Genomic DNA, 57,671 nt, shown 5'->3' with positions numbered 1-57,671 from the left:
AGGATGTCGCGGGTCTGGCCGCCGGGGAGGGCGGGGACGCCGTCGGTCTCGGTGACGGTACGGGAGAAGCGCGGGGCCGGGGCCGGCTGGTGGTGCCCCTCGTGCTCGAAGAACACCTCCCTGGCGGTGTTGTACGGGTGCTCGGCCGCCTCCTTCAGCGACAGCACCGGAGCCACGCAGCCGTCACCGGGCAGGAACAGCTTGGCCCACTCGTCGCGGGTCTTGGTCTTGAACGCGGCGGCGAACCGTTCCCGCGCCTCCGGCCAGCGCTCCCGCTCGTGCTGGCCGGGCAGGTCCTTCTCGTCCTCCAGGCCCAGCACCCGGATGAACTCGGCGTAGAACTGCGGCTCGATCGCGCCGACCGCCATGTACCGGCCGTCGGCGGTCTCGTACACGTCGTACCAGGGGGCGCCGGTGTCGAGCATGTTGACCCCGCGCCTGTCCTGCCAGAGGCCGCCCGCCATCATCGCGTGGATGAACGTGGACAGGTGAGCCGTGCCGTCCACGATGGCGGCGTCCACGACCTGGCCCTGCCCGCTGGTCCTGGACTCCAGCAGCGCGGACAGCACCCCGACGACCAGGTACATGCTGCCGCCCGCGAAGTCGCCCAGCAGGTTCATCGGCACCTGCGGCGGGCCGCCCTCCCGTCCGATGGCGTGCAGCGCGCCGGTGACCGCGATGTAGCCGATGTCGTGGCCGGCGCTGCTCGACAGCGGACCCCGCTGGCCCCAGCCGGTCATCCGCCCGTACACCAGCCGGGGATTGCGGGCCAGGCAGTCGTCGGGCCCCAGGCCCAGCCGCTCGGTCACCCCGGGCCGGAAGCCCTCCAGCAGGACGTCCGCGCGCTCCACCAGCCGGAGCACGACGTCACGCCCGCGCTCGCTCTTGAGATCGACGGCGATGGAGCGCTTGCCGCGGTTGCTGAAATCGGTGCCGCCCTTGGAGGCGCCGGGCTTGACGGCGGAGGTCCGGTCCACGCGGATCACGTCCGCGCCCAGGTCGGCCAGCAGCATCGCGGCGAACGGGCCCGGCCCGATCCCCGCCAGTTCGACCACCCGCACCCCGGACAGCGGCCCCTTACCCGTCGCAGCGCCCATCCCTGCCCCTTTCGCTTCGCCCCTCGGCTTGCAGGGACCAGGGTAAGCGCACGCTGATCTCAGGGTGAGTCCGGGCGGGCCGTAAGCTTCACGCGCCCGGTGGGACGGCGTCTCGGCTCGGCGGGGATCGAGATCAGCAGCCGCGACCGGCGCTGCCATGCCCTGAACGGACCCTTGACCTGTGGTGTGAGCCCGCGCGCCGCCGCGGCCAGGTGGTACCAGTCACCGCGCGCCGACCGCCACCAGGAGCCGCCGACCGGGCGCCGGGCGTCGCACCGGCCGGTGTCCCGCGCCCCGCGCCTGTCGATGAGCACCGCCCGCGCGGCCGATCCGCCACCTGTGTAGGACATGCCGGTGCAGACCCACCGGGCCTGCCCGCCACCGATCCATCCCGACCAGAACTCCCACGCCGTCGCCTCGGACAAGGGACGCCCGGAGCGTCCCGGGGACGGGGCCAGGCACGCGGTCCGCTCCCACACGCGCAGAGCCCTGCCCGTGAGCCGCTTGCCGTGGCGGCGGCCGGCCTTGCCTGGCCCGCCGGCCATGGCGGTGGGCGGACGGTACGTGAGCGGCACCCCGCGGGCGCCGCCGAACTCCCCGACCGTCCTGGTCCCGCCCTTCTCCCTGAGGTGCAGGACGGGGCCACGCCCGCATCGCGTGCGGGGGAACACCGGGTCGGTGACGCCCTGCCTCACCGTCACCCGCTTCCCGGTGAGGGACACGGGCCGATGCCAAGGGGCGACCAGGTAGCGGCCACGGGACAACCGGATCGGGGCGGCGGCATCCGTGCTCGCCTTGTAGACGGTCATCGGCCCGCCCCCGTCGGCGAAGCGGCCGATCCGGTCACCGCGCCGCACCAGCGCGACCTTCCGGCCGTCCACATGCCCGGCGAACAAGAGCTGGGGATTGCCCGCCTCGCTCGGCCTCGCCGCGGCGCCGGACGTCTTCGCGGCGTCCGCCCAGGCGTTCAGTGCCCGTCCGGTGAACCGCTCGTCGCCGGTCAGGTCCCCGCGCGCGGGCCACACGTCCAGGCTGTGCGGGGCCGTCCGCCAGGTGTCGGGCGCGGCGGAGACCAGGCTGAGGCCGTGGGCGGCGGCGGCCTTGGAGGTGCCGCTCAGCAGCCGTCCCTTGTCCTCGACCATCAGCAGCGTTCCGGCCAGCACCGCCGTCAGCACCACCGCGACGCCCACCGGCATCGGGGAGCGGTGGCCGAGCGGCTGGATCCGTCCCGGCCCGAACGGATCGGAGTGCGGCCAGGTCCTGATCACGGGCACCTTCGCCCGCTCGGCCTCCGCGATCACGTCCATCTGGTCCGGAATGCGCAGGTCGAGGAGCTGGTCGCGCGCCTCGTGCCGGCTCATCCTCGCCACGTTCAGGAGCGCGTAGGCGACACGGACGGGCGGCTCCAGCTCCGCCAGCGCGTTGGTGGTGGCCCCGGCGGGCATCCGGGGCGGCGTGGCGCGCAGCCAGCGGCGCAGGCCGAGCCGCCACACCCAGTGCGGCTTCATGGCGCGGCGCAGCACCCTGGTCCGGCGCCGTTCGTGGCCGCCGCCCGCGCCACCGGTGCTCTCCACGATCCGGCGGGCCAGGGCCATCCTGTGCGGTCGCTTGCCCCTGCCCGGCAGGACGAAGTAGGCCAGCCGGACCAGCTCGCGGAACGCCTCGTCGGCGTCCGCCGCGTTCCGCGCTCTCCGTGCGCCCGGCGCCTTCGGCCGCGTGGCCCCGGGCCGCTCGCCGGCCACCCTCGTGCCCCTGCCCGTCGCACCGTCCCGCATGGTCTCGCTCCCCCGATTGCGCCCGGCTGATGCGGACCAGACATTAGGGAGCGCCGCCACACGCCTAACGGGAGTTGGCGGAACGATTGCCATGCATGGCGGTTCCCATGACCCCGCGTTAGGAAGGCGCTTCGGGCGCCTCGGAGGCCCTGGTCGCGCCCGGTTCCTGACGAACCGAACGCGTACCTTATTCCGGACGTCTTACCCTGAGGCGGCACACGGGGATGACGATGGGCCGGCGCGCGAGAACGACGACGAGGTGGACGTGGACACGGTGAGCATCGCCGACTTGTGGGACCGGCTGACGGGGACCCAGCAGGACCCGCCCTGGTGGCTGGTCGTCCTGGTGGCGCTGATCGCCCTGGCCGCGGTGCTGCACGGCCCGACCTGGCGGGTCGCCCGGAACGTCGTCACCATCGCGCACGAGGGCGGGCACGCGCTGATCGCCCTGGTCACCGGGCGCAAGCTGGACGGCATCAAGCTGCACTCCGACACCTCGGGCGTCACCGTCTCGCGCGGCAAGCCGCACGGTCCCGGCATGGTGTTCACCGCCATGGCGGGCTACCTCACGCCCCCGCTGCTGGGGCTGCTGTTCGCCGTCCTGCTGGAGGGCGGCCGGATCACCCTCATGCTGTGGTTCTCGCTGGCGCTGCTGGGCGCGATGCTCGTCATGATCCGCAACGCCTACGGGGTGCTGTCCATCGTCGCCACCGGCGCGATCATCCTCGGGGTGTCGTGGCTGGGCGGCTCCACCGTCCAGGCGGGCTTCGCCTACCTGGCCGCGTTCTTCCTGCTGTTCGCCGCCGCGAGGCCGGTCGCGGAGCTCCAGCGGATGCGCTCCCGGCACATGGCCCCCAGCTCCGACGCCGACCAGCTCGCGCACCTCACCGGGGTGCCCGGCCTGGCGTGGGTGGGCCTGTTCGGCCTGGTCGCCGTGGGCGCCCTGCTCACCGGCGGGCTGCTGCTGGCCCCCGACTCGGTCTCCCTCCCCGACCTGCCCGACGCCCCGGGCCTCAGCCGCGGCTGAGGCCGGATCCGGACAGGGATCTGCCCCTTTCGCCCGAACGGGCCCACGATGGCTCATGGCCCAGAAGAAGCTCGACCGCGCCAAGTACCACCGCAAGCGCCAGGCCCGTCTGCGCCGGACCCGCCACCGCTCCCGCCCCACCCGCGGCAAGGGCAGGGGCCGCTGACCCCTCCCGTCCCGGATGACGTTTGCCCAGCTCACAGGGCTTTTGTCGGGATCTTTCCGGTAGGTTGGGTCGCGTGGGGATGAATGTCGGACCGGGTCGCTAGGTTCGGCGGTGTGAACGATCGATGGGATCGGGAGCAGGTGCTCGGCCTGGCCCCGGACGCGGCGTCGGCCAAGGCCGCCGGAGGTGTCGCCAAGCCCGCCAAGTGGGACGGCACCGGGTGCGACGACGACGCCCTGTGGGGCGAGTGCCGTGGCAGCGGCAAGAACCCGTACCGCGCCTGCGTCGACCTGTCCGAGCCGGCGTTCCGCTGCTCGTGCCCCAGCCGCAAGTTCCCCTGCAAGCACGCCCTGGGCCTGCTGTTGCTGTGGAGCGACGGCACGGTCGACGCGGGGCCGCGTCCCGCCTGGGCCGCCGAATGGATCGAGGAGCGCCGGGCTCGGGCCGACCGGGCGCGGGAACGCCGGGCGGGCGCGGCCGCCAAGGCCCGCGATCCCAAGACCCTCGAGCGGCGCGAGCAGCGGGTCGACGGCGGCGTCGCCGAGCTCGACCAGTGGCTGCGCGACCAGGTGACGCACGGGCTCGCGCAGGCCGAGCAGGCGTCCTACCGGCTGTGGGACGACGTCGCGCGGCGGCTGGTGGACGCGCAGGCGGCGGGGCTGGCCGGGCAGGTCAGGGCGCTGGCCGCCGTCCCGCGGAAGCCCGGCTGGCCGGGGCGGCTGCTGGAGGAGTACGCGCTGCTCAGGCTGCTGGTGCGGGCGTACAGGCGGCGGGACGGCCTGCCCGAGGGGCTGCGCGAGACGGTGCGGTCGCGGGTCGGCTTCACCGTCCAGCAGGAGGATGTCGTCCGGGAGGGCGAGCGCGTCCGCGACCTGTGGTGCGTGACGGGGTCGCGCGACATCGCCCAAGACCAGCTCACCACCCGGCGGATCTGGCTGCGGGGGCGCCGCAGCGGGCGGCCCGCGCTGGTCCTGTCGTTCGCGGTCCCGGGGCGCCCGCTGGACGCCTCGCTGGTCGTGGGCACCGAGGTGGACGCCGAGCTGGCGTTCTACCCGGGCTCGCAGCCACTGCGGGCGATCGTCGCCGAGCGGTACGGCGCGGCGGTCCCGGCGGTGCCCGACGGGTCGCCGGTCGCCGGCTTCCTGGAGGAGTACGCGGCGGCCCTGGAACGTGATCCCTGGCTGGACCGCTGGCCCGCCGTGCTGAGCGGCGTGCGGCCCGCCCGTCCGCCCGGCGAGCGCAACGGCACCTGGAACCTTCAGGTCGTCGACGCCGAAGGCGACGCGCTGCCGCTGCTGCCCACCGACCCGTGGCGGCTGCTGGCGGCGTCGGGCGGGCGCCCGGTGACCGTCGCCGGGGAGTGGACGCCACGCGGCATGCGCCCCCTGGCGCTCTGGAGCGAGGACGAAGGGGTATGCATCCTGTGAGCTGGAGCGAACACGTGAGCGCGGCGCTGCTGGGGACGGCGCGCAAGCCGGTGCCCGCGCTTCCCGAGTCGCAGGGCCTCCCCGAGTCTCCGGGCCAGGGGGAGGACCCGGCGGGGCGGCTGCTCGACCAGGCGGCCCTCCTGACCGTCCGGAAGCGGGCGGGCATGCGGCCCGCCACGGCGGGCGAGCCCATCGCGCCCGCCCCGCAGGAACACGCGGCGCCCGTGCCGCCCGCCGCCGCCCGCCGCCTGGCCCGCATCCTGGAGGGCGAGCGGATCCGGGTGCTGCCCGAATGGCTGGACGCCGCGGCCGACCGCGGCTACCGCGTCCCGGCCCGGATGCTGCCCGACCTGCTGGAGAAGGGCCGCGGCAACCGTGACCTGCGCCCGTTCATCGCCCGCGCGGCCGGGCGGCGCGGCGTCTGGCTCGCCCTGCAGAACACCGACTGGGCCTACCTCGTCGGCTCGGGCGACGACCCGGGCGGCGACACCGCGGAGGTGTGGGAGACCGGCACCCGGCCGCAGCGGGTCGCCTACCTCGTCCGGTTGCGCGGCGCCGACCCGGCGGCGGCGCGGGAGGCCCTGGCCGCCACCTGGTCCCGCGAGTCGGCGCCCGACCGCGCCGCCTACCTCGCGACCTTCGAGCACGGCCTGTCGCCGGGCGACGAGGACTTCCTGGAGCACGCCCTGGAGGATCGCGGCAAGGACGTCAGGCAGCTCGCGTCCGACCTGCTGGCGCGGCTGCCCGGCTCGGCGTACGGCCGCAGGATGGCGGCGCGGGCGCTGCGCTGCGTGCGGCCCGAGATCCGCTCCGCTCCCCCGGGAGGCCGCGCCGAGACCTGGATCACGGTGGAGCCGCCGGACGCCTATGACGACGAGCTGGCCAGGGACGGCGTCCCGTTCCACCCGTCCGGGTCGTTCGCGCCGAGCGCACCGGGCGGGCAGCCCGTCGGCGCCCGGTCGGCCTGGCTCCGCGAGATCCTCGCCCGCACGCCCCTGTCCACCTGGACGGAGCTGTTCGAGGCCGAGCCCGCGGCCGTCGTCACCCTGCGGGCCGCCACGTCCGGCGGGCCCGACGCCCGCGCCGCCCGCGACCTGCACACAGGGTGGGCACGCGCGGCCGTACGGCAGCACGACACCGCGTGGGCCAGGGCGCTGCTGCGCAGCGGCGTCCTGGCCGATGAGCCCGACGACCTCGCCGGGCTGCTCGGCGTCCTGCCCGGCGAGGAGCGCGGCGTCGCGGCCGCCGACCTGATCCGGTGGGGCGAGAGCGGTCCTGACGCGCTGCGCGTGCTGCGGCGCGTCCCCGGGCCGTGGACGGGCCCGCTCGCCGACGCGGTCATCGCCACGATCGGCGCCGCCCACGAGCGCGCCACCGACCTGCACGGCCGGGCGGTGATCCAGCTGTGCGAGCTGGCCGAGCAGCGGCTGACCCCCGACGCGGCGCCGCGGCTCGTACGGCTCACCACCCGCGAGGGAGACGACGCCGCGTCCCCCGCCCTCGCCCGGCTGATCGACAGCCTGAGCTTCCGCCACGACATGCTGAAGGAGCTTGCCCAGTGACGTCCGACCCGTCCTCCGCCACCGGCCGCGTCCTGCGCCCGCACGCCGAGCAGCAGTACGCCGACGAGCTGGCCCGCCTGGCCGAGCACGACGACCGGCCGCGCCCGCCCGGCTGGCGGCTGTCGCCGTGGGCCGTCACCACCTACCTGATGGGCGGGGAACTGCCCGACGGCTCCGCGATCACCCCGAAGTACGTGGGCGCGCGCCGCCTGATGGAGGTCGCGGTGGCCACCCTCGCCACCGACCGTGCGCTGCTGCTGCTCGGCGTGCCCGGCACCGCCAAGACGTGGGTGTCGGAGCACCTGGCGGCGGCCGTCAGCGGCGACTCCACCCTGCTGGTGCAGGGCACCGCGGGCACCCCCGAGGAGGCCATCAGGTACGGGTGGAACTACGCCCGCCTCCTCGCCGAGGGCCCGTCGGAGAAGGCGCTGGTGGAAAGCCCGATGATGCGGGCGATGCGGCGCGGCTCGGTCGCCCGCATCGAGGAGCTGACCCGGATGCCCTCCGACGTCCAGGACACGCTGATCACCATCCTGTCGGAGAAGACGCTGCCCGTCCCCGAGCTGAACACCGAGGTCCAGGCGGCCAAGGGCTTCACCGTGATCGCCACCGCCAACGACCGCGACCGGGGCGTCAACGAGCTGTCCAGCGCCCTGCGGCGGCGGTTCAACACGGTCGTGCTGCCGCTGCCGGAGACCGCGGAGGACGAGGTGGAGATCGTCTCCCGCCGGGTCGAGCAGATCGGCGCCGCGCTGGAGCTCCCCGAGACCCCCGCCGGGCTGGACGAGATCCGCCGCGTCGTCACGGTCTTCCGCGAGCTGCGCGCCGGCGTCACCGGCGACGGCCGCACCAAGCTCAAGTCCCCCAGCGGAACGCTCAGCACCGCCGAGGCCATCTCCGTCATCACCAACGGCCTGGCGCTGGCCGCCCACTTCGGCGACGGCGTCCTGCGCGCCCCCGACGTGGCCGGCGGCATCGTCGGCGCCGTCGTCCAGGACCCCGTCTCCGACCGCGTGGTGTGGCAGGAGTACCTGGAGACGGTCGTCCGCGAACGCCCCGAATGGCATGACTTCTACCGTGCTTGCCGGGAAGTGTCATGACCGGGCGCAACGAGGTCCGGCCCCACGCGGGGGTCTGGGGGGTCGTCCCCCCAGAGACAACAGAGCGTCCCGGCCCTCCCTGGGAGGGAGGTGAGCGTGGTCGATCGTGGTGAGAAGGTCCGGGTCGAGGTTTATGGGATCCGGCATCACGGGCCGGGGTCGGCGCGGGCCGTGCGGCGGGCTCTGGAGGAGTTCCGGCCGGACGCCGTGCTGATCGAGGGGCCGCCGGAGGCGGATGCGATCGTTCACCTCGCGGGTGACGCGGGGATGGTTCCGCCCGTTGCGCTGCTCGCCTACGCGCCTGGGCGGCAGGACGCGGCGGCCGCGCCGGCCGAGGGTTCCGGGCCTGGGGAGCGTCAGGCCGCGTTCTGGCCGTTCGCCGAGTTCAGCCCGGAGTGGCAGGCCATCCAGCACGCGCTGTCGGCCGGTGTCCCGGTGCGTTTCTGCGACCTGCCCGCCGCGCACCAGCTTGCCCGCGCCGAAGAGGACGAGGAGGGGCGGGAGGAGGACCGGGAGGGGCCCGAGGACGAGGAGGTGCGGGCGATCCGGCTGGATCCCCTCGGGTGGCTGGCGAAGGCGGCGGGTTATGACGACGCCGAGCGCTGGTGGGACGACGTCGTCGAGCATCGGCATGACGGGCCGTCGCCGTTCCCGGCGATCGCGGAGGCGATGACCGAGCTGCGGGACCGGCTGGCCGCCCTGCCCGAGGAGAGCCTGGCCGGTCACCTGCGGCGGGAGGAGCAGCGCGAGGCGCACATGCGGCGGACGCTGCGCCGCACCCTGAAGGAGGGGTACGAGCGGGTCGCCGTGGTGTGCGGGGCCTGGCACGTCCCGGCGCTGCTGCGGAAGGTACCGGCGACGCGGGACGACCGGACACTGCGCGGCCTGCCGAAGGCGAAGGTCGCGATGACCTGGGTGCCGTGGACACATGGGCGCCTGGCGAACCGCTCCGGGTACGGGGCGGGCGTGCGGTCGCCCGGCTGGTACCACCATCTGTTCACGGCGGGCGACCGTCCCGTCGAGCGGTGGCTGACCCAGGCGGCGCGGGTCCTGCGGGAGGAGGACCTGCACGTGTCCTCGGCGCATGTGATCGAGGCGGTGCGGCTGGCGGACGCGCTCGCGGCGCTGCGCGGCCGTCCCCTCGCGGGTCTGGACGAGATCACCGAGGCGACCCGCGCGGTGCTGTGCGAGGGCGCCGAACTGCCGGTGGAGCTGATCCAGCGGAAGCTGGTGGTCGGCGAGCGGCTCGGGGCCGTCCCGGACGAGACCCCGATGGTGCCGTTGCAGCGCGACCTCAAGGCCGAGCAGGGCAGGCTCCGTCTCAAGGCGTCCGCGCTCAACAAGGAACTGGACCTCGACCTGCGCAAGCCCACCGATCTGGAACGCAGCCGCCTGCTGCACCGGCTCCGGCTGCTGGACGTCGACTGGGGCGTCCCCCAGGAGGACTTCGGGCGGTCCAAGGGCACGTTCCGCGAGACGTGGACGCTGATGTGGCGGCCGGAGTTCGATGTGGAGCTGATCGAGGCGAGCGCCTGGGGCACGACCGTCCAGGGCGCGGCCACCGCCCGCGCGAAGGCGATGGCCGCGCACGCCCAGGCGCTGTCCGACCTGACCTCGGTCGCCGAACGCTGCCTGCTCGCCGACCTGGGCGGCGCCCTGCCCGACGTCATGCGGGCCTTGGGCGACAGGGCCGCGCTCGACACCGACGTCGAGCATCTGATGACGGCGCTGCCCCCGCTCGTTCGCGCGCTGCGGTACGGGGACGTGCGCGGCACCGCCACCGGCCCGCTGCGCACCGTGGTGGACGGGCTGGTGGTGCGCGTGTGCGTGGGCCTGCCGCCCGCCCTGTCCGGCTTGGACGACGACGCGGCCCGCGAGCTGCTGGGGCACGTCGACGCGGTGAACGGCGCGCTGTCCCTGCTCGACGACCCCGGCCACATCGAGCGCTGGCAGCGCACCCTGGAGGGCGCGGTGGACCGGCAGGACCTGCACGGGCTTCTCGAAGGACGGCTGACCCGGCTCCTGCTGGACGCGGGGCGGCTTCCCGACATCGCGGCGCGGATGGCCCGTTCGGTGTCGGTGGGGGCCGCGCCCGACCGCGCCGCGGCGTGGGTCGAGGGGTTCCTGTCGGGCGGCGGCCTGATCCTCGTCCACGACGACGACCTGCTCCGCCTGGTGGACGAGTGGATCGCGGGCCTGCCGGGCGACTCGTTCACCGACGTGCTGCCGCTGCTGCGGCGGACCTTCGGCGGGTACGCCGCCGCCGAGCGCCGCGCGATCGGCGAGCGCGTCCGGCGGCTCGGCACGCCCCGCGCCGCCGCCGGCGCGCCCGAGGACGGCGAGCTCGACCACGCGCGTGCCGAGCGCGCCGCCGCGACCGCCCTCCACATCCTCGGCTGGAAGGCACCCGCATGAGCGACGACACGAGGAGCGGCATGACCGGCACCCCCGACGAACGCCTCAAGCGCTGGCGGCTGGTGCTCGGCGGCGAGGGCGGCGCCGACGGCACCGGCGTCCGGTTGTCGGGCGAGGAGGCGCGCATGGACGGCGCCTTGGAGAAGCTGTACGGGGCGGGCGCCGGTGGCCGTTCCGGGTCCGGCGGGCGCGCCGGCGGGCTGGGCGACTCCGCGCCGAGGGTGGCGCGCTGGCTCGGCGACATCCGCGACTACTTCCCGTCCACCGTCGTCCAGGTGATGCAGAAGGACGCGATCGAACGGCTCAACCTGACCCGGCTCCTGCTCGAACCGGAGATGCTCGACGCCGTCGAACCCGACGTCCACCTGGTCGGGACGCTGCTCTCCCTCAACCGGGTGATGCCCGACCGCGCCCGCGAGTCGGCGCGCGGGGTGGTGCGCAAGGTGGTGGCGGATCTGGAGAAGCGGCTCGCGCAGCGGACCCGTTCCGCGGTCGGCGGTGCCCTCGACCGCTCCGCCCGCGTCCAGCGTCCCCGCCGCCTGCCCGACGTCGACTGGAACCGGACGATCCGCGCCAACCTGCGCCACTACCTGCCCGAGCACCGCACCCTCGTCCCCGAACGCATGATCGGGTACGGGCGCAGGCAGCAGGCCGTGAAGCGCGACGTGGTGCTGGCCATCGACCAGAGCGGGTCGATGGCCGCCTCGGTGGTGTACGCGAGCGTGTTCGGCGCGGTGCTGGCCTCGATGCGGTCGTTGCGCACGTCCCTGGTGGTGTTCGATACGTCGGTGGTCGACCTCACCGACCAGGTGCACGATCCGGTCGAGCTGCTGTTCGGCACGCAGCTCGGCGGCGGCACGGACATCAACCGCGCCATCGCCTACTGCCAGGGCCTGGTCACCCGGCCCAACGACACCATCCTCGTGCTGATCAGCGACCTGTACGAGGGCGGTGTCCGCGCCGAGCTGCTCCAGCGCGTCGCGGCCCTGACCGCCGCCGGGGTTCAGGTGATCGTGCTGCTGGCGCTGTCGGACGAGGGCGCCCCGGCCTATGACCACGACAACGCCGCCGCGCTGGGCGTCCCGGCCTTCGCCTGCACCCCGGACGCCTTCCCCGACCTGATGGCCGCCGCCGTGGCCCGCCGTGACCTGAAGGAATGGTCCGAACGCAACCTCTGACGAGGCTCGGGGGTCAGCGGGATCGCAGGCCGACGGCCAGCAGGGCGACCATCAGCGCGGTGACGGCGGCGTAGCCGGCGATGGAGGCGACGCTCCAGTCCACGTCCGGGATCTGGGTCCACAGCGCCCACAGCGGGACGCGCACCACCCGGGCGGTCAGGACCGTCCACGCGGCGGCCCTGCCGCCCCGCAGGGCCAGCACCACGCCGACCAGCGTCACGACCGCCAGAAAGACGAAGGAGGCGGCCACCACCAGCAGCCAGCGCCCGCCGGGACCCGAGGTGAGGTCCGGCCTGGCCACGAGGATCGCCATGGAGAGCACGTCCAGCGCCGCCAGGAGCGCGGCGAGGACGAGTCCCGTGACCGCCGCGACGCCGCGCTTCAGCTCGCGGGGCGCGCGTCCGGCGCCGGTACCGGCTTGGCCGGGGGTGACGTTCCAGCCGGCGGGCTGCGGCCCGCCCGGCGCCGCGCCGGTAGGGGGGACGCTCGGCGCCGCACCGGTGGGGGGCGCTCCCGGTTGCCAGGTCGGGGAAACGCCGACCGGCGGCCGGGCCTGGCCCGCGTCTTGAGGCCGGGGGGCGGCCTCGGTCTCCGCCACGACCGTGCCGGGGTCGGGGCGGCCGGTGGGCGGCGTCCCCGGCTCCCAGGCGGTGGGGGCGCCCGCGGTGGCGTCCTGTCCTCCCCCGCCGGCCCCCGTGGACGGCCGGCGGGGCGGGACGACCCGGGTCGGCGGCGGGCGGTTGGGCGTGGTGCGGTCGCCGAGGAGCCGCATGAGGGCCTCTTCGGCGGACGGGCGGGACGCGGCGTCCTTCCTGAGGGCCTCGGCGGCGACGGCCGCGATCTGCTCGGGGAGCACGGACAGATCCGGCTCGTGATGCATGATCTGGTACATGGTGGCCGGGACGGAGCCGGCGGCGAACGGGTCCCGGCCGGTCGCGGCGAAGAGCATGGTGGCGGCCCAGGCGAACAGGTCGGCGGCCGGTCCGATCCCGGTGCCGGTGAACTGCTCGGGCGCCATGTACGCGGGCGTGCCGACGATCTGGCTGGTGACCGTGGCGGACGGGTCCAGGGCGCGGGCGATCCCGAAGTCGATGACGCGGGGGCCGTCCGCTCCCATCAGGACGTTCTGCGGCTTGAAGTCGCGGTGCACGATGCCGGCGCGGTGGATGGCGGTGAGCGCGGTGATCGAGCTGATCGCCAGCCGGTCCAGGTCGGCGCCCGCGCGCGGCCCCTGTTCCTGGACGAGCCGGCGCAGCGACGGCCCCGGCACGTACTCGCTGACGATGTAGGGCTGGTCACCGGCCAGATCGGCGTCGATCACCTGGGCGGTGCAGAAGCCCGCGACCCGCTGGAGCAGCGACAGCTCGCGGACGAACCGGGCCCGCGCGTTCGGGCTTTCCAGCATCTGCGCGTGCAGGAGTTTGATCGCGACCTGGCCGGAAACGGCCGGTGCGGTCCGGCCGGGAACGGTCACCGGCCGGGCGAGATAGACCACTCCCTGGCCGCCGGAACCGAGGCGGCCGAGCAATTCGTAGTCGCCGAGGCGTACCGGATCTGCCGAACTCAGCGGAACCGTCACTGCCCGCCCACCCCCGGTCACGAAATTCGTCGATTCTGCCCGGCACAAATCACCCCGCTCCGGCATCAAAGAGTATAGGTACGGCCGGGCACGGGCGGGAGATGGGGATGCCGGAGATCAAATTCCGAATTCAGGTGCGGGGGGTTCTTCCCGTGGTGCTGTTGGCGGGCGCCGTCGTGGGCGGCTGCGGCGACGCGGGAGCGACCATCACCCGGCTCACCGTGGGATCGGCGGGTCCCGACCCGTATGTGCTGATGTCGGGCACCGACCAGCAGAAGATCAAGCCGAGCCCGCGCGGCGGCGGCACGGAGGACGGCGACGCGCCGGGACTGTACGGGGGCACCCGCAGGGCGGCGTCGTGCGACCCCGCTAAGCTGGTGGCGTTCCTGCAGGCCAACCCGGACAAGGCGGCCGCGTGGGCGAGCGTGCACAAGATCCGTCCGGCGGACGTCCCGCGGTTCGTCTCCCGGCTGACGCCGGTGCTGCTGCGGGTCGACACGCTGGTGACCAATCACGGCTTCAAGAACGGCAAGGCGACCCGTATGCCGGCCGTGCTCCAGGCCGGAATGGGCGTTCTGGTGAACGAATACGGCACGCCCGTGGTGAAGTGCAATTGCGGCAATCCGCTGACCCCTCCGGATTCGACGATCTCCTCGGGGAACGCCGACTACACCGGGGCCTCGTGGCCGGGATTCACCAAGCGGAAGGTGACGAAGATCCGGCCGCGGCGGCCGGTGACCCGGTTCGTGCTCGTGGACCCGGAGGCGACGATGGGGTTCCAGCGCCCGGCGGCGACGACCGGCGGGCTGGACGGCCCGCCGATGGAGGTGCCGCCGGAGGAGCTGGCGGCGCCCAGCCCGGACGGCTCGGGCACCATGGACCCCAGCGTGTCGCCGCAGGACTCGCTGCCTCCGGACTCGCCCTCGGACGAGCCCGGCACCCCGGATCCGTCCGACGGGCCGTCGCCGGGTGGCGACGTACCGGGCCAGGAGGTGCCCGGTGAGGACACCGGAGCCGGGTCCGGGCCGGACTCGTCCGGCGAGCCGCCGATCGAGGAGACGAGCGCGGGCGCGCCACCGCCGTCGGTCGAGCCCGCGGTCATGGCGCGGCGGAGGGGAACCGTCTGACCGGCGGGTTCGCCCCCGGCGGGGCGAAGGGGCGTGCACTAAGCTTGCTCATATGAGCAGTCCTTCAGATGTCGCGGTCGCCCCGGACGCCTGCGCGGTCCGCGTGGTGGACCCCGCGAAGGTGGCCGTGGTGGCCGCCGCCATGCCGGGCGCCACGGAGATCGACGAGCTGTCCCAGGTGTTCGGCCTGCTGTCGGACCCCGGACGGCTGCGCGTGATCACCGCGCTGCTGGAGGGCGGCGAGATGTGCGTCTGCGACATCGCGGCGGCGTGCGGGCACAGCGAGTCGGCGGTGTCCCACGCGCTGCGCCTGCTGCGCGCCCACCGGGTGGTCCGGGTGCGGCGCGCGGGCCGCCGCGCGTACTACCGGCTGGACGACTCGCACGTCCGGATGCTGCTGGACATGGCGCTGGCCCACACCGGCCACCGGGAGGCCGGCGGATGACGGGGCCCGACGCCCACCCGGAGGAGCGCCTGGGCGGGCACGCGTACGGGCACGGCCATGGTCACGGGCAGGCGGTCTCGCCCGGCGCGGACCGCCGGTACCTGGCGGCGGCGCTGGCGCTGATCCTGGCGTACATGGCCGGCGAGGTGGTCATCGGCCTGATGGCGCGGTCGCTGGCGCTGATCACGGACGCGGCGCACATGATGACCGACGCGTTCGCGATCACGCTGGCGCTGATCGCGATGCGGATCGCGGCGCGCCCGCCGCGCGCCGGCTTCACCTTCGGCCTGCGCCGTACCGAGATCCTGTCGGCGCAGCTCAACGGGCTGACGCTGATCCTGCTCGCGCTGTTCTTCGTGTACGAGGGGATCGAGCGGCTGCTGCACCCGCCGGACGTGGCGGGGCCGCTGGTGTTCTGGACGTCGCTGGCCGGGATCGTCGTGAACGTGGCCGCGACGCTGCTGATCGGGCGGGCCGACCGGCGCAGCCTGAACATCGAGGGAGCGTTCCAGCACATCCTCAACGACCTGTACGCGTTCATCTCCACCGCGATCGCCGGGCTGGTGATCTGGACGATCGGCTTCACCCGTGCCGACGCGATCGCGTCGCTGCTGGTGGCGGCGCTGATGCTCAAGGCCGGGTACGAGCTGCTGCGGGACGCGGGCCGGGTGCTCATGGAGGCCGCCCCCGCCGGGCTCGACCCCCGGGAGCTGGGCGACCGGCTGGCGCGGCACCCCTGCGTGGAGGAGGTCCACGACCTGCACGTGTGGGAGGTCAGCTCCGGCTACCCGGCGCTGTCGGCGCATGTCCTGGTGGAGCCGAGGGGCGACTGCCACACGGTGCGGCGCGATTTGCAGCAGTTGCTGCGTTCGTCCTACGGGATCACGCACACCACCCTTGAGGTGGACCACATCGACGACGACTTCCACTGCGAGGACCCGCATGGGCCCCGCCATGTCTCCGCCCAGGAGGAGCCGCACGACCACAACGGCGACGACCGCTGTGACCATTGAGGCTCGCCCGCCTGAAGCCCGCCCGTCACCCCGGCGGTGAGAGGTCGAGGAGCTGAGCCGGGGCGTCCCAGCAGACGGCGCGCAGCCAGTCGTCGCCCAGGTCGAGGCGGGCCAGGGCGTCAAGCTGGTGGGCGTACTCGTAGGAGATGTTGGGGAAGTCGGTGCCCAGCAGGATCCGCCCGTTCAGGCCGAGGTCGCGCAGCCGGGGCCGCAGCGCCTCCGGGAACGAGCCGAGGGCGGAGAAGAAGTCGGTGAACGCCATCGTCGTGTCGAGGTGGACGCGCTCGTACCGGTCGGCCAGCTCGAAGAACCCCTCGAACTCGGGTGCGCCCAGATGCGCGATGATCGCCGTGAGCCGTGGATGCCGTGCCAGGACGCCTCCGAACGGCTCCGGCCCGGTGTAGCCGTTGGCGACCGGTCCCGACCCCGCGTGGACGATCACCGGGATCGCGGCGTCCGACAGCAGGCCCCACACCGGGTCGAGCTCGGGGGCTCGCGGGTCGAACCCGCCCACCTGCAGGTGCACCTTGAAGACTTTCGTCCCGCCCTCGACGGCGCGGCGCACGTACTCGGCGACGCCGGGCTCCGGGTAGAGCGTCGCCGTGGGCAGGCACTCGGGGACGCGCTCCGCGAACGCCGCCGTCCACTCGTTCAGGGACGCGGCCATGCCGGGCTTGTGCGGGTAGGCCAGCGAGGTGAACGCCCGCACGCCGAGGGTGCGCAGGTACGCGATCCGCTCCTCCTCGGGAAACCTGTAGCGGATCGGCCACTCGCGGCCCAGCAGCGGCCCGGCCCGGTCGAAGTACTCCCACACCCGGGCCATGAGCCGCGGCGGCATGAAGTGGACGTGCACGTCGATGAGGCCGGGCAGGCCCAGCGCCTTCCAGAAGGCGGGCACCTCGGCGTCGCCGCGCGGCCCGCCCGCACCAGAACGGGATTCAGTCACGCATCGGACCCTACCGACCGGATCAGGTGATCTCGGACAGCAGGACGGGCAGCGCGCAGTCCAGCTCGCGTCCCCAGTAGGGCCAGCGGTGGGTGCCCTGGTAGAAGTGCGTGGACGCCGGGATGCCCAGCCTCCTCAGCTTGGCCGCGAACGCGGTGCCGGACCGGTGGGCGACCCTTTCCAGCACGTCCCGGCCCCGCGCGGCGGCGGGATCCCCGGGACGCCACCGGTCGTACGGGCCGGGCGCGCCGTCGCCCGAGCTGAGGTACAGGCGCACGCCGGCGAGGCGATCGGCCAGGTCGAACGGGTTGTGCCGGCGCCAGACCGGGCGCTGCTCGTCCGGGTCGCCCCACAGGTCGGTCCAGTCGGCGGAGCGCGACCCGCCGGTCGCCACGCCCAGCTCGATCAGGTCGGGCACGTCCAGCCCGGTGTCGTCGCGGTCCAGGGTGTTGAGGGCCCCGCTGAACGACGCGGCGGCCCGGAAAAGGCCGCGATGCCGCGCCGCGTAGGCGAGCGCGCCGGTGCCGCCCATTCCGGCGCCGGCGATGGCGCGCCGCGTCCCGGCGCCGTATCCGCGTTCCAGGATCTGCCGCAGTTCGGTCAGGTGGAACGTCTCCCATCGGGGCGGACCACCGGCCCCGTGGTTCCACCAGTCGGAGCAGTTCCCGCAGCGCCCGCCGTCCGGCATGACGACCAGGACGCCCTCACCCCCGGCGATCCGTTCCAGCGCGGTGTTGGCCGTCCAGGACGTGTGGTCGCCGCGCCCGCCGCTGCCGTGCAGCAGCCACAGCACCGGCCAGGTGCGCCCGTTCAGCACCCCGTCCCGCGACCAGCCCGCCGGGAGCAGCAACCGCACGCGGGCCGCCCCGGCCAGCGCGGGCGAGCGGACGGTGAGGTCCAGCAGCCGCGGGCCCACCCCGCGCTCGCCGACCACGACGGCGCCGTCGTCCGAGCACGGCGCCGCCGGTGTGGCGGGGTCGTCCGGGGCGATGGAGGCCAAAAGCCCCACCATTCCCGTAACAATTCCCGCTCCGAACAGCCCGCGCCGCCACATGTTCTCGCCTCGGCATTCCCGTAAACGCCATTACAAGGAATGTCCCCAACTCCGCCGCCGGTTCAACTCAGGGTAACGGAATATAAAATACCTGTCCGGGAAGAGCAGGGGTGCCTGGGTAGTGTGTGCCCCGGCGGGTGGAGGGGAGGCGACCGGTCGAGTGCGCACTAAACGCGAGCTGCAGTCGGCGATCCGGGGGACGGGACGCGCGGTTCTGGTGATCAACGCCCGGTCCCGGCGCGGGCGCCGCCTGTACAGCACGGCCCGCCGCCGGCTGGAGGAGGCGGGGCTGGAGTTCGCGCAGGTCTTCCCCGTCACCGAGCCGGACCGGCTGAACGACCTGTTCAAGGACGTGCTGGCGCTCGACCCCGACCTGGTCGTGGTGGGCGGCGGTGACGGGACGGTCGCCGAGGCGGTCGGCCACCTGGCCCACCGCGACATCGCGCTGGGCATCCTGCCGCTGGGCACCACCAACAACTTCGCGCGCAGCCTGGAGCTGCCGGTCGACCTGAAGGGCGCGGTCGGCGTCCTGCGGGACGGCAAGGTGGCCGACGTGGACGTCGGCCATGTCGAGGCGGAGCCGCCCAGCCCCGGCGGCGCCGCCCACCATGACGGCGGCCACATCTTCGCCAACATGGTCAGCATCGGGCTCTCGGTCCACGTCGCCGAGCAGGTGCCGCACGACCTGAAACGGTTCATCGGCCGCGGCGCGTACGCGGTGACGGCGGCCCGGCTGCTGCCCAGGCACGAGGCGTTCCGGGCCACGATCACCATCGACGGCGAGACCCACGAGATGGCCACCCACCAGCTCAACGTGGCCAACGGCGCGCACCACAGCGGCCAGCGCATCGCCCGCGACGCCAGCCCCGACGACCGGCTGCTGGCGGTCTACCGGCTGGGCGACGAGCACCGGCTGCGGCTGGCCTCGGCGACCGCCCGGCACGTGCTGACCGGCCAGTGGCGCTCGCTGAACGAGGACGCCTTCCTCACCACCGACCACGTCCACATCGCCACCGACCCGCCGCTGAACGTGGACGTGGACGGGGAGGTCAAGGGCCGCACACCGGTGTCGGTGCGGCTGCTCGGCAACGCCCTGCGCGTGATCGTCCCCGGCTCGTTCCACGACACCTGAGCGACGAGGTCGCGGCGCCGTGGCGGCCGGGGGTGCTGGTGGCCACGGAACGCCACGGCGCCGCGCCACAGAGGTCACGCCCGAGCCGCTCCGCCGGTTGACACGCGGCCGGGTTCCGCGGCGGCCGGAACCGGGCAGTGCTACCCGCATGGACGCCGACATCCTCCGGGGCCTGGACCCCTTCGCCATCCTCGACGCGGAGGCCGCGCGGCTCGACGCGTACTTCGACGGGCTCACCGGGCCCGACTGGGATCATCCGTCGCGCGCCGGAGGCTGGTCGGTACGGGACGTGCTGGCGCATCTCGCCGGGCAGGAGCTGTACAACCACGCCTGCCTGAACGACGATCTGGACGGCCTGGCCGCTCTGCTCGCGGAGCAGGGGATCGGCGGGGTGGACGCGTTCAACGAGTGGTGCGTCCGGGAGCGGCGCGGCCTTCCCGTCGAGACGGTGCTGGAGGAATGGCGCCGCAAGAGCGGCGAGACCCGCCGCCGGATGCGCGCGCTCGGCGCCGGCGCCACCCTCCCCACGCTGGCCGGGCCGTACCCGGTCGGCCTCCAGACCTTCCACTACTGCTCGGAGTACGCCACGCACGCCGACGACGTGAACGTCCCGGTCCGGCCCGGGGAGGAACCGGGACGCACGGCGTGGCGGTCCAGAGTGGGCCTCTTCGCCCTGGACGAGCAGGGCGCGCCCGTCCGGGCCGAGGAGATCGCGGGCGGCTTCCGGGTGGAGCTGGACGGCCGGTCCGCCGAGCTGTCCTCGGCGGACTTCGTGGACGCCACGACCGGCAGGCTCGCGCCCAACCACACGCTGGACCCGGACCTGCGCGCCGCCCTGGTCGTCCTGGCCTGAGGGGCGCCAAGCCCTCAGGAGGAGGCGCGCAGCCCGGCCAGATCCTCGGGCGTGAGCCGGAGGCGGGCGGCGGCGACGTTCTCCTCCAGGTGCGCCACCGACGAGGTTCCCGGGATGGCGGCGTCGGGGAGGACAGGGCCAGCAGCCCGGCCAGCAGCACCTGCGGCACGGTGGCGCCGTGCCGGTGGGCGATCTCCTTCAGTTCCGGGCCGTCCGGGATCCCGAACCCGCCGAGTGGGAAGAACGGGGCGTAGGCGATCCCGTCCCGCTCGCACACCTCCAGCATCGCCGTGTCCGCGGGCTTGGTGACGTCGAACCAGTTCCGCACGGCCGCGACGGGCGCGATCCGGCGCGCCTCGGCGAGCCGGGCGGTGGTGACATGGCTGACGCCCAGGTGGGCGTGCTGGCCGACGAGGAGTCCGAGCGGCACCTGATGGAGCTGGTCGAGCGAGGCGCGTCGGTGCGCATCTGCACCACCCGCCTCCCGCAGGAGACGATCGTCATCGACCGCCGGGTGGCGGTGCTGGCCGGGCCGCGCCCGCTGACGGGGCCGCGCACGTACACGGTGGTGCGGTCCCCCGAGGTGGTCAAGGGCGTCCGCCTCGGAGCCGAGGGGTGTTCAGGGGCGAAGTGTCCACTTACCCTCGGGAGGGACCACGAGAGAACGATGTTCGGGACGGCTCATGGACTCCGCGCACGACGCAGTGATCATCGGCTCCGGCTTCGGCGGCATCGGTATGGCGATCCAGCTCGGCCGGGCCGGGTTCCAGGACGTGGCCGTGCTGGAGAAGGCCGACGGGCTGGGCGGTACCTGGCGCGACAACACCTACCCCGGGTCGGCCTGCGACATCCCGTCGCACCTGTACTCGTTCTCGTTCGAGCCCAAGACCGACTGGACCCGGCGGTTCCCTCCGCAGGAGGAGATCCTCGACTACCTGTGGGCCTGCGCGCGCAAGCACGGTGTGCTGCCCAAGGTGCGGTTCGGCACGGAGGTGACCGAGGCCCGCTTCGACGAGGACGCGGCGCTGTGGCGGATCTCCACCAGCGGCGGCGACACGCTGACCGCCCGCGTCCTGGTGTCGGCCTGCGGGCAGCTGAACCGGCCCGCCCTGCCGTCGATCCCGGGCCGCGACACGTTCGAGGGGACGGCGTTCCACTCCGCCCGCTGGGACCATGACACCGACCTGACCGGCAAGCGCGTCGCGGTGATCGGCACCGGCGCCAGCGCCATCCAGATCGTCCCGGAGCTCGCCGGGCGCGCCGAGCGGCTCACGGTGTTCCAGCGGTCGGCCCCGTACGTGATCGAGAAGCCCGACCGGCCGTACAAGGGCTGGGAGAAGGCGCTGCTCAAGGCGGTGCCCGGGTTGTACGAGCTGAACCGCGCCCGCATCTACGCCGGCTTCGAGTCGCGGGCGCTGGGCTTCATCAAGTACCCCAGGCTCATGAAGCTCATGGAGCGCCGGTTCCGCGCCAACCTCGACGAGCAGATCGCCGACCCGCGGCTGCGCGCGGCGCTGCGGCCCGACTACCCGATGGGGTGCAAGCGGATCCTGCTGTCCAGCGATTACTACCCGGCTCTGACCAGGGACGACGTGGAGCTGGTCACCGAGCCGATCGAGCGTGTCACCCCGGAGGGCATCCGCACCCGCGACGGCCGGGAGCGCCCGCAGGACGTGGTCGTGTACGCGACCGGGTTCGCCACCGGCGACTTCCTGGCCCCTATGAAGATCGTCGGGCGGGACGGGCGCGAGCTGAACGAGGAGTGGCGGGGCGGCGCGCTGGCGCACCTGGGCATCGTGGTCAGCGGCTTCCCCAACCTGTTCCTGCTGTACGGGCCGTACACCAACCTCGGCCACAACTCGATCATCTACATGCTGGAGTCGCAGTTCCGGTACGTGGTCGGGTGCGTGCGGGCGCTGCGCGACGCCGGGCTCGACTGGATCGACGTGCGTCCCGACGTGCAGGACGCGTTCGGCCGGGAGATGCGCGAGCGGATGCGCGCCACGGTGTGGACGTCCGGGTGCGAGAGCTGGTACATGACCAAGGACGGCACGGTGGTGAACAACTGGCCGGGGTTCACCTTCACCTACCGCCGCGCCACCCGCCGTCCCGACCCGCGCCACTTCGTGGTGCGTCGTACTACCACCGGGTAGGCGAGGGCCCTAGGCTCGGTCCCATGCCGACCGCTCTCATCACCGGAGCCACCGCGGGGATCGGTGCCGCGTTCGCCCGCAGGCTCGCCTCCGACGGGTTCGACCTGGTCCTGCTCGCCCGCGACAAGGTGCGCCTGGAGAACACCGCGCGCGAGCTGCACGAGACGTACGCGGTGCGCACCGAGGTCCTGGTCGCCGACCTGGCCACCGACGAGGGGCTGGCCGCCGCCGAGGACCGCTGCCGCGCGGGCCTGGACCTGCTGGTCAACAACGCCGGCTTCGGCAACAAGGGGCTGTGGCTCGACGTCCCGCTGGCCGACGAGCTGGCCCTGCTGAGGGTGCACTGCGAGGCGGTGCTGAGGCTGACCCACGCCGTCCTGCCGGGGATGCTGGAGCGCGGCAGGGGCGGCGTCATCAACGTCTCGTCGATGTCGGCGTACGCCGTGCGCGGCACCTACGGCGCCGGCAAGGCATGGGTGATCAAGTTCAGCCAGGGCGTGCAGCACGACCTGGCCCGGCGGCCCGGCGCGGACAGGGTGCGGGTGATGGCGCTGGCCCCGGGGTTCGTGCGCACCGAGTTCCACGAGCGGGCCGGGATGGACACCTCCGGCATCCCCGACTTCCTGTGGCTGGACGCGGACGAGGTGGCCGCGACGGCGCTGCGCGACCTGCGGCGCGGTGTCCCGGTGAGCATCCCGGGCGCGCAGTACAAGGCGCTCGCGGGCCTGTCCCGGCTGGTCCCGGCCCGGGTCACCGAACGGATCGGCTCCCGTACCGGGCGGAGCTACGACTGACCCGTCCGCCGCCCGGCCCGCCGGGTGCCACGGGGTTGTCACGGGGTTGTCACGGGGCGGGTGACAGGGCATGGTGTCTGACCGTCGGCGTGGGGGCGCGCCGGCCCACGACCCCGTGCCGTCCCGCTGAAAGGCTTCCCCCGCGATGGGCCACGCTCTCGGCTACGCCGCCCTGGCTCTGCTGTCAACAAGCGCTTACTACGCGGCCTTCCTGATGTTCCGGCTGGCCGCGTCGCGGATGCCGCCGCTGCGCGGCAGCCGGCCCTTCCACGCGGCATGGCACATGGTGACCGACCCGGTCTGGTTCGGCGGCGGTCTCATCCTGTTCCTCGGGCTGGCCTACCAGGTGGTCGCGTTCACCGAGATGCCGCTGGCGGTGGCGCAGCCGATCTTCGCGATCAGCCTGGTCTTCCTGGTCGTGTACGCCGTGTGGTTCCTCGGCGAGCGGCTGAGCGCCCGCGAGTGGCTGAGCGTGGCGCTGTTCGTGCTGGCCACCGTGCTGATCGGGCTGTCGGCCGGGGCGGGCTCGGACGAACCGCTCACGGCCGAGACCTCGCTGCTGCGCCCCGAGCGCCCCTGGCACCTGCTCGCGGTGGTCGCGCCCGCCCTGCTCGTCGCCGCGATGGTCTGGCTGGTCGGCGACCGGCGCGGCGGCGGCAGGCACGCCCGCAAGCTGGCCGGGGTCGCGTACGGGATCGGCATCGGCGCCTGCGCAGGGCTCGGCGAGGCCGCCATCCGCGGCATGGCGATCGTGTACGAGAACACCGGCAGCGTGAGCACCGTGATGCTCTCCCCCTACCCGTACCTCACCCTGGGCATCTCCGGGCTCGCGCTGATCCAGTTGCAGATCGCGCTCCAGCGGTGCCGGGTCGCGATCGTCGCGTCCGTGCTCACCGTGATCGGCCGCGCCTCCCAGGTGCTCGGCGGCTACGTGATGTTCGGCGAGCACTGGCCGCGGGACTTCGGGCCGTTCTCGCTGCGGGCCACGGGGCTCGCCCTGGCGCTGATCGCGCTGGCCGTGTTCCCCAGGTACGAGCCCGAGCCGGACGAGAAGGCGGACCAGGCCGAGGACGCCGCGGCCACCCGGCCCGCCACGGCCCACCGAGGGGTACGCTCCACCACCTGAGCCTTGGGAGGCGCGGCATGCGGGTGCTGGTGACGGGCGCGGCGGGCTATGTCGGATACGCGGTGGGACGGCGCCTCGTCGCCGCCGGGCACGAGGTCGGGGGCCTGGTGCGGCGGCCCGGCCGGGACCTGCCGCCCGGCGTCCGCCCGGTCGTCGGCGACCTGCTCGACCCCGCCGGGCTCGGCGCCGTGCTGGACGAGCCGTACGACGCGGTGTGCCACCTCGCCGCGCTGACCCGGGTGCGCGAGTCGTTCGCCGAGCCGCTGCGCTTCTTCACCGCCAACGTCCAGGGCACCGTCAACCTGCTGGAGGCGCTGCCCCGCACCGTCACCCGCGTCGTGTACGGGTCGACCGCCGCGGTGTACGGCGCCCCCGATCGGCAGCCGATCCCCGAGGAGCAGGCCCCCGCGCCGACCAGCCCGTACGGGGCGTCCAAGCTGGCCGCCGAGCAGGCCGTGCTGTTCCACGCCCGCACCGGCGCGGCCGGGGCGGTCGTGCTGCGCACCTTCAACGTCGCCGGCTCGGTGGGCGGCAGGCCCGACCCCGACGAGACCAGGCTGATCCCCAAGGCGCTGGCGGTGGCCGCGGGGAGGGCCGCCGAACTTCAGATCAACGGCGACGGGGGCGCGGTCCGCGAGTACCTGCACGTGGACGATCTCGCCGCCGCCCACGTCCGGGCGCTCGAAGGCTGCCCGCCGCCCGGCGAGGGGCGGGTCTACAACGCCGGCGGCGGCGCGGGCGCCTCCGTCCGCGAGGTGATCAAGGCGGTGGAGGACGTCACCGGGCGTCCCGTCCCGACCGTCCGCAGGCCGCCGCAGCCCGAGCCGCCGCTGCTGGTCTGCGACGCCCGCGCGATCCGGCGGGACCTGGGCTGGCGGCCCGCCCGGTCCGCGCTGCCCGAGATCATCGCGGATGCGTGGGCCGCCGTCCGCTCCACGGGCGGATAACATGCACAGCGTGTCCGATCCGAAGTTCGAAGTGCAGATGCTCCACGATCGCGTCATGATCAAGGTTGAGAAGGAGGCCACGGAGCGCCGCAGCAGCGGCGGCATCGTCATCCCCGCCACGGTCGAGCAGTCGAACCGGCTGGTCTGGGGCGAGGTCTGCGGCGTCGGGCACCACGCGCGCACCGTCAAGGTCGGCGACCGGGTGCTGTTCCATCCGGAGGACCAGTACGAGGTCGAGATCCAGGGTGAGAACTACCTGGTCATGCGCGAGCGCGACCTGCACGCCATCGCCAGCGAACGTCCCGAGCACGGCACCGGCCTCTACCTGTAGGCGCTCTCCCTGGAGGCGCCCGGCCCCCGGACCCCGATTCCTCAGTGCGGAAAACCGCGCCGCTGAGTGATCGTCCGGCTGCCAACAGCGATCATGGTGGGTTAAGCTGGCCGTCCCTTCGCGGCCCGGCTGACCACCGCGCCTCCCCGCGGCGCGGCTGGACGGGCCGAACTCCCCGGGGGACACCCATGACCGACCGATACCGGTACGACCTCAGCCTCGGCAGGCCGACCGGCACCCGCATCCTGAACTACGCCTCGGGCGGTAAGGACAACTACAGCTGCGACCGGGCGACCGCCATGCTGCTCCTGACCGCGCTCCCCGCCCTGTACCGGTTGCCCGGTGAGATCCTCAGATTCAAGAGACGCGCCGTGCGGTTCATGCTGGCCCAGGGCCTCCGGCAGTTCCTCGACGTCGGCTGCGGCCTGCCGGGCAAGGTCAACGTCCACGAGATCGTGCACCGCGCCGACCCCGCCGCGCCCGTCGTGTACGTCGACGCCGACCCGATGGCCGTGGTGCACTACCGGGCGCTCGTCCACGGCGAGCCGAACACGGTCGCGGTGGACGCGGACGCCCGCGACCCCCGCTCCGTCCTGGAGCACCCCGAGGTGACCGGGACGATCGACCTCGACCGGCCGGTGGGCGTGCTCATGATCACGACGCTGGCGCAGATGAGGGACGAGGCGGACCCGGAGGGCGTGGTCCGCGCCTTCCGCGACGCCATGGCCCCCGGCGGCCTGCTGGCGCTGTGCGAGCTCACCGACGAGGCCATGACCGACGAGGAACGGCGGCTCTGCGCCGACCTGCTGCGCCGGGTGGAGCTGGTGGCCGAGTTCCGGCCCCGGGAGCGGATCGCGGGCTTCCTGGACGGGCTGGACCCGGTCGAGCCCGGCCTGGTCGCCGCGCCGGAGTGGCGTCCCGACCGTCCGTACGAGCCGCCGTGCGGACTGGCGCTGGCCACCGTCGCCCGCAGGCTTTGACGCGGCGCGGACCCCCGGGTGGGGCGGCGCGATCAGCGGGCGACGGCGGTCACCGACCCGTCGCGGGCCTTGGTGACGCGCAGCCGGACCGGGATCCGGGAGCGCAGCTCGGCGACGTGGCTGACGATGCCGACGGCCCGGCCGCCGTCGCGCAGCCCGTCCAGCACGTCCATCACCTCGTCGAGGGTCTGCTCGTCCAGGGTGCCGAAGCCCTCGTCCACGAACAGCGTGTTGATCTCGGTGCCGCCGGCCTCGGCGGTGACCACCCCGGCCAGGCCGAGCGCCAGCGCCAGCGAGGTGACGAACGACTCGCCGCCCGACAGCGTGACCGGGTCGCGGCGGCGTCCCGTCCAGCGGTCCAGGACGCGCAGGCCGAGCCCGCCCGCGCCCTTGCCGCGGTCGCCCGCCGCCCGGTCGGTGGTGTGCTCCAGCGCGTACCGGCCGGACGACATCCGGTCCAGGCGCTCGTTGGCCGCGGCCACGACCTGTTCGAGCCGTGCGGCCAGGACGTAGGCCGACAGGGACATCCCGAGCCGGTTGCCGGCGGACTTGCCCGAGGTCAGGCCCGCCAGCCGCGCGGCCACACGGTGCCGCTCCGCGGCCGGGCGCCACTCCCGTACCGCGCCGGACAGCTCGCGGCGCAGCTCGGCCAGGCGGCCGCCACGGCGGCGGGCGCGCTCGGCGGCGGACGCCACGGCGGTGTGCCGCGCCTCCGCGGCCGCCAGCGCCGACTCCAGCGCGGGCAGGTCCGGGGCGGGCGCCCCGGCCGCGGCCTTGAGCGCCGGATCGGCGAGGAGCGACCTGACCGCCGCCTCCTCGTCGTCGAAGCGGCGGATCCGGTCGCGCAGCGCGGCCTGCTCTTCGTCGTCGAGCGCGGACTCCGCCGCCTCGTCCGGGCCGCGGAAGCCCTGGTTCCTGGCGGCGGCCCTGGCCTCGGCGCGGGCGGCGGACAGTTCGGCGGAGGCGGTGTCGGCGTCCCGCAGCGCCCGGACGGCCTCGGCGAGCGCGTCCGCCTCGCGGCCGAGCCGCCGCATCCGGGCCTCGATGGACGGGTCGTCGCCGCGCGCCTCGTCCAGCTCGGACTCCAGGCGCGCCTGCTCGGCGGCCAGTTCGCGATCGCTCGCCGCGTTGGCGGCCAGGGCGCGGGCGAGCTCGTCGCGCTCGTCACGGGCCCGCTCCAGCTCCCGTTCCGCGCGGTGCCGCGCGGCCTCCAGCCGTTCGACGTCCGCCTCGGCGGCGAGGGCAGCGGCCAGCGCGCGCTCCGCCTCCTCGACCTCGGCGGCCAGCTCGCCCACCGGCGCCTCGCCGACGGCTTCGAGCTTGGCGTCCAGGTCGGCGCGCACCGACTCGACCCTCCCGCCGGTCTCCTCGCGCAGCCCTTGCGCCTGCTCCCACTCCACCCTGGCGCGTTCCTCGTCGTCCTCGCCGGGGACGGCGCCGAGGGCGGGCGCGGGCGAGGGGTGATCGGGCGATCCGCAGACCAGGCAGGGCTCCCCGTCCACCAGGTCCTGGGCGAGCGTGGCGGCCATGCCCTCCAGCCGCGCCTGCCGCAGCTCCTGGAACCGGTCGCGCGCCGCCTGCGCCGCGTCCACGGCCTGCCGGTGCGCGTCCTCCGCCTCGGCGAGGATGCCGTGCAGCTCGTCGCGGCGCTGGGCGAGGCCGAGCCGCGTCCGGGCCTGCTCGACCGCCGCCTGCGCTCCAGGACGGGACGCGGCGGCGAGGGTGGCGGCCTCGTAGGCGGCCCGCTGCTCGTCCACCACGGCGGGAAGATCCTCCAGGGCCGCGGCGGCCCGCGCCTCCCGCTGCTCCAGAGCCTCGCGTTCCGTGGTGAGCCGGCCGCGTTCGGCGGTCACCTCCGCCAGCCTGCGGGCGGAGGCGCGCCTGCCGTCCAGCGCGGCGATGTCGTCGCGGCGCGCCCGCTCGGCCTTGGCCAGCACGTCCTCGGCGGCGTCCGGCCCGGCCAGCGCGGCGACCCGCGACCTGGCCAGGTCGGCGGCGTTGTGCGCCGCCTTGGCGCGGTGCGCCCGGTCACGCAGGTTGCGGACGAGGGGCAGCACACGGTCGGCACGCGCCGCCGCGTCCAGCTCGGACGTGAGCCGGGCGCGTTCCTCGGCGCGCTCCAGCAGGGCGTCCCGGCGGCGCAACGCCTCGGCGTGCCGGCGCTGGGCGTCCGCGAGCGCTCGCGCCTCGTCCAAGGCCTCACGCCTGGCCGTGAGCTCCTCGGCGGTCCGTGCCCGTACCTCCTCGGCCGAGGCCAGGATCGCCTCGTGCTGGGCCGCCAGCTCGGCCGCCCACGCGGGCAGCGCCTCGACGTCCCATGCGTCCCCGATGTCCGCGGTGTTCCCGATGTTCTCGCCGGGCCGCGGGTCGCCGGTGGTCTCGGCGATCCGGTCGGCGAGGGACACCGCCCTGGCCCGCAGCGCGTCCGCTTCCCGTCCGGTAGTGGCGCGCCGCTCGGCCAGCCACTTCTCCACCTGCGTGAACACCTCGGCGGCGAAGAGCCGCTCCAGCACCTTGCGGCGCTCGTCGGCGCCCGCGCGCAGGAAGCTCGCGAACTCGCCCTGCGGCAGCATCGCCACCTGGCAGAACTGCGTGGCCGTCATCCCCAGCAGCCGCCCGACCTGATCGCTCACCTCGTCGATCCGGTTGGACCAGGGCGTCCACGCCCCGTCCCGGAACTCCTCCAGAAGCGCCGTGGCGTGCTGGCGGGTCGTTCCCGTGCCGCGCCGCTTGGGACGCTCCCACTCGGGCGAGCGTGCGATACGGAGCCGCCGTCCCCTGATCGTGGTCTCCAGGACGACCCGGGGCTCGACGCCGGTGGCCGCGTGGTCGCTGCGCAACCCCTTCACCGCGCCGCGCGCCCCCGGGACCCTGCCGTACAGCGCGAAGCAGACGGCGTCGAGCACGCTGGTCTTGCCCGCGCCCGTCTCGCCGTGGACGAGGAACAGGCCCGCCTCGGAGAGCACGTCGAAGTCGATCTCCTCGGTGCCCGCGAACGGCCCGAACGCGCTGATCTCCAGCCGGTGCAGCCTCATAGGCGGGCGTCCTTGCCCCGGCACGCCTCGAACGCCTCGTACAGCAGCGCGCGCTCGTCCTCGGACGGCGGCGCCTCCCCCATCTCGGTCACGAAGTCCCCCGCGATGTCCAGCTCCGAGCGTTCCCTGACCCGTTCGGACCAGGTGCGCGCGCTCTCGTCCTCCGCCCCCTCGGGCTCGAAGCCGAGCACGAGGGTGTGCGGGAAACGCCGGCGAAGGCGTTCCATCGCCCCCGCCGGACGGCGCGGATCGGTCAGGGTGACCTGCAACCAGCGGTCCTCGTAGGTCTCGTACCGGGGATCGGTCAGCAGCTCATCGATCCGCCCCCGCACCCGCGCCACGCGCCGCGGCACGGGCGACTCCACGAACTCCGCGCCGATCCCGTCCGCGCGCAGGTCGACCAGCCACGACCCCTTGACGTGGTGCTCCTCGGAGAACGAGTAGGCCAGCGGCGAGCCGGAGTAGCGCACCCGCGTGGTCATCCTCTGCCGCCCGTGCAGATGTCCCAACGCCACGTAGTCGGCACCGTCGAACACCGACACCGGCACGTTCGCGGCCCCGCCCACGGAGATGTCGCGCTCGCTGTCGCTGGCCTTGCCCCCGGTGACGAACGCGTGCGCCATCACCACCGACCGCAGGCCGCGCCGCGCGTCCATGTCCGCCCGGATTCGCCGCATGGCCTCGCCGAGCGCCGCCGCGTGGCTCCGCTCGTCCAGCTTCCACGGCTCCCGCACCAGCTCCGGCTCCAGGTAGGGGATCCCGTAGATCGCGGTGTCCCCGACGATGATCGGCTCCCCCACCCGCCCGGGATCGGTCCGGACGTGCACGCCGGACCCGTCCATGAGCTGCGACCCGAACCCGAGCCGCCGCACCGAGTCGTGGTTCCCCGCGATCAGCACCACCCGGGCCAGCTCGCCCAGCCGTACCAGCGCCTCGTCGCACAGCGCCACCGCGTCCAGCGAGGGCAGCGCGCGGTCGTACACATCCCCGGAGACCAGCACGCATTCGACCCGCTCCGCGCGCACGGTCTCGACCAGATGGTCGATGAAGCCCGCCTGGGCCGCCATCAGGTCCTCGCGGTGAAAGGATCTACCGAGGTGCCAGTCGGAGGTGTGGAGGAGTCGCATATCGGGGCAACCATAGGCACCACCCCTGTCACATCCGGCGCAGAAACGCCGCTTGACCCGCCATTTGGAAGACTGTGAGAGTGAGCCAACGTCCTTATGTGCTGCTGAGCTGCGCGATGTCGGTGGACGGGTACATCGACGACGCGAGCCCCGAGCGGTTGCGGTTGTCCAGCGCGGCGGATTTCGATCGGGTGGACGGGGTGCGGGCGACCTGCGACGCGATCCTGGTCGGCGCCGGGACGATCCGGGCGGACGACCCCAAGCTGCTGGTCAAGTCGGCGGCGCGGCGGAAGCGGCGGGTGGAGCGCGGGATGCCTCCCGACCTGGTCAAGGTGACGATCAGCGCGAGCGGCGATCTGGACCCGGACGCGCGGTTCTTCACCACGGGGGATTCGCCCAAGCTCGTGTACGCGCCGCCGGCCGTGGTCCCGGGGCTGGCGGAACGCCTCGGCGAGCGGGCCGAGGTGGTGGACGCCGGTGATCCGCCGGACCTGGCCGCGATGCTGGCCGACCTGGACAAGCGGGGTGTGCGGCGGCTGATGGTCGAGGGCGGCGGGGGGATCCACACCCGGTTCCTCACGGCGGGGCTGGCGGACGAGGTGCAGCTGGTGGTCGCGCCGTTCTTCATCGGTGACCCGTCCGCGCCGCGGTTCGTGGGACCCGGGGTGTTCCCGCAGTCGCCCGAGCGGCCGATGCGGCTGGCCGAGGCGACGCGGATCGGCGACCTGGTGCTGCTGCGCTACCTGCTCGGCGGCGCGCGTGGATGATCTGGACTGGCTGCGGCTGGCCTGCGAGCTGGCCCGGCTCTGCCCGCGGTCGTCCACCGCGTTCTCGGTGGGCGCCGTCATCGTGGGCGCCGACGGCGCCGAGATCGCCCGGGGGTACTCGCGCGAGGCCGATCCGCTGGACCACGCCGAGGAGTCGGCGCTCGCCAAGGCGGACGGGGCGGACCTGGCCGGGGCGACGATCTACAGTTCGCTGGAGCCCTGCGGGGAGCGCAGCTCCCATCCCGTGCCCTGCGCCGACCTCATCGTGGGCGCGGGGATCGGGCGGGTGGTGTTCGCCTGGCGCGAGCCGTCGGTGTTCGTGAACGGGTCCGGCGCCGAACGGCTCGCCGCGCACGGTGTCGAGGTGGTGGAGCTCGGGGAGCTGGCCGACCTGGCGCGCAAGCCCAACGCGCACCTGTTCAGCCGAGGCCGGGACCGGGATCGGCAGGCGCCGGAGGGCCCTTGATCTCGTGGAAGCCGGGGACGCCGGCGACCATGAGCGTGCCGTCCCAGAGGCGCCCGGCCTCCTCGCCGCGCGGGACGCGGGAGACCACGGGGCCGAAGAAGGCGACGCGCCGGCCGTCCTCGCGGGTCACCTCGATGATCGGGGTGCCGACGTGGGTGCCGACCTTGGCGATGCCCTCCTCGTGGGAGGCGCGGACGGCGCCGTCGTACTCGTCGGTGAGCGCGGCGGCGGCCAGGGATGCGGGCAGCCCGGCGTCGGCGAGGGCGTCCTCGACCACGCCCGGCCGCCGGTCGCGGGCCTCCTGGACGCGGGTGCCGTACGCGGTGTAGTAGCGGCCGAGCGCCTCCTGGCCGTGCCGTACGGCGATGGCGGCGCAGATCCGGACGGGCAGCCACAGGTAGCCCTCGGGGTCGCCCTCCGGGTCGTCGTCGCGGTGCTCGTTCAGGACGGCGAGGCTCATCACGTGCCAGCGGATCTCGATCGGGCGGACCCGCGCGGCCTCCAGCAGCCACCGCGAGGTGATCCAGGTGTAGGGGCAGGACGGGTCGAACCAGATGTCGGCGGTCTGCACCAGGCAAGGATGACATCGCGGGCGGCCGTGCGATGCCGTGCCGAACGCCACCAAGCAAGCATTCGCTGGTGAGGGACGCGAGCTGGGCCCGGAGGGGCTGCCGCCCTGCCTGGAGCACAAGTCGATCCCGCGGCCCGCGCAGGCGTGACCCCGGCCCGCCCCGCTCAAAGCAGGGGTCAGACCAGGAACGTGACCGTCCAGCCGAGCCGCGCGCGGCAGGTCCGGACCACGTCGGGATCGGCCGTGCCGGTGACGAGCAGCCGCACCTCGCGTCCGGTCGCGGGCGGCTCCGGTTGGAAGGCCAGCGCCCGCAGCTTCGCGGGCGTGACCACGGCCAGGTTGGCATGGTGGGTCTCGATCGCGGCGAGCAGGGAGAGAGGGGCGCGGTCGGGGACCCCGGCGAACGTCGCGCCCTGCGTGAGGCACAGGTCCATCAGGCCGAACCAGGTGGGCGGCGTGCAGTCCTCGGGGCAGCACGCCACCACGTCGCCGTCCGCGATCCCGGCGGCGGCGCCGAGCCGGTAGAGGTCGGCGAGCCGGTCGGCGTGGGTGAGCGCCTCGGGCGGGTCGCACAGCCGCAGCGCGGCGTCCCGCAGCGGGTCCAGGCCGGCGACCAGGGACGCGGGGTCCGGACCCTCCTGGTCGTCCACGAGGCGGGCGAACGGGGTGGCGCCCGGCAGGTCGCCGAACGCGAAGACCTGGCGGATGTAGGTGCGCTCGGTGGCGGACAGCGCCAGCACCGCCTCCTCGCCCGAGCCGGTCAGCAGGAACCGCGCGCCGCACTCGTTCATGAGCCGCGCCAGCTCGATCGCGGAGGCGTGCGCGGGCAGCGGCGCGGGCACGGCGCCGGCGGCGGTGGCCGCGTGGACGGCCAGCGCCGCGTCGCACGGGTCCGCGAGATGGACGGCGACCACGTCCCTCATGCGCACCCCGTGGCGGGCCATGCCGGCCGCGGCGGCGGGGACGACCACGGCGAAACGCGAGAAGCCGACCTGGCGGCCGGAACCGATCAGTGCGGGACGGTCGGGATGGCGGACCGCGTTGCGGCGCGCCGCGTCCAGCACCGTCGCGGTGACCGTGGCGCTGGGGACGACCGCAGGACCCGAGCTTGCGTCGACCATGCGCCGACGGTAGGCGCGGCGCGCCCGCGACCACATCCGAAGAAGTGTGTAGAAGCGTGTGTAGCCGCGCCTCATCGCATGTCTCGACCGGGAAGCCGGGAACGTCCCTCGCCCAGGCGGCCCAGTATGTACGCACGACCGTGCTCGTCGCGGAAGGCCGCGTCGCCGGTGCGCAGCCATCTCGCGTGGGCGCGCCCCGCGGTGCCGGTGGCGGGGATGCGTACGCACATCTCGCCCGGCTGGTACGAGGGCTGGTCGCGGCCGGTGGCGGCGTCCACGATCCGCCACTCCACGCCCGGCAGGCCCGGGCCGACCGAGTCCAGCGTGCCCTCTTCGGCGGGACGCCGGTTGAGATGGGTGATCCCGGCCGTCTCCGTCAGGCCGTACGCCTGCCGTACCGCGCAGTGAAGACGGACCGCGCAGGCGCGGGCGACCTCGGCGTTCAGCGGGCCGCCCACCGACACCACGGAGCGGAGCGCGTGCAGGCGGTAGCCGGAGACCGCGCGGTCGTAGGCGAAGGTCTCCACCGTCCGGGGCGGGACGAGCACGACCGTGACGCCGTGCTGCTCCATGGCGCGCATCAGCTCGCGGCGGCCCGCCGCGGGGCCGGCCACGACGGTGGCGCCCAGCCGCAGCGCCGGGTTCAGCACGCCGTTGAACCCGAGCGCGCCGCTGAACGGCAGCGCGGACAGCACGATGTCGCGCGGGCCGATCATCCCGGCTGCGGCGACCCTGACCAGCCCCGCGACCAGTTCCGCGTGGCCCAGCGCGACGACGCGGGCGGGCGCAGCCGTGCCGCGCGTGCAGGCCAGCATCGCCGGGTCGGCCTCCAGGTCGGCGACGGCGCCCGCGAGCGGCACCGCGGCCGGCTCGTGCGCCAGCAGCGCGCCGAAGGGCTCGGCGCCGGGTTCCTCGCCGAAGCAGAACAGCCGGTCGACGCCGGTGGGCTCGGCCGCCTCCCGCGCGATGTCCAGCAGCACCGGCCAGGTGATCAGAGCCCGCGCGCCGCCCGCCCGCAGCAGCCGCGTCAGCTCCGCCGCCGACAGCGTCGCGCGCAGCGGCAGCGGCACGGCGCCCGCGGCCATGACGGCGTGCGTCGCCACGGCGAACTCCGGGCTGTCGGGCAGGTGGACGCCCACCACGGTGCCGGGCGCCACGCCCTGTGCCGCCAGCCCGGCCGCGGCGGCGCCCACGTCCTTGACCAGCTCGGCGTAGGTGAGCACGCGCCCGGAGGTCGCGTCCACCACGGCGGGCCTTCCGGGGTCGGCGCCCGCACCGATGACCGCCTCGGTCACCGTGACCGCAGGGAAGACCGCGAGCGGATCCGCACCGCCACTTCTGGTGTCCATGACCCGACGCTAGGTAAAGACCGGGCGCCCGCACATGCTTCGAAGTTGGGATACGTGTTCGTATCCGGTGACGGTCAGGTAGCGGTCGTGGTGAGTACACCATGCGTACACAGCCGCGTGAGCAGGCCGAAGGCCCGGAGGACGGGCGTGCTAGGAGGGCGTGTCGCCGAGGTGGTCGACCGCCCAGGCGGCGACCTGGGCGCGGGAGGCGAAGCCCAGCTTGGTCAGGATGTTGGTGACGTGCCGCGCCACCGTCGCCGGGCTGATCACCAGCTCCTCGGCGATGCCGCGGTTGCTCAGCCCGCGCGCGACGAGCAGCGCGATCTCCCGTTCGCGCGCGGTGAGCGCGCTCGGCGGGGTGACGGGCGCGGCCACGGACGAGCCCGCCCGCGCTCCCGGTTCGGGACGCGGGGCGGGGACGGCGCCGGCGAGCGACCCCGCCTCCACGGGCCCGTCGCCCTCCGGCGCCCGGAGCGCGCGGTCGACGGCCTCGTCCGGCAACGCCGCCCTGCCCTCGCCCCAGAGCTGCGCGACCAGCGGCTCGCCCAGCTTGCGGCGGATGGGCTCCAGCGTCCGCTCGAATCGGGCGCCGGTGCCGGGCCGGCGGCCCGCCGCGTCCCGCAGCGCCGCGGCGGCACCGCCGATGAAGACCGCGCGCCGGTGGTCGCCCTCGCGCGCGACCAGCTCGGCGAAGGTGTCCAGCGCCCGCGCCACGTCCAGGCGGATCCCGGTGGACCTGCTCAGCCGCAGGCTCTCGGTCAGCGCCTCGCGCGCCGCCGCCGGCTCGTCCTGGTCGAGCGCGACCCGGCCCAGCCCGGCCAGCGCCCGCGCGATCTCCGGGCGCGCCCCGATCTCCCGCAGGATCGGCAGCGCCTCGGTGTAGCAGGCGCGGGCCGCGGGGCCGTCGCCGCGCGACTCGGCGAGCCTTCCCAGCCCGATCAGCGCGTGCGAGGCACCCCAGAGCTGGCCGATGTCCCGCATGATCGACAGCCCGGTCTCCAGGGACTCCCTGGCCTCCCGCAGCCTGCCCTGGCGGATCCGCAGGTAGCCGCGCGCGATCGAGGCGTACGCGCGGTTCCACTCCTGGCCCGGTCCGCCCGCGATCGCGTCGGCCTCGTCGAGGCCGGCGCCGGCCTCGTCGTGGCGTCCCGCCCTGGTGTGCGCCTCCGCCAGCGTGATCAGCGCGATCGCCGTCATGAACTCGTCCCCCGCCGCGCGGCACGGCGCCAGCGCCGCCTCGGCGAACTCCCCCGCCTGGACGAAGTCGCGACCGCCCACGGCGATCTGCGCGCGCCCCGCCAGCCCGGGACCCCGGACGTACGGCGGCAGGTCGTCAGCCCGCGCCAGGAACCGGTCGGTCCACTCGGCCCACTCCGCGGCCTGCCCCCGCACGATCCAGTACGTGCGCAGCGCGGTGCAGATGCGCAGGCCCCGCTCGATGTCCCCGCTCTCCAGGGAGAAGGTCAGGGCGCCCAGCACGTTGCCGATCTCGGCGTCGTACCGGCGGAACAGGTCCACCCGCTCCGCCCAGGACGCCGGACGCTCGGCGATGGCGATCTCACCGTGCGGCTCGGCACGTTCCAGCAGCGCGTTCCGGTGCAGCACGCGCATCCGCGTGCTCTCCCCCGCCGCCTCCAGCCGCTCGGTCGCGTACTGCCGGATCGTGTCCAGCATCCGGAACCTGACCTCCCCGGCCACCTCCCCGCCGGTCACGACGAGCGACTTGTCCACCAGCGCCGTGAGCAGGTCGAGGACGTCGTCGGCCGCGAAGGCGTCGCCCGCGCAGACCTGCTCGGCCTGCTCCAGCGTCCAGCCGGAGAACACCGACAGCCGGCGCAGCAGCACCCGTTCCTGCTCGGAGAGCAGCTCGTGGCTCCAGTCGATGGCCGCGCGCAGCGTGCGCTGCCTGGGCGGGGCGGTGCGGTCGCCCGCGTTCAGCAGCCGGAACCGGTCGGCCAAGCGGTGCGCGATCTGCTCCACCGACAGCACCCGCACCCTGGCCGCCGCCAGCTCCAGGGCCAGCGGCACCCCGTCCAGCGCGCGCCCGATCTCCTCGACCGCGCCGCCGCCGTTGAAGCCGGGACGGGCGGCGCGCGCCCGTTCCACGAACAGCCGCGCCGCCTCCTCGGGTTCCAGCGGCGGCACCCGGAACACGGTCTCCCCCGCCATCCGCAGCGGCTCGCGGCTGGTGGCCAGGACCCGAAGGCGCGGGCAGCGCGCCAGCAGCATGCCGGTCAGCGCGGCGCAGTCGGCGACCAGATGCTCGCAGTTGTCCAGGATGAGCAGCAGCGCCCGGCCGCGCAGCGCGTCGGCCAGCGTGTCGGGCACCGGCCGCCCCTCCTCCTCGGCCACCCCCAGCACCGCGGCCACCCGCCGCGCCACCACGTCGGACGGCCCGTCGGCCGGCAGGTCGGCCAGTTCCACGAACCACACGCCCTCGGCGCCGTCCCCGTCGGGGCCCTCGGGCGGGAGCAGCGACCGCGCGACCCGCACGGCCAGGCGCGTCTTCCCGATGCCGCCCGCGCCGACCAGCGTCACCGCCCGCATGGTCTCCAGGAGGGAGCCCAGGTCTCCGACATCCCTCTCGCGTCCTATGAACGGGTCGGGCTCGACGGGCAGGTTGGTCTTCACTGCGTCACGGTTGCTCTTTAGCGTTGTCATGCGCCCACAAGTGTCGTTTTCCGGCCGGTGACCTCCCGTGTGGTCCCTGTGAGTGTGTCACCGGTGCGTGTGGATCGTCACGGGTTTGACTGGTGCGGGCCACCGGCCCCGCCCGGGGGTCTGACACGCCCGATTCCACGTCGGGCGGCTCGGGGCCGTACCGTAGTTCGCCGTGTCCCGAACCCACGACCGCTCTTCGGGCGACGGCCCGGGGACCTGGGGGTCCGCCCCCAGGAAAGACGCAGGCGCCGGTGCCGCCAGCCTCGACGACGTGCTGGTCGGCGAGGCCGTGCTGGGCGTCTACCGGCAGATGTTCGCGGCGCTGGCCCGCGACAGCGGCGCCGTCGTGGACGACCCCGAGCTGGTGGACGTCGCCGAGACGCTGCTGGCCGCGTTCGCCGACGCGGGCGAGGAGGGGCTGAGCCGCGAGCAGATGCGGTACGTGTGCCGCCGCTACCCGGCCGAGGTGTTCGAGAACCGGCTGCGCGTGCTCAAGGGCCTCGGGGCCGTCCGCGAGGTGTTCCCCAAGCCCAACCAGCTGCGGTACCGCGCGTCGTTCACCAGCGTGGTCGGGCTGATGTTCATCCGGCGGATGATGCTGGACGGCGGGCAGAGCGAGATGCACCGGCTGCTGGCGCTGGAGCAGCTGAACGTGGCCGACCCGCGGATGACCGCCGGGCAGGCGCGGGCCGGCGCCGAGGGGCTGGCGCGGGCCTTCCGGCTGTGGAGCGTGGAGCTGCTCACCCTCACCAACGGGACGATCGAGGAGCTTCGGGAGCAGGCGCCCAAGCTGTGGGGCACCGAGGAGATCCTGACCCGCGCGGAACGCTTGCACGGGGCGATCCTGCGGCGCTGGCCGGAGCTCGACCGGGCCTGCACCGACCTGCGCGCCGCGATCTACGCCTACGGGGACGCCTCGCGCCGGGCGGCGGCCCGGCTGTCGGACTCGGCGGGCACCACCCGCAACCTGACCCTGCTGCCGCCGGAGACCTGGCGGACGTTCGCCCGTACGGCCACCCGCGAGGAACTGGCCGCGGTGCTCGACGGGTTCGTGTTCGACGCGGCCGCCCCGTGGCACGAGCCCTCGGCGGTGGTCGCGGCGGTCGAGGACGGCCCGCGCAGCACGCCCCCGCGTCCCGCGCCGCCCCGGCCGTCCCTGCCCGACCAGGGGCTGTCGGACGACATCGGCCAGGACACCACGACGGCCGGACGGCTGCGGGAGGTCGCCGAACAGGTGCTGCGGGGCCGGGACCGTGTCGCCGTGGAGGAGGTCCTGGACCAGGACTGGGTGGCGGCGCGGAGACTGCTCGCCGACCTGTCGTCCGCGCACCTGCATCCCGAGCTGCCCTACCGGCTGGTGTGGTCGGAAGGGCTGGACGCCCGTCCCGGCGAGGCCCCGAGCTGGGTGACACCCGGAACCTTTGAAAGGACGGACGGCGCCATCGAGAGGACGGACGCGGGATGAGCGTCGATCCGGAGATGCTGGCCCGTGCGCGAGCCCGCGTGCTGGGCGTGCCGTCCGTCCCGGTGGCGGAGCCGGTGCCCGCCGGGATGGCCGGCGCCTCGGACGGGGAACGGGTGTGGCTGCTGCCGTCCTGGCCCGACGGGACGACCCCGGCGCTGCTGGAGGAGTACGAGGTCGCGCCGATGCCGCTGGACCGCGCCGGGCAGGCGCGGCGGGTGCTGGCGGCGGCGCTGCGCTGCTGCTGGACCCGGCTGGACGACGTCCCATGGCCCGGGGAGACGGCGACCGTGGCGTCCGTCCTGGAGGTGTACGAGGGGATGTCGCGCGGGGACCCGGAGCTGGCCCGCCGCTGGGCGACCGGGGAACTGCGCCGCCTGGCCGACACCGGCTGGCTGCTGCTGGACGAGCCCGCCGGGACGGTCCGTCCCGGCCCGCGCGTCGCCCTGTGGCGTGAGGAGACCCTGGCCTCCCTGCGCGACCTCCTCCGCCGCCTCCCACGGCCGGAGGCCGCGGGTGAGTGAGGCGTTCGAGCCGCTGCTCCGGTCGTACGACGAGAAGCGGCGCGCGGAGCTGGTCGCGGCGTACATGGCGGTGGAGCACGCGGCGGAGCCGGTCGCGGAGGTGCGGTTCGCGGCGCTGCGCGAACCGGCGCTGCGGCGCACGCTGGAGGAGATGCTGCGGCGGGGCGGCCGGACGCTGGTGCGCGCGGGCCGGTCCGGCGAACCGGCGTGGATTTCCGGTTACCGGGACGACGTGACCGCCGAGCTCGCGTCCGACCCGGAGTGCGTGCCGCCGGTCGCGGACAGGGCCGCGCTGGTGCTGGTGCTGATTCACAGCGTGGCGATCCCGCGCGCGGCGGGGCGGCTGGCCGACGACTCGTGGCTGTCGCCGTACCCGGTGCCGCTGGAGGAGCTGCGGCGCCGCTCGCAGCTCCCGGTCGGCGAGCTGGAGGCGTCGCTGCGCAGGCTGCGGACGGCCGGGCTGGTGACGCAGGTGAGGGCGGACGGGGACGACGCGGGCGGGTTCACGCCGGGGCCGCAGTTCCACCGGCTCACGCCCGCGGCGCGCCGCAGGTTGCAGGAGGAGCTGATCCTGGCCGCGGGGCCGGGCTCGCCGCTGGCCGCGGCGATCCGCGCCCGCCGCAAAGGCCGGGCGAACGATCGGGGGGAGAGCTCGTGACGGCCGTGCTGGAGCCGGAACCGCTGGTGCCCGACGCCGCGACCGCGCGGACGGGCCCCGGGGAGAACGTCGTCGGCGACCGGACGCTGATCGCGGTGCAGGCGGTGAACATCTCGCGGCTGTCGACCCATCCGGTGCCGACCGTCCCCGGAACGCTGATCGTCGTGGCCGGGCAGGGACCCAAGGACTCCAACGGCGCGGGCAAGTCGTCGTTCATCGCGGCGATCACGGCACTGCTGGGGGACGAGCAGTGGCGGTTCGCGTCCGGGGCGCGGGCGGTCGCGGAGCTGCTGTTCAACGCCGAGCTGGCGGCGCAGGGCGACAGCCGGTGGGCCAGCGCCGAGCACGGCTACATCGTCGGGGTCTTCGACCACGCGGACGGGACCGGCGGCGACCCGCTGACGGTGTGGCTGCGCGTGAACGCGGACGCGCCGCACCTGGAGGTCCGGTGGCGCGCGGGCGTCCACCTGGCGGCGGCGCCGTCGGAGGCGGAACGGGTGGCGCTGGCCGACCGGCTGTGGGCGGGACTGCCGCGCAGCGCGGGCCGCCGCGACGTGGTCGCCAAGGACCTCGGCCGCGTCCTGTACGGGGGCCAGGTGCGGTGCGTGTCGTTCCTGTCCACGTCGGTGCGGTCCAAGGTGGCCACCAACCTGCTGTCGCAGCCGCTGAACGAGATCAGCCCGGAGCGGATCTTCTCGGCGATCGCCGCGCTGACCGGGCTCGACCGGGAGCTGGAGGCCGAGCGGACGTCCCGCGCCGAGGAGCACAGGGAGCGGGCGCGGGCCGCGGAGGCCGCCGAGAGGCTGTCGGGATGGGAGCGCGAGGCCGAGTCGCTGCTGGCGGCGTTCGACCGGCGCGACCGCGCCCGGGACGAGGTCGCGGCGGCCACGCGGTGCTGGCGTACCCGGCAGGCCCGGCTGCTGGTGGACGCCGCCGCGGCCGACGCCGCGCACGCCGCCGAGCTGGACCGGCTCCGGCGGGAGAACGAGGAGATCGTCGCGGCCGTCCGGGCCGCCGAGCGGGAGATCGACCAGCTGACCGGCGGCGCGCTGGAGGAGCGGCTCGCGGAGGCGGACGCGGCGCTGGCCGGCCTCAAGGGCCAGGCCGACACGCTCGGCGCGGACAAGGCCGTGGCGCGCAACCGGCTGGAGGAGCTGCGCCGCCGGGTCTCGGCCCTGGAGGACAGGCTGCGCGAGGCGGACGGCCGGGACGCCGCCACCGCGGCCCGCGAGCTCGCCGAGGCCGAGGCCCGCAGGGACGAGGCGCAGCAGCGGTTCGGCATGGCCAAGGGCGCGGTCGACCGGGCCCGGCGGGCGCTGGCGGAGGCGGAGGCGGGCGAGAGCAGCGCGCCGGAGCAGATCCGCGCCCTGGCGGGCGCGGGCATCGCCGCGGTCGGCCTGCTGGACGCCGTGGAACTGGCCGGCGAGGTGCGGGACCGCTGGGAGGCGGCGCTGTGGCCGTACCGGGCCGCCGTGGTCGTCGGCCCGGACGACCTCGGCTCCGCGGCCGAGGCGCTGCGCGCGCTGCCCGGCTCGATGATCGTCCCGGCCGACGCGGGGCTGGACGTCCGGCGGGCCGCGGAGACGCCCGGCCTTCCGGACGGCGTCCGCTGCGTCCTCCCCCTGAGCCGTTTCTTCTCCGCCCTCGAAGGCGGCACCGGCACGGGCGTCGTCGTCATCGGGGGCTTCCCCGAGCCGGTCACCGGACGGGTCGCCCGCGTCCAGGCCGCGCGCGCCGCGCTGGAGGCCGCGCAGCACTCCCTGGCCGAGGCGGAGGAGCGTGCGGAGGGCGCCGCCGCGGACGTGGCCCTGGCCGCCCGCCGCCTCGACGCGGCCCGCGCGGCGGACGAGCTGGCATCCGTCCGGGAACGGATGGCCGAGCTGCGCGAAAGGCTGGAGGAGCTTGCGGGCAGCGAGGCCCGCCTGGGACCGCGGCTGGGCGCGGCGGAGCAGACGCTACGGCGGCTCCAGGCCAAGGCCGACACCCGGGCCCTGGAGATCGACCGGCTGCGCGCCCGGCGCGAGGCGCACGAGCGCGACCGTGACCGCGTCCGGGCGGCGTCCGCCGACCTGGCCGACAAGCGCGCCGCGCTCGGGCTCGACGACCTGGAGAAGCGGTGGGGCGGGTCGCGCGAGAGCGCCGCCGAATGGCTGGCCTCCCTCGACGCCGACGAGAGCACCTGGACACCGGACGAGTGGTGGCACAGCGCGGAGAAGCACCTCTCCGAGGCCCTACGCCGTGTCTTCCCCGACGGCCCCTCGGACGAGGACATGCCCGAGGAGATCCGCTTCCTGCTGCGCGAGCGGGCCGACGGCGAGGGACGCCGTACCGAACGGGAGCAGTCCACCTTCCCGCGCCTGGTGACGGCGCTGGAGGGGTACCTGCGGCAGCAGGAGGACTACGAGCGCCACCAGCGGCGCCAGATCGAGGTGCAGCTCGCGGCCCGCCGCGCCGACCTGGAGAAGGCCCAGAAGGGCGCCGAGGAGGCGGCGGGCGCGGCCGAGGCGCATCGCACCGCGCTGACCGCGGCGATCCGGGCCCGGCTCCAGCGCGTCGCCGAGGAGTTCGAGAAGCTCGACGTCACCTACGGCGGGTACGGGGCGACGCTGGAGTTCCCCACCCCCGAACCGCCCGGCGACCCCGAGCAGGAGTGGCGCTGGAAGGTCACCCCGAAATGGCGCCGTTCCGAGGGCCAGCGATACGTCCCGTACAACCGGCGGGCCAACACCGCGTTGATGGACGAGAAGGCGGTGAAGCTGGTGTGCGCCGCCGCGCTGGCCAGCTCCGGCGGCGGACGGCTGGTCCTCGTCCTGGACGAGCTGGGCCGCAACCTGGGCAAGGAGCACCGCAAGGAGGCCGTCGCCCTCTTCCGCAAGATCGGTGAGACGCACGGCATCACGGTGATCGGCGCGCTGCAGGACGACATGGAGCCGTACGCGATCGACGCGTGCGGCCAGTACGTGAAGCTGCGCCGGTCGTCCGACGCCATGCCCTACAACGAGCCCCCGGTCGTGGTCGGCCACGACGAGCACGAGCCCCGGGTCCGCCTCCTGGCCGCCCAGCTCACCGCCGGTGAGTGAACCTGGTCGCCGTGTCGCGCGTCACATGACCGTTTCGTCGCGGGGAGGAACGGCATGAGCGAGTGGACGGTCTCCGGTTTCACCGAGGTACGGGAGCTCGGGCGGGGCGCCCAGGGCAGGGTGGTGCTGGCCCGGCACGAGACGGCGGGCACCCCGGTGGCCATCAAGTACCTGCCCGCCGGGGCCGCCGAGGCCGACCAGGCCAGGTTCCGGCACGAGGCCCAGATGATGGGCCAGGTCCAGCATCCCAACGTCGCGCGTCTCTACCAGCTCGTCGAGGGCCCGCACGGCGCCGCCATCATCATGGAGGCGGTCAACGGCGTGCCCTTGAAGACGATCCTGGCCGAGCACGGCGCGCTCGGTCCCGAGGCGTCGCTGCTCGTCCTCAAGGGGTCGCTGCTGGGGCTGGCGGCGGCCCACCACGTGGGGGTCGTCCACCGCGACTACAAGCCCGCGAACGTCATCGTCCAGGGCGACGGCCTGAGCAAGCTCATCGACTTCGGGGTGGCGGTCTGGGCGGGTGAGGGCAGCCGCGCGGGCACCCCGTACTACATGGCCCCCGAGCAGTGGCGCGGTGAACCCGCCACTCCGGCCACCGACGTCTACGCCGCCACGTGCGTCTTCTACGAATGCGTCACCGGGCGCCGGCCGTTCAACGCGCCCGACCGCATGGCGCTCGCGGGCCGGCATCTGACGGGCCCCGTTCCCATCGGGGAGGTTCCCGAGCCGCTGCGCCCGCTGATCGCCCAGGGCCTCGCCAAGGACCCGTCGCAGCGACCGCCGGGGGCCGTTCCCTTCGTCACCGAGCTGGAGGCGATCGCCGTCCAGAACTACGGCCCGGACTGGGAGCGCCGTGCGGTCCGGGCCCTGGCCGCCGCGGCGGCGGCGCTCGCGGGGCTGTTCCCCCTGGCGGCCGGGCCGGCCCCCGCGACCGGCGGCGCGGCGACGGGCGGCGCGGCGACGCCCGCCACCGCCGCCGCTCAGCACGCCGGTGGATCGGCGTCCGCCACCCACCAGCCGTCCCAGGCCACGACCCACGCGTCTCAGGGTTTCGGCACCGAGGGACCCGTCGACAAGGGACCCGTCAAGGCCGTCGCGACCGTCGTGGCGGCGGCGATGGTGACGGCGGTGGTCATCGTGGCCGTGGTCCTCACCACCCGCGACTCCGAGGACGAGGACCCGGCCGGTCCGGTCGGCGCACCCGCGTCGCGCTCCTCGCCCCGTCCCACCCTCAGCGGGGTGCCGTTGCGCGTGGGCAACCTGCTCCTCACCGCCCCGCCCACTTGGAAGGTCCGCGCCATCAAGGACGTCGCCGACCCGGTGAACGACCCGCGGCTCGTCGACAGCGGCCACCGCGTCGACATCCCCGGCCGCTGCACCGGGCCCAAGGAGAGGGGCGCCTTCGCCGACCGCGACTACACCAACAACTGTCTTGGTTTCGCCGTGCTTGGCCCGCGATGGATCGACCAGCGGGACGACAGGACGCGCTACGACCCCAACGAGCCGTTCCACCCGGCCACCGACATCGGCGCCTTTTGCCCGAAGGACCCCGAGAAGTACCCCATCGCCAAGGGCGTGTCCGTCCAGAAGCAGGCGCGGGTCACGGTCGCCGGACGGCAGGCGCAGTACAAGGAGTGGCGCATGGAGTGCTACGGCTTGGACGGGATGAAGAAGACGGGCGTCTTCTTCACCCAGCGCCTCTGGTACCTCCAGGCGGAGAAGCTCCTGATCGTGGACGAGTTCGACACCCCGAACCTCGCCGCGATCCTCGACCAGGCCAAGTGGGTGAGCTAGCGGGTGAGCTAGCGGGTCCGCGCCGTCCGGCCTCAGTCCGAGGTGATGCCGAGGCGTTTGGCGTCCTGGGCCAGTTCGGAGGCGGCGGAGGAGGTCACCGACTCCAGTTCCTCGGCCAGGAGTTCCAGTTCCTCCCCTCCGGCCATGAGGGCGGTGAGCTCTTGCTGGGTGATGTCCTGCTTGGTGCGGTAGGCGATGCTGCGGCCCCGTTTGAGGACGAGGAAACGGTCCCCCACCGGGTAGGCGTGGTGCGGGTTGTGGGTGATGAAGATGACGCCGAGGCCGCGTTCGCGGGCCTGCACGATGTAGCGCAGGACGACGCCCGCCTGCTTCACGCCCAGGGCCGCCGTGGGCTCGTCCAGGACGAGCACCTTGGCGCCGAAGTGGACGGCGCGGGCGATGGCCACGCACTGGCGCTCGCCGCCGGAGAGGGTGCCGATGGGCTGGTCCACGTCGCGCAGGTCGATGCCCATCTGCAGGAGCTGGGCCTTGGTGGTGCGGCGCATGTAGTCGACGTCCAGGCGGCCGAAGCCCTTGCGCTTCTCGGAGCCGAGGAAGAAGTTGCGCCAGACGGGCATCAGCGGGACGACGGCCAGGTCCTGGTAGACGGTGGCGATACCGAGGTCGAGGGCCTGCCGCGGGGAGTCGAACACGACGGGTCTGCCCTCGACCTCGTAGGTGCCCGAGTCATGACGGTGCAGCCCCGCCACGATCTTGATGAGGGTGGACTTGCCGGCGCCGTTGTCGCCCAGGACGCAGGCGACCTCACCGGCGGCCACGTCCAGCGAGACATCGCGCAGGGCGATGATGTTGCCGTAGTTCTTGCCGACCGAGTCGAGCCGGATCAACGTCATCGGTTCGCCTCCACCCTCCGGCGCACGATGAGGTTGACGACGGTGGCGATGAGCAGCATGGCGCCGAGGAAGAACCTGAACCAGTCGGGGTTCCACTCGGCGTACACGATGCCCTTGTTGGTCATCCCGAAGATGAACGCGCCGATGGCGGCGCCGATCGCCGACCCGTAGCCGCCGGTCAGCAGGCAGCCGCCGATCACCGCGCAGATGATGTAGAAGAACTCGTTGCCGACGCCCTCGCCGGACTGGACGGTGGCGAACGCGAACAGCAGGTGCATGCCCGACACCCACGCGCAGAACGCCACGCCCATGAACAGGCCGATCTTGGTCTTGGCGACCGGGACGCCGACCGCCCGCGCGCTGGCCGCCGCGCCGCCCGAGGCGAAGATCCAGTTGCCGGTGCGGGTGCGCAGCAGCAGCCAGGTGGCGGCGGTGACCAGCCCCAGCCACCAGAACACCGTGATGTTGACGTTGACACCCGCGATGCCGATGTCGGAGGCGAACACGGCGCGGGCCGAGGAGAAGCCGTCCATGTCACGGATCGAGTCGGACGCGACGTTGCCCGTGACGGCCTTGGTGACGCCCAGGTTGGCGCCCGCGAGCATCAGGAACGTGGCAAGGGTGATGATGAAGCTGGGCAGGCCCGTCCTGATGTAGAGGACGCCGTTGAGCAGGCCCAGCGCGAGGGTGACGACCAGCGAGATCGCCACCCCCGCCCAGACGTTCAGCGTGAGCTGGTAGCTGGTCAGCGCGGCGACCAGCGCGGAGGTGGTCACCATCACCCCGGCGGACAGGTCGAACTCGCCGCCGATCATCAGCAGCGAGACCCCCACCGCCATGATCCCGAACGTGGAACTGGCATAAAGCACGGTCGAGAACGAGCTCGCCCGCAGGAACGCGTCCGCGACGACGGAGAAGAACGCGAACACCGCGACGGCGCCCAGCAGCGCTCCCAGCTCCGGCCTGGCGAGCAGGCGGCGCAGCGGGGAGCGCCGCGTCAGGCGCTCGTCGAGCGTGACGGGCGGCCGGGCGACGGCCTGGCTCATCGGGTGCCCCGGTCGGCGAACGGCTCGATGGCGCCCGCGTTGTCCTTGGTGACGATCGCGGGCCCGGTCAGGACGGGACGGCCGCCGCCGATCACGTTGCCGTTGGTCTTCAGCAGCCACAGCTCGTCGACCGCCGCGTACCCCTGGAGGTAGGGCTGCTGGTCCACGGCGAACTGGATGCTGCCGGCCTTGAGCAGGGCGATCAGGTCCTTGTTCATGTCGAAGGTGGCGACCTTGGCCTGGCCGCCGGTCTCCTTCACCGCGTCGACCGCGGTGGCCGCGAACGGCGCGCCCAGCGTGAGGATCCCGTCGACGTCCTCGTCGGCCTGGAGCTTCGCGGTGATCGCGGATTTGACCTGCGGCATGTTGGTGCCGGGGACGAACAGGTTCTCCATCTGCCCGCCGAAGGTCTTCTTGGCGCCGGCGCAGCGGTCCTCCAGGCCCACGTTGCCCTGCTCGTGGATCACGCACAGCGCCCGCTTGGAGCCGATGGCGGCCAGCTCGCGGCCGGCGGCCTCACCGGCGATCGTCTCGTCCTGCCCGAAGTGGGCGATCGCGCCGTAGTCGGCGGACACGTCCGCGCCCGAGTTGATGGACACCACCGGGATCTTGGCCGCGGTGGCGCGGGCGACGACGTCCTTCAGCGCGTCCGGCTTGGCGAAGGTGACGATGATCCCGTCCACCTTCTTGTCGATGGCGGCCTGCACGAGCTGGGCCTGCTTGCCGCCGTCCGGGTCGGCCGAGTAGAGGAACTCCACGTTGCTCTTGGCGGCGGCGGCCCGCGCGCCCTTCTGGACGATGTCCCAGAACGTGTCGCCGGGCCCGGAGTGGGTGACCATCGCGACGGTCATCCGCTCGGTGCCGGCGCCGCCCGCGACCGGGTTCTCCTCGGCCTTCCTGCCGCCCGAGCCGCTGCACGCGCTCAGCGGCAGGCTCAGCGCCAGGGCCGCGGCCCCCGCCAGGACGGTGAGGCCCCGGCGCCGGGCGTTCTTCCGTGTGCGGGTCATCGGAGGGGTGCGGGTCATCGGGGGGCTCCGTTCTCTCCGCAGGGGGTGGCTGGATGAACGAGTATGTACCAGAGAGCGTGGCTTGTTGATCAAAGGTGGTGGCGCCTGGAGGTCCGCGCCTTCTCGTAGGCCGCGCGCGCCTCCCGCGTCGGCTCCAGGGCGGAGACCTCCGCCACCGGGACGTCCCACCACACCTCGTCGCCGGGCGCGGGCACCAGCGGGTCGGTCTCGATGTGGACGAGCGTCGTGGCGGACGCGTCGCGCGCCCGTGCCAGCGCGCCGCGCAGGTCGTCGATCGTCTCGGCCCGGATCGTCTCGGCGCCGAGGCTGGCGGCGTTGGCGGCGAGGTCGACGGGGAGGAGCGGCCCGTCCAGGCCGGTGGCGGTGCGGGAGCGGTAGCGGGTGCCGAAGCGCCGCGCGCCCACCGACTCCGACAGCCCGCCGATCGACGCGAAGCCGTGGTTCTGGACGAGGACGACGACGAGCTTGACGCCCTCGGCGACCGCGGTGACCAGCTCCTGCGCCATCATCAGGTACGAGCCGTCCCCGACCAGCACGAACACCTCGCGGGACGGGTCATCGGAGTCCAGGACGGCCAGTTTCACGCCGAGGCCGCCCGCGATCTCGTAGCCCATGCAGGAGTAGCCGTACTCCACGTGGTAGCCCTTGGGGTCGGACGACCGCCACAGCCGGTGCAGCTCCCCGGGCATCGACCCGGCGGCGCACACCACGATGTCGCGGAGCCCGGCGGCCTGGTTGACGGCCCCGATGACCTCCGCCTGGGTCGGCAGCGGGCCGCGCCCGTCACCGGCGTAGGCGCGGTCGACGGTCCGGTTCCAGCGGGCGGCCAGCTCGCGGGCCTCCGCGCGGTACGCGTCCGCGACCGAGTGCGCGCCGAGGGCGGCGTGCAGCGCCCGCAGCCCCTCCTTGGCGTCGGCGACCAGCGGCACGCCCGCGTGCTTGGCCGCGTCGAACCGCGCCACGTTGAGGTTGACGAACCGTACGCCGGGGTCGGCGAACAGGCTGCGCGAAGCGGTGGTGAAGTCGCTGTAGCGCGTGCCGACGCCGAGCACGACGTCCGCCCGCCGGGCGAGGGCGTTGGCGGCGGGGGTGCCGGTGACGCCGATCGCGCCGACCGAGGACGGGTGGTCCCACGGCAGCGAGCCCTTGCCCGCCTGGGTCTCGGCGACGGGGATGCCCGTCGACTCGGCCAGCGCGCGCAGTTCCAGGGTGGCGTCGGCGTAGATGGTCCCGCCGCCCGCGACGATCAGCGGGCGTTCCGCGGCGGCCAGCAGCGCCGCGGCCTCGTCGAGCGCGGCGGGCTCGGGCACCGGGCGGGTGATCCGCCACACCCGCTCGCGGAACAGCTCCTCGGGCCAGTCGTACGCCTCGGCCTGCACGTCCTGCGGCAGCGCCAGCGTCACCGCGCCCGTTTCCGCCGGGTCGGTGAGGACGCGCATCGCGCCGAGCAGCGCCGATTCGAGCTGTTCGGGACGGTTGACGCGGTCCCAGAACTTGGAGACCGGCTTCAGGCAGTCGTTGACCGACACGTCGTAGGAACGCGCGTCCTCCAGTTCCTGGAGCACCGGGTTGGCGGGGCGGGTGGCGAACGTGTCGCCGGGCAGCAGCAGCACCGGCAGCCGGTTGATGGTGGCCAGCGCCGCGCCCGTCACCATGTTGGTCGCGCCGGGGCCGATCGAGGACGTGCAGGCGAACGTGGCGAGCCGGTCGCTCATCCGCGCGTGACCGGCCGCCGTGTGCACCATCGCCTGCTCGTTGCGGGACATGTAGAAGGGCAGGTCGTCGCCGTACTCCAGTAGCGCCTGCCCGAGCCCCGCCACGTTGCCGTGCCCGAAGATGCCGAAGCATCCGCGGAAGAAGCGGCGGCGGTTCCCGTCGCGTTCGGAGTACTGGGCGGCCAGGAAACGCACGATCGCCTGCCCGACGGTCAGCCTCATCGCGTCTCCTCCTCCGTCGTCGTGAGCGGCAACCGCTCATCCATGTCCTGCCCAGGCCAGGTGTCACGGACCCAGGCATGGGCCGGGTCGTCGCAGATCTTCCAGGCGCGTTCGGGAGACGGCCCCGCCATCACGTTCAGGTAGTAGAGGTGGTGGCCCGGCGCGGCGATCGAGGGGCCGTGCCAGCCGTGCGGCACGAGCACCACGTCCCCGTCCCGTACCTGCGCCAGCACCTTGATGGGACGCTCGGGCGTGCCGTACACGTGCTGGTAGCCCATCCCGGGACGGCCCCCGGGGCCGGGCGCGACCTCGAAGTAATAGATCTCCTCCAGGACGGCCTCGGTCGCGGTCCGCTCGTCGTGCTTGTGCGGCGGGTACGACGACCAGCACCCGCCGGGCGTCAGCACCTCGCAGGCGATCAGCTTCTCGGCGTGAGGGAACCCTGCGGGCGTGCCGAAGTTGTTGACCTGGCGGCTCGCCGGTCCCGCGCCGCGCAGCTCGACCGGCACGTCCTCGGCCGGGACGTAGCGCGGGACCAGCCGCCGTCCGCACCGCGCGCCCGCGAGCGCGAACCGGCCCGGCCCCGAGACGGTCACGCGGGCGTCGCGCGGCACGTAGGCGAAATCGGTGACCCGGGTGAAGACGCTCCGCCGCCCGGCCAGCTCGAACCGTTCACCGTCGCAGGTCACCGCGCACGCCCCGGCGAGCGGCAGCACGATCGTCTCGAACTCGCCGGTCTCGAAGGTGACCGGCTCGTCACCCAGGTCCAGGACGCGCAGCGAGGCGTAGGTCCAGCCCGCGGTCTCGGGGGTGACGACCAGGCTGAACGGCGCCTCGGCGGTGCTGCCGGCGGGCAGGTGGTGCCGCACGCCGCCGCCGATCATGATCCCTCCCCTGGCATCGCCTTCTCCACCTCGGCCGTGTCCGGCATGGCGTCGGCGCAGGCCAGCCGGGACGCGACCAGGGCGCCCGCGGTGTTGGCGAACGCGATCGTCCGGGTCAGCGGCCAGCCCGCCAGCAGCCCGTGGCAGACCGCGCCGCCGAACGCGTCCCCGGCGCCGAGCCCGTTGACGACCTCCACCTCGACCGGCGGGCCGTCCACGACCTCGGTTCCGGACACGGCGAGCACCCCGTCCGGGCCGCGCTTGACGATCGCCAGGTCCAGGCCGAGGCCGAGGAGGGCGCGGGCGGCGGCGCGCGGCGCGCGTTCGCCGACCGCCATCGCGCACTCGTCCAGGTTGCCGACGGCGACGGTGGCGTGCTCCAGGGCGCGGCGGGTCCACCGCGTCGCCTCGTCACGCGACTCCCACAGCGCCGGCCGGTAATCGAGGTCGAGCACGGTGATCCCGTCGCGGCGGGCGGCGAGGGCGGCCAGCGTCGCCTCCCGGCTGGGCTCCTGCGACAGCCCGGTGACGGTGGCCCACAGGATGCGGGCCGAGCCGATCGCGTCCAGGTCCAGCTCGGCGGCGCGGATCTCCAGGTCGGGCGCCTTCGGGTAGCGGTAGAAGTAGAGCGGGAAGTCGTCCGGCGGGAAGATCTCGCAGAACACGACCGGTGTGGGAAGCGCGGGCACGGCGGTGACGTAGCGGTCGTCCACGCCGAACTGCTTGAGCGCCTTATGGATGAACCGGCCGAACGGATCGTCCCCCGTGCGGGTGATGACCGCCGTACGGCGACCGTGCCTCGCCGCCGCCACCGCCACGTTGGTGGGGCTGCCGCCCAGGTACTTGCCGAACGTCTCCACGTCCTCCAGCGGCACTCCCACGTCATGCGGGTACACGTCCACGCTCACCCGCCCCATGGTGACGAGGTCGTAAGGCGCCATCATGCGGCCTTGGAGGAGAGGTAGGACAGGCAGGCGCGCACGTCTTCGCAGGGCCCGGAGGCTGGGGCGGGCTCGGTGGTGAGGATGGTGTCCTGTTCCATGACGTACCAGCCTTCGTAGCCGGAGTCCTCCAGGGACCGGATGACCTCGGCGATGTCGATGTCGCCTTGGCCAAGGGGCCGGTACAGGCCGTCGCGGACGGCCTGGGTGTAGGTGGTCCGCCCTTCGCGTACGGAATCGGCCAGCGACACGTCCACGTCCTTGAGGTGGACGTGCGCGATGCGCGGCGCGGCGAAGCGCGACAGCCACACCGGGTCGGTGCCGCCGACGAGGAGGTGGCCGGTGTCGAGGCAGAGCGGGACGCTGCACTCCCCCAGCACGCGCTCGACCTCGGCACGGCGCTCCACCACCGTGCCGACGTGCGGGTGCAGCGTGACGGTACGGCCGCGCTCGGTGGCGCGCACGGTGATGGCGTCGAGGTTGGACAGCAGCGTCCGCCACGCCTTGGTGTCGAGGTCGGGCCGCCCGTCATAGCCGTCGATCCCGGTGGCGGCGGCCAGGACCAGCACGGTACCGGGGCCGAGGTCGTCCATGGCGCGCTCGGTCCCGGGCAGCGGGTCGCGGTCGGGGTCGTGCAGGACGACCGGGACGAACGCGCCCGCCAGCTCCAGGTCGTACTCGTCCAGGAGCGCGCCGCGCTCGCCCGGGTCGGACGGAAGGAACCCCTCGGGGCCGAGCTCGGTGGCGCTGAGGCCGAGGTCGCGCATCTCGGCCAGGACGCGGCGCGGGGAGAGCTGATGGCCCCAGCCGGGGACCTCGCACACTCCCCAGGAGATCGGGGCGCCCGCCAGCCTCATGACCGCACCTCCTCCGGCTGGACCATCCGGCCTTCCCTTCTGGACAGCTCGCATGCCTCGGCCAGGTAGAACGCCTCCAGGGCCTCGTCGGGCGGGCACGGGTTGGCGCGGCGCCCGGCGATCACGTCGATGAAGGCGCGCAGCTCGGCGTCGTAGGCGGCGGAGAACCGCTCCATGAAGCTCAGGTACGCGGGCCGGGCGTCCGCCGGCTCGTCGGCGGGGACGGGGGTGACCGGTGTGCGGTCGTCCATCCCGGCGACCAGGCTGTCCTTGGAGCCGAACAGCTCCAGCCGCACGTCGTATCCGGCGGCGTTGTACCGGGTCGCGCCGATCATGCCGAGGGTGCCGTCGTCCAGCCCGAGCAGGGCGGCCCCGGTGTCGACGTCGCCGTACCGGCGGAAGACCTCGTCGCCGCGGTTGGACCCGGCGGCGATCACCCAGGCCACGTCGCGCCCGGTGACATGGCGGATGGAGTCCAGGTCGTGGATGACGCAGTCGCGGAACAGGCCGCCGGAGGTGGGGACGTAGCCGGCGGGCGGCGGCGCCGGGTCGAAGCTGCACGACCGGACGGTGTGCAGCCAGCCGAGCCGGCCGGCGGAGACGGCCTCGCGGGCCGCGACGTACCCGGCGTCGAAGCGGCGCTGGAAGCCGACCTGCACCGGGACACCGGTGCGCCGGGCCGCCGCCGCGATATGGAACGTTCCATCAACGTCCGCGGCGAGCGGTTTCTCGCAGAACACGCCGATCCGGGCGGCCACCGCCCTCTCCACCAGGGCGGCGTGCGCGTCGGTCGCGGCGGCCACCACCAGCCCGTCGAGCCCGGCGCCGAACAGCCCGGACACCGACTCCTCGGCGCGGACCCGATCCCGCGGGCGGGCGTCCAGCCGGACGGCCAGGTCCCGCGCTCTCGACGGGTCGGCGTCCGCGATCACCAGCGACTCGACCTCGGGCATCGTGCACAGTGCGGCGGCGTGGCGCGCACCGATGCGCCCCGCCCCGGCCAGCCCGATCCTCATGATCCCTCCCGGTCGGCTCGATCTCGGCATCGATCCAGGGCGTCGTCCCCGGACGTGCGTCCGGTGTCGGCCCCGGGCGACGGCGGTCAGGTGACACCCGAGTGTGATGGAGCGTTCCAGGCGCGTCAACGGCCTACTCTGGTCTCCACGGTGTTAGGACCTGTCCGCAATGCCACCCGGATGGCCGAACGCGGTTCCGTCCGCGACGCCCCGCGAACCCCGGCGGTTCCTTCCGATCGACACCAAGCGCTAGTTTCCCTGTATGCGGGTCTTCCTCACCGGCGCGTCCGGATTCGTCGGGTCCCACACCGTCCGCGCGCTGCTGGACGCGGGGCACGCCCCCCGCGCCCTGGTCCGCGACCCCGGGAGGGCCTGCACGGTGCTCTCCGGGCTCGGCGTCACACCCGAGGACGTGGAACTGGTGCAAGGCGACATGTGCGACGCCGCCGCCGTGAACGAGGCGCTGGCCGGCTGCGACGCAGCCATCCACGCCGCCGCCGCGATCGGCGTGACCACGCCCGCCTCGCGCGGCCGCGACCCCGAGACCGGCCTGGTGCACGTCAACGTGTCCGGCACGCGCAACGTGGTCGGCGGCGCGGTGGCGCGCGGCGTCGACCGGGTGGTGCACGTGTCGACGGTCGCGGTGTTCGTCCCACCGCCCGGCCCGCTCATCACCACCGACGGCCCCCTCGGCACGCCCAGGACCGGCTACGGCAGGTCCAAGGTCGCCGCCGAACGGTACGTCCGGGACCTCCAGGCGGCCGGCGCCCCGGTCACCGTCGTGTATCCCGGCGGCGTGTTCGGCCCCTCCCAGCCCGTGCTGGACTCGTTCATGCAGGGCGTGAGCCGGGCGCTCGACCTGGCCTGGCCGCTCCCGCCCGGCGGCGCCTCGATCATCGACGTGCGGGACCTGGCCGAGGCCCTCGCCCGCGCGGCCTCCAGGCCCACCCCCGACCGGCTCCTGCTCGGCGGGCACTACCTCACCTGGCGGCAGTACGCCGACCTGTGCGACCGGCTGACCGGCCTCAGGTCGCGCAGCTTCCCCGTCCCGGCCGGGGTGATGCTCGGCGCCGGCGCCGCGCTCGACGCGGTCAAGCGCGTCAGGCAGTTCGACTACCCACTCACCAGGGACGCCGCCGAGTTCATGGTCAGGCTGGTGCCGACCGACGACGGCCCCTCGCTGGACGCGCTGTCGCTGACCCTGCGCCCGGTCGAGGAGACCCTTGAGGACGGGCTGCGCTGGATGGCCGAGACCGGCCACCTCCGGCGGGCCGGAAGGCTGGCCCCGCGTCCCGAAAGCGCCGCCGCCGTCCGGCGGCGGTCACCGACGCCGCTGCAACGGACGGCCGGGCCGCTCTTCCAGCGGATCTCCGCGGCCCGCTGGTTCTCCAGGATCGGGCCGAGGATCGTCCCGCCGCTGGACCGCGCCCTGCACAGGGCCAGCGGCGGCCGCTTCCTCCTCGGGCAGGCGCTGATCCCGAGCCTGATGCTCACCACGACCGGCGCCAAGAGCGGCCTCCCCCGGCGGGTGCCGCTCGCCTGCATGCCCGAGCCGGACGGCGGCTGGATCGTCGTCGGCTCCAACTTCGGCAGGGAGCACCACCCCGCCTGGACGGGCAACCTGCTCAAGCATCCCGAGGCGGAGGTGACCTTCCGCGGTCGTACCGTCCCGGTCACCGCCCGGCTGCTGGAGGACGACGACCGCGCCGCGATCTGGCCCCGGCTGGTGCGCGTCTGGCCAGTGTACGACCGCTACCGCGAACGCATCACCCGCGAGCTGCGGATCTTCCGTCTCACCCCGCGCTAGGGCCGTCCCCGCAGCGCGTACGAGATCCGGCGTCCCGCCACCAGGTAGGCGAGCACCACGCCCGCCACGTTCAGGATCACATCGTCGATGTCGAAGGCCCGGCCCATCACGAGGAACTGCTGCACGCCCTCGATCGCCAGCGACACCAGCCCGGCCACGAGCGCGAGCCGGATGGGGCCGCGCAAGGCGACCGCCACCACCGGCAGCAGCACGCCGAGCGGTGCCAGCAGGATGAGGTTCCCTCCTAGCTGCCGCACCGTGTCCGGGGTCGGGTCGTCGAGATAGAACCGCAGGGACCGGCCGGGATCGGTGTTGCCGCCCGCCTGCCCGTTGTCCTGGACGGGACTCAGCGTGAGACGGAAGGCGTAGTAGAAGAAGATCCCAAGGACGACCAGCGCGGCGAGCACCGCGGACACCCTGAACATCAGGACGTACCAGGGCGGGCGCTCGCCGTCGGGCGCCGGCTGCCACAACCTCAGCGGCCGGGTGGATCTCACCACGCCCCGCACCTCCAGGCTCGATCGGCGGTCGCGGGCGCCGTCCCCTCCGCGCCGCGAGCCAACCGGCCACGCCCCTTTGGGACGGCCCACCGGCCCGGGTATCGGTCAAGCTCGAACCCCGGACGCGGCGCAACGCGAAGCGCCCGCGCCGGCCCGATCGGCCGACGCGGGCGCTCGCGTCCTCCACGGAAGGATCAGGCGGCCACGGCCGCGCTGGTCGAGGCCGGCTCCAGGGCCAGGTCCAGGACCTCCCGGACGTCGCTGACCGCGAAGACCGTCATGTTCTCCAGCACCTCGGCCGGGACGTCCTCCAGGTCCGGCTCGTTGCGCTTGGGCACGATCGCGGTCGTGATCCCCAGCCTGCTGGCGGCCAGCAGCTTCTGCTTCAGGCCCCCGATCGGCAGCACCCGGCCGGTCAGCGAGACCTCACCGGTCATCGCCACGTCCGGGCGCACCGGACGGCCCGACAGCAGCGAGGCCAGCGCCGTGGTCATCGTGATCCCCGCGCTCGGCCCGTCCTTCGGGATCGCGCCGGCGGGCACGTGGATGTGCACGCCACGGTCCTTCAGGTCGCCGACCGGAAGCTCCAGCTCCGCGCCGCGCGAGCGCAGGTAGCTGAGCGCGATCCGGGCCGACTCCTTCATGACGTCGCCGAGCTGGCCGGTCAGCGTCACGCCGGTGTCGCCGGTCTCCTTGTCGGCCAGCGACGCCTCGATGTAGAGCACGTCGCCGCCCGCGCCGGTGACCGCCAGGCCCGTCGCCACGCCCGGCACCCCGGTGCGCCGCTCGGACCTGCTCAGCTCGACCTCCGGGGTGAACCGCGGCCGTCCCAGGTAGTCCTTCAGATCGGCCGCGCCGATCGAGACGGGCAGCGTCGCCTTCTCCAGCGCCACGTTCGCGGCGATCTTGCGCAGCACCCTCGCGATCGCGCGGTCCAGCGACCGCACGCCCGCCTCCCGGGTGTACTCGGAGGCCAGCAGCGCCAGCGCCTCGTCGTCGAAGCTCACCTCGGACGCCTCCAGGCCGGCCTTGTCGAGCTGCTTGGGCAGCAGGTGGTCGCGGGCGATGGTGACCTTCTCGTGCTCGGTGTAGCCGTCCAGCTGCACCAGCTCCATGCGGTCCAGCAGCGGCCCCGGGATCGCCTCGACCACGTTGGCGGTCGCCAGGAACAGCACGTCGCTCAGGTCGAGCTCGACCTCCAGGTAGTGGTCCCTGAACGTGTGGTTCTGCTCGGGGTCCAGCACCTCCAGCAGCGCCGCCGTCGGGTCGCCCCGGTAGTCGGCGCCGACCTTGTCGACCTCGTCCAGCAGGACGACCGGGTTCATCGAGCCCGCCTCGCGGATGGCCCGGACGATGCGTCCCGGCAGCGCGCCGACGTAGGTGCGCCGGTGGCCGCGGATCTCCGCCTCGTCCCGGACGCCGCCCAGCGCGACCCGCACGAACTTGCGTCCCATGGCCCGCGCGACCGACTCGCCCAGCGAGGTCTTGCCGACCCCCGGAGGGCCGGTCAGCGCCAGGACCGCACCGGAGCGCCGCCCGCCCACGACGCCCAGGCCGCGGTCGGCCCTGCGCTTGCGCACGGCCAGGTACTCGATGATGCGTTCCTTCACGTCGTCCAGGCCCGCGTGGTCGGCGTCCAGGATCGCGCGGGCGCCCGCGATGTCGTAGGCGTCCTCGGTGCGCTCGTTCCACGGGATGTCGAGCACGGTGTCCAGCCAGGTGCGGATCCAGCCGCCCTCAGGGGACGCGTCGGACGACCGCTCCAGCTTGTCGACCTCCTTGAGCGCCGCCTCGCGCACCTTCTCGGGCAGGTTCGCCGCCTCGATCCGGGCGCGGTAGTCGTCCTCCTCGTCGGCCGGGTCGCCGTTCAGCTCGGCCAGCTCCTTGCGGATGGCCTCCTGCTGCTGGCGCAGCAGGAACTCCCGCTGGGTCTTCTCCATGCCCTCCTGGACGTCCTTG

46 protein-coding genes (2 of these 46 cut by a window edge) are annotated in these 57,671 nt (G+C 74.1%); 25 read left to right on the top strand and 21 right to left on the bottom strand.

Annotated features, from left to right (window positions below; genetic code table 11):
• Positions 1-1,097, bottom strand: partial view of a CaiB/BaiF CoA transferase family protein gene (locus tag ACGWYJ_RS07645; RefSeq protein ID WP_395104957.1) — the 5' portion only. The gene continues 64 nt to the left of window position 1, outside the view; 1,097 of the gene's 1,161 nt are visible here — the first part of the coding sequence; the start codon lies at positions 1,095-1,097; its stop codon lies off the left edge, out of view.
• Between the two features lie 59 nt (positions 1,098-1,156).
• Positions 1,157-2,872, bottom strand: coding sequence for a hypothetical protein (locus ACGWYJ_RS07640; protein ID WP_395104956.1), 1,716 nt, complete (start codon positions 2,870-2,872; stop codon positions 1,157-1,159).
• Between the two features lie 265 nt (positions 2,873-3,137).
• On the opposite strand from ACGWYJ_RS07640, the gene ACGWYJ_RS07635 reads away from it, so the two are divergent.
• The 6 genes from ACGWYJ_RS07635 (at position 3,138) to ACGWYJ_RS07610 (ending at position 11,747) form a co-directional block, all read left to right on the top strand.
• A complete protein-coding gene (locus tag ACGWYJ_RS07635; protein ID WP_395104955.1) occupies positions 3,138-3,899 on the top strand; it encodes a M50 family metallopeptidase in 762 nt (253 codons plus the stop codon).
• A 279-nt stretch (positions 3,900-4,178) separates the two neighbouring features.
• Positions 4,179-5,492: an SWIM zinc finger family protein gene (locus ACGWYJ_RS07630; RefSeq protein WP_395104954.1), complete on the top strand. Its 1,314-nt coding sequence runs from the start codon at positions 4,179-4,181 to the stop codon at positions 5,490-5,492.
• Positions 5,480-7,054: a DUF5691 domain-containing protein gene (locus ACGWYJ_RS07625; RefSeq protein WP_395104953.1), complete on the top strand. Its 1,575-nt coding sequence runs from the start codon at positions 5,480-5,482 to the stop codon at positions 7,052-7,054. The genes ACGWYJ_RS07630 and ACGWYJ_RS07625 overlap by 13 nt, the downstream gene beginning before the upstream one ends.
• Positions 7,051-8,154, top strand: a complete 1,104-nt coding sequence (locus ACGWYJ_RS07620) for an AAA family ATPase (protein WP_395104952.1) — start codon at positions 7,051-7,053, stop codon at positions 8,152-8,154. The genes ACGWYJ_RS07625 and ACGWYJ_RS07620 overlap by 4 nt, the downstream gene beginning before the upstream one ends.
• A 96-nt stretch (positions 8,155-8,250) precedes the next feature.
• Entirely contained in the window at positions 8,251-10,569 is a 2,319-nt protein-coding gene (locus ACGWYJ_RS07615) for a DUF5682 family protein (protein WP_395104951.1), read from the top strand.
• Positions 10,566-11,747 (top strand): VWA domain-containing protein, encoded by a 1,182-nt coding sequence (locus ACGWYJ_RS07610; RefSeq protein WP_395104950.1) that lies wholly within the window; start codon positions 10,566-10,568, stop codon positions 11,745-11,747. Before ACGWYJ_RS07615 ends, ACGWYJ_RS07610 begins: the two co-directional genes overlap by 4 nt.
• A gap of 13 nt (positions 11,748-11,760) precedes the next feature.
• Here the strand turns inward: ACGWYJ_RS07610 and ACGWYJ_RS07605 are convergent, their stop codons facing one another.
• Entirely contained in the window at positions 11,761-13,326 is a 1,566-nt protein-coding gene (locus tag ACGWYJ_RS07605; protein ID WP_395104949.1) for a protein kinase, read from the bottom strand.
• Positions 13,327-13,478: 152 nt separating this feature from the next.
• Here ACGWYJ_RS07605 and ACGWYJ_RS07600 point away from each other — a divergent pair, with 152 nt between their 5' ends.
• The 3 genes from ACGWYJ_RS07600 to ACGWYJ_RS07590 are packed head-to-tail and all read left to right on the top strand — an operon-like array spanning position 13,479 to position 15,911.
• Entirely contained in the window at positions 13,479-14,453 is a 975-nt protein-coding gene (locus ACGWYJ_RS07600) for a DUF6777 domain-containing protein (RefSeq protein ID WP_395104948.1), read from the top strand.
• A 52-nt stretch (positions 14,454-14,505) separates the two neighbouring features.
• The gene (locus ACGWYJ_RS07595; protein ID WP_395104947.1) at positions 14,506-14,898 is read left to right on the top strand and encodes an ArsR/SmtB family transcription factor; all 393 of its coding nucleotides are present in this window, start codon (positions 14,506-14,508) and stop codon (positions 14,896-14,898) included.
• A complete protein-coding gene (locus ACGWYJ_RS07590) occupies positions 14,895-15,911 on the top strand; it encodes a cation diffusion facilitator family transporter (protein WP_395104946.1) in 1,017 nt (338 codons plus the stop codon). Before ACGWYJ_RS07595 ends, ACGWYJ_RS07590 begins: the two co-directional genes overlap by 4 nt.
• Positions 15,912-15,936: 25 nt before the next feature.
• Here ACGWYJ_RS07590 and ACGWYJ_RS07585 read toward each other — a convergent pair whose 3' ends face one another.
• Both ACGWYJ_RS07585 and ACGWYJ_RS07580 read right to left on the bottom strand, forming a co-directional pair.
• Positions 15,937-16,857, bottom strand: coding sequence for an amidohydrolase family protein (locus ACGWYJ_RS07585; protein WP_395104945.1), 921 nt, complete (start codon positions 16,855-16,857; stop codon positions 15,937-15,939).
• A gap of 22 nt (positions 16,858-16,879) precedes the next feature.
• Positions 16,880-17,869 (bottom strand): alpha/beta hydrolase, encoded by a 990-nt coding sequence (locus ACGWYJ_RS07580; protein ID WP_395104944.1) that lies wholly within the window; start codon positions 17,867-17,869, stop codon positions 16,880-16,882.
• Positions 17,870-18,071: 202 nt separating this feature from the next.
• Here ACGWYJ_RS07580 and ACGWYJ_RS07575 point away from each other — a divergent pair, with 202 nt between their 5' ends.
• From ACGWYJ_RS07575 to ACGWYJ_RS07540, 8 genes are all read left to right on the top strand, one after another.
• Positions 18,072-19,043 carry a diacylglycerol/lipid kinase family protein gene (locus tag ACGWYJ_RS07575; RefSeq protein ID WP_395104943.1) on the top strand — a complete coding sequence of 324 codons (972 nt, stop codon included), beginning with the start codon at positions 18,072-18,074 and terminating at the stop codon, positions 19,041-19,043.
• A gap of 148 nt (positions 19,044-19,191) precedes the next feature.
• A complete protein-coding gene (locus ACGWYJ_RS07570; protein WP_395104942.1) occupies positions 19,192-19,896 on the top strand; it encodes a maleylpyruvate isomerase family mycothiol-dependent enzyme in 705 nt (234 codons plus the stop codon).
• Positions 19,897-20,579: 683 nt separating this feature from the next.
• Entirely contained in the window at positions 20,580-22,049 is a 1,470-nt protein-coding gene (locus ACGWYJ_RS07565; RefSeq protein ID WP_395104941.1) for a flavin-containing monooxygenase, read from the top strand.
• Positions 22,050-22,072: 23 nt separating this feature from the next.
• The gene (locus ACGWYJ_RS07560; RefSeq protein ID WP_395104940.1) at positions 22,073-22,843 is read left to right on the top strand and encodes an SDR family NAD(P)-dependent oxidoreductase; all 771 of its coding nucleotides are present in this window, start codon (positions 22,073-22,075) and stop codon (positions 22,841-22,843) included.
• Between the two features lie 145 nt (positions 22,844-22,988).
• Positions 22,989-23,969: a DMT family transporter gene (locus tag ACGWYJ_RS07555; protein ID WP_395104939.1), complete on the top strand. Its 981-nt coding sequence runs from the start codon at positions 22,989-22,991 to the stop codon at positions 23,967-23,969.
• A gap of 17 nt (positions 23,970-23,986) precedes the next feature.
• The gene (locus ACGWYJ_RS07550; RefSeq protein WP_395104938.1) at positions 23,987-24,916 is read left to right on the top strand and encodes an NAD-dependent epimerase/dehydratase family protein; all 930 of its coding nucleotides are present in this window, start codon (positions 23,987-23,989) and stop codon (positions 24,914-24,916) included.
• A 10-nt stretch (positions 24,917-24,926) separates the two neighbouring features.
• Positions 24,927-25,247 (top strand): co-chaperone GroES, encoded by a 321-nt coding sequence (locus ACGWYJ_RS07545; RefSeq protein ID WP_285695358.1) that lies wholly within the window; start codon positions 24,927-24,929, stop codon positions 25,245-25,247.
• A gap of 188 nt (positions 25,248-25,435) precedes the next feature.
• The gene (locus ACGWYJ_RS07540) at positions 25,436-26,227 is read left to right on the top strand and encodes an SAM-dependent methyltransferase (protein WP_395104937.1); all 792 of its coding nucleotides are present in this window, start codon (positions 25,436-25,438) and stop codon (positions 26,225-26,227) included.
• Between the two features lie 32 nt (positions 26,228-26,259).
• On the opposite strand, the gene ACGWYJ_RS07535 is transcribed toward ACGWYJ_RS07540, so the two are convergent.
• Together ACGWYJ_RS07535 and ACGWYJ_RS07530 are read right to left on the bottom strand one after the other, a co-directional pair.
• A complete protein-coding gene (locus tag ACGWYJ_RS07535) occupies positions 26,260-29,262 on the bottom strand; it encodes an AAA family ATPase (RefSeq protein ID WP_395104936.1) in 3,003 nt (1,000 codons plus the stop codon).
• Complete coding sequence (locus ACGWYJ_RS07530; RefSeq protein ID WP_395104935.1) at positions 29,259-30,389, bottom strand: exonuclease SbcCD subunit D; 1,131 nt, start codon at positions 30,387-30,389, stop codon at positions 29,259-29,261. The genes ACGWYJ_RS07535 and ACGWYJ_RS07530 overlap by 4 nt, the downstream gene beginning before the upstream one ends.
• Positions 30,390-30,469: 80 nt before the next feature.
• Here ACGWYJ_RS07530 and ACGWYJ_RS07525 point away from each other — a divergent pair, with 80 nt between their 5' ends.
• Together ACGWYJ_RS07525 and ACGWYJ_RS07520 are read left to right on the top strand one after the other, a co-directional pair.
• On the top strand, positions 30,470-31,156 hold the full coding sequence (locus tag ACGWYJ_RS07525) for a RibD family protein (RefSeq protein WP_395104934.1): 687 nt from the start codon (positions 30,470-30,472) through the stop codon (positions 31,154-31,156).
• Complete coding sequence (locus tag ACGWYJ_RS07520) at positions 31,149-31,622, top strand: deaminase (protein WP_395104933.1); 474 nt, start codon at positions 31,149-31,151, stop codon at positions 31,620-31,622. The genes ACGWYJ_RS07525 and ACGWYJ_RS07520 overlap by 8 nt, the downstream gene beginning before the upstream one ends.
• Here the strand turns inward: ACGWYJ_RS07520 and ACGWYJ_RS07515 are convergent.
• From ACGWYJ_RS07515 to ACGWYJ_RS07500, 4 genes are all read right to left on the bottom strand, one after another.
• Positions 31,576-32,193 carry a disulfide bond formation protein DsbA gene (locus ACGWYJ_RS07515; protein WP_395104932.1) on the bottom strand — a complete coding sequence of 206 codons (618 nt, stop codon included), beginning with the start codon at positions 32,191-32,193 and terminating at the stop codon, positions 31,576-31,578. The two genes, ACGWYJ_RS07520 and ACGWYJ_RS07515, sit on opposite strands and share 47 nt — an antisense overlap.
• A gap of 176 nt (positions 32,194-32,369) precedes the next feature.
• Positions 32,370-33,314, bottom strand: coding sequence for an AMP-binding protein (locus ACGWYJ_RS07510; protein ID WP_395104931.1), 945 nt, complete (start codon positions 33,312-33,314; stop codon positions 32,370-32,372).
• A 71-nt stretch (positions 33,315-33,385) separates the two neighbouring features.
• Positions 33,386-34,663: an AMP-binding protein gene (locus ACGWYJ_RS07505; RefSeq protein ID WP_395104930.1), complete on the bottom strand. Its 1,278-nt coding sequence runs from the start codon at positions 34,661-34,663 to the stop codon at positions 33,386-33,388.
• Between the two features lie 150 nt (positions 34,664-34,813).
• Entirely contained in the window at positions 34,814-37,294 is a 2,481-nt protein-coding gene (locus ACGWYJ_RS07500) for a tetratricopeptide repeat protein (protein WP_395104929.1), read from the bottom strand.
• A 202-nt stretch (positions 37,295-37,496) separates the two neighbouring features.
• Here ACGWYJ_RS07500 and ACGWYJ_RS07495 point away from each other — a divergent pair, with 202 nt between their 5' ends.
• Genes ACGWYJ_RS07495 through ACGWYJ_RS07475 form a run of 5 tightly spaced genes read left to right on the top strand, consistent with a single transcriptional unit; the run spans position 37,497 to position 44,842 of the window.
• Positions 37,497-38,789 carry a hypothetical protein gene (locus ACGWYJ_RS07495; RefSeq protein ID WP_395104928.1) on the top strand — a complete coding sequence of 431 codons (1,293 nt, stop codon included), beginning with the start codon at positions 37,497-37,499 and terminating at the stop codon, positions 38,787-38,789.
• The gene (locus tag ACGWYJ_RS07490) at positions 38,786-39,310 is read left to right on the top strand and encodes a hypothetical protein (protein WP_395104927.1); all 525 of its coding nucleotides are present in this window, start codon (positions 38,786-38,788) and stop codon (positions 39,308-39,310) included. The genes ACGWYJ_RS07495 and ACGWYJ_RS07490 overlap by 4 nt, the downstream gene beginning before the upstream one ends.
• Positions 39,303-39,968 (top strand): hypothetical protein, encoded by a 666-nt coding sequence (locus tag ACGWYJ_RS07485; RefSeq protein WP_395104926.1) that lies wholly within the window; start codon positions 39,303-39,305, stop codon positions 39,966-39,968. The genes ACGWYJ_RS07490 and ACGWYJ_RS07485 overlap by 8 nt, the downstream gene beginning before the upstream one ends.
• Positions 39,965-43,048 carry a chromosome partitioning protein ParA gene (locus tag ACGWYJ_RS07480; RefSeq protein WP_395104925.1) on the top strand — a complete coding sequence of 1,028 codons (3,084 nt, stop codon included), beginning with the start codon at positions 39,965-39,967 and terminating at the stop codon, positions 43,046-43,048. The genes ACGWYJ_RS07485 and ACGWYJ_RS07480 overlap by 4 nt, the downstream gene beginning before the upstream one ends.
• 54 nt (positions 43,049-43,102) lie before the next feature.
• Entirely contained in the window at positions 43,103-44,842 is a 1,740-nt protein-coding gene (locus tag ACGWYJ_RS07475) for a serine/threonine-protein kinase (protein ID WP_395104924.1), read from the top strand.
• Between the two features lie 32 nt (positions 44,843-44,874).
• On the opposite strand, the gene ACGWYJ_RS07470 is transcribed toward ACGWYJ_RS07475, so the two are convergent.
• The 8 genes from ACGWYJ_RS07470 to ACGWYJ_RS07435 all read right to left on the bottom strand — a co-directional run bounded on the left by ACGWYJ_RS07470 (position 44,875) and on the right by ACGWYJ_RS07435 (position 53,405).
• A complete protein-coding gene (locus tag ACGWYJ_RS07470) occupies positions 44,875-45,696 on the bottom strand; it encodes an ATP-binding cassette domain-containing protein (RefSeq protein ID WP_395104923.1) in 822 nt (273 codons plus the stop codon).
• Positions 45,693-46,742 carry an ABC transporter permease gene (locus ACGWYJ_RS07465; RefSeq protein ID WP_395104922.1) on the bottom strand — a complete coding sequence of 350 codons (1,050 nt, stop codon included), beginning with the start codon at positions 46,740-46,742 and terminating at the stop codon, positions 45,693-45,695. The genes ACGWYJ_RS07470 and ACGWYJ_RS07465 overlap by 4 nt, the downstream gene beginning before the upstream one ends.
• On the bottom strand, positions 46,739-47,767 hold the full coding sequence (locus ACGWYJ_RS07460; RefSeq protein ID WP_395104921.1) for a sugar ABC transporter substrate-binding protein: 1,029 nt from the start codon (positions 47,765-47,767) through the stop codon (positions 46,739-46,741). The genes ACGWYJ_RS07465 and ACGWYJ_RS07460 overlap by 4 nt, the downstream gene beginning before the upstream one ends.
• Positions 47,768-47,838: 71 nt before the next feature.
• Positions 47,839-49,707, bottom strand: a complete 1,869-nt coding sequence (iolD, locus tag ACGWYJ_RS07455; protein ID WP_395104920.1) for a 3D-(3,5/4)-trihydroxycyclohexane-1,2-dione acylhydrolase (decyclizing) — start codon at positions 49,705-49,707, stop codon at positions 47,839-47,841.
• Positions 49,704-50,591, bottom strand: a complete 888-nt coding sequence (gene iolB / locus ACGWYJ_RS07450; protein WP_395104919.1) for a 5-deoxy-glucuronate isomerase — start codon at positions 50,589-50,591, stop codon at positions 49,704-49,706. Before iolB ends, iolD begins: the two co-directional genes overlap by 4 nt.
• Positions 50,588-51,508, bottom strand: coding sequence for a 5-dehydro-2-deoxygluconokinase (iolC, locus tag ACGWYJ_RS07445; RefSeq protein WP_395105012.1), 921 nt, complete (start codon positions 51,506-51,508; stop codon positions 50,588-50,590). The genes iolB and iolC overlap by 4 nt, the downstream gene beginning before the upstream one ends.
• 23 nt (positions 51,509-51,531) lie before the next feature.
• Entirely contained in the window at positions 51,532-52,389 is an 858-nt protein-coding gene (locus ACGWYJ_RS07440; protein WP_395104918.1) for a TIM barrel protein, read from the bottom strand.
• Positions 52,386-53,405 (bottom strand): Gfo/Idh/MocA family oxidoreductase, encoded by a 1,020-nt coding sequence (locus ACGWYJ_RS07435; protein ID WP_395104917.1) that lies wholly within the window; start codon positions 53,403-53,405, stop codon positions 52,386-52,388. The genes ACGWYJ_RS07440 and ACGWYJ_RS07435 overlap by 4 nt, the downstream gene beginning before the upstream one ends.
• A 262-nt stretch (positions 53,406-53,667) precedes the next feature.
• Between ACGWYJ_RS07435 and ACGWYJ_RS07430 the strand changes: the two genes are divergently transcribed.
• The gene (locus ACGWYJ_RS07430) at positions 53,668-55,212 is read left to right on the top strand and encodes a nitroreductase family deazaflavin-dependent oxidoreductase (RefSeq protein ID WP_395104916.1); all 1,545 of its coding nucleotides are present in this window, start codon (positions 53,668-53,670) and stop codon (positions 55,210-55,212) included.
• Here ACGWYJ_RS07430 and ACGWYJ_RS07425 read toward each other — a convergent pair.
• Both ACGWYJ_RS07425 and lon read right to left on the bottom strand, forming a co-directional pair.
• A complete protein-coding gene (locus tag ACGWYJ_RS07425) occupies positions 55,209-55,712 on the bottom strand; it encodes a VanZ family protein (RefSeq protein WP_395104915.1) in 504 nt (167 codons plus the stop codon). The genes ACGWYJ_RS07430 and ACGWYJ_RS07425 overlap by 4 nt on opposite strands.
• Positions 55,713-55,906: 194 nt before the next feature.
• A protein-coding gene (lon, locus tag ACGWYJ_RS07420; protein ID WP_395104914.1) for an endopeptidase La crosses the window boundary here: on the bottom strand, positions 55,907-57,671 show its 3' portion. The gene runs 638 nt beyond the window's last position; 1,765 of the gene's 2,403 nt are visible here — the last part of the coding sequence; its start codon lies off the right edge, out of view — the gene reads right to left on this strand; its stop codon occupies positions 55,907-55,909.

The organism is Actinomadura sp. SCN-SB (genome assembly GCF_043906805.1).
In the GTDB taxonomy this organism is placed as follows: Bacteria; Actinomycetota; Actinomycetes; order Streptosporangiales; family Streptosporangiaceae; genus Spirillospora.
Note: the sequence above shows the minus strand (reverse complement) of the source record. Positions and strands in the feature narration are given on the sequence as shown.

Coding starts and splice junctions, on each gene's coding strand:
- ACGWYJ_RS07560 (WP_395104940.1), top strand. CDS start 22,073: ATGCCGACCGCTCTCATCACCGGAGCCACCGCGGGGATCGGTGCCGCG.
- ACGWYJ_RS07535 (WP_395104936.1), bottom strand. CDS start 29,262: ATGAGGCTGCACCGGCTGGAGATCAGCGCGTTCGGGCCGTTCGCGGGC.
- ACGWYJ_RS07555 (WP_395104939.1), top strand. CDS start 22,989: ATGGGCCACGCTCTCGGCTACGCCGCCCTGGCTCTGCTGTCAACAAGC.
- ACGWYJ_RS07465 (WP_395104922.1), bottom strand. CDS start 46,742: ATGAGCCAGGCCGTCGCCCGGCCGCCCGTCACGCTCGACGAGCGCCTG.
- iolB (WP_395104919.1), bottom strand. CDS start 50,591: ATGATCGGCGGCGGCGTGCGGCACCACCTGCCCGCCGGCAGCACCGCC.
- iolD (WP_395104920.1), bottom strand. CDS start 49,707: ATGAGGCTGACCGTCGGGCAGGCGATCGTGCGTTTCCTGGCCGCCCAG.
- ACGWYJ_RS07430 (WP_395104916.1), top strand. CDS start 53,668: ATGCGGGTCTTCCTCACCGGCGCGTCCGGATTCGTCGGGTCCCACACC.
- ACGWYJ_RS07435 (WP_395104917.1), bottom strand. CDS start 53,405: ATGAGGATCGGGCTGGCCGGGGCGGGGCGCATCGGTGCGCGCCACGCC.
- ACGWYJ_RS07490 (WP_395104927.1), top strand. CDS start 38,786: ATGAGCGTCGATCCGGAGATGCTGGCCCGTGCGCGAGCCCGCGTGCTG.
- ACGWYJ_RS07625 (WP_395104953.1), top strand. CDS start 5,480: ATGCATCCTGTGAGCTGGAGCGAACACGTGAGCGCGGCGCTGCTGGGG.
- ACGWYJ_RS07595 (WP_395104947.1), top strand. CDS start 14,506: ATGAGCAGTCCTTCAGATGTCGCGGTCGCCCCGGACGCCTGCGCGGTC.
- ACGWYJ_RS07475 (WP_395104924.1), top strand. CDS start 43,103: ATGAGCGAGTGGACGGTCTCCGGTTTCACCGAGGTACGGGAGCTCGGG.
- ACGWYJ_RS07570 (WP_395104942.1), top strand. CDS start 19,192: ATGGACGCCGACATCCTCCGGGGCCTGGACCCCTTCGCCATCCTCGAC.
- ACGWYJ_RS07470 (WP_395104923.1), bottom strand. CDS start 45,696: ATGACGTTGATCCGGCTCGACTCGGTCGGCAAGAACTACGGCAACATC.
- ACGWYJ_RS07640 (WP_395104956.1), bottom strand. CDS start 2,872: ATGCGGGACGGTGCGACGGGCAGGGGCACGAGGGTGGCCGGCGAGCGG.
- ACGWYJ_RS07530 (WP_395104935.1), bottom strand. CDS start 30,389: ATGCGACTCCTCCACACCTCCGACTGGCACCTCGGTAGATCCTTTCAC.
- ACGWYJ_RS07550 (WP_395104938.1), top strand. CDS start 23,987: ATGCGGGTGCTGGTGACGGGCGCGGCGGGCTATGTCGGATACGCGGTG.
- ACGWYJ_RS07440 (WP_395104918.1), bottom strand. CDS start 52,389: ATGAGGCTGGCGGGCGCCCCGATCTCCTGGGGAGTGTGCGAGGTCCCC.
- ACGWYJ_RS07505 (WP_395104930.1), bottom strand. CDS start 34,663: ATGGACACCAGAAGTGGCGGTGCGGATCCGCTCGCGGTCTTCCCTGCG.
- ACGWYJ_RS07510 (WP_395104931.1), bottom strand. CDS start 33,314: ATGGTCGACGCAAGCTCGGGTCCTGCGGTCGTCCCCAGCGCCACGGTC.
- iolC (WP_395105012.1), bottom strand. CDS start 51,508: ATGGGGCGGGTGAGCGTGGACGTGTACCCGCATGACGTGGGAGTGCCG.
- ACGWYJ_RS07590 (WP_395104946.1), top strand. CDS start 14,895: ATGACGGGGCCCGACGCCCACCCGGAGGAGCGCCTGGGCGGGCACGCG.
- ACGWYJ_RS07580 (WP_395104944.1), bottom strand. CDS start 17,869: ATGGTGGGGCTTTTGGCCTCCATCGCCCCGGACGACCCCGCCACACCG.
- ACGWYJ_RS07610 (WP_395104950.1), top strand. CDS start 10,566: ATGAGCGACGACACGAGGAGCGGCATGACCGGCACCCCCGACGAACGC.
- ACGWYJ_RS07460 (WP_395104921.1), bottom strand. CDS start 47,767: ATGACCCGCACCCCTCCGATGACCCGCACACGGAAGAACGCCCGGCGC.
- ACGWYJ_RS07565 (WP_395104941.1), top strand. CDS start 20,580: ATGGACTCCGCGCACGACGCAGTGATCATCGGCTCCGGCTTCGGCGGC.
- ACGWYJ_RS07540 (WP_395104937.1), top strand. CDS start 25,436: ATGACCGACCGATACCGGTACGACCTCAGCCTCGGCAGGCCGACCGGC.